Origin of the sequence: Sphingobacterium sp. CZ-2, assembly GCF_004526235.1 — a bacterium.
GTDB classification, from domain to species: Bacteria; Bacteroidota; Bacteroidia; order Sphingobacteriales; family Sphingobacteriaceae; genus Sphingobacterium; species Sphingobacterium tenebrionis.
Window position 1 is genome coordinate 3,575,634 of the sequence record NZ_CP038159.1, and the last position, 57,671, is coordinate 3,633,304.

The following is a 57,671-nucleotide window of genomic DNA, read 5'->3' on the forward strand; positions in this document are numbered from 1 at the left end:
GAAATAAAAATATACATGCCAGGCTTATGGATAGGGACAATTTAGCTGACCGTACAAATATTAAAAGACTTTAAAAATAGTTAAAGGTGATCGAAGTGGACAGTTTCCCGTCCCCTTCTTTATTTCCATGGTGTGGGCGAATAAACATTTCTTTTGTTTTAGCATTCCTCTTCCTGTATCAAGGCCAGAAGGACCGCACCCCCAAGGGGGATAACCAAGAACTTTCCATTCAAGCTGCTCTCCAATTTTTCTGGATTTCAAAAATGAAGACGGCCCGAGGACCACCAAACCGTGGTAGGGTCTATCGTGCCCGTGGCTTGGATTCAGGTCTCGGCGGAACCGGCTGTGGGTGTGAGTCGAGTACCGCTTTCAGTCTGACAAATGCAGGATGGTTCTCCGTCCAGATGTTTTCCGTTTCAACAAGCCCGTTTTTATAATGGTAGAGCTCATAGGTCGTAGGTCCGGTTCCTATGATGGGATGCCATTCGACCAGTCGGAATTTCATATCCCTGATAGCCCTTCCCATCATTCCATCCCTAGGGAAACAATGATATACCGATTCCCTCAACCTGCCGCCCTGTCCAAGAAGATATTCCGCAAAGCTCCTTCCGTCCAGGGGCTGGCCTGAGTGGGGAAGCTCCAGTCGTGCAAGCGCTGCGAGCGTCGGATAGATGTCCACTGTCTCGACAAATCCCATGGTGTGGGTTCCCTCCTCCATTTCCGGATGCCTAATGATCAATGGGATCCGGTTGGCAAGTTCGTAGTTGACATGTTTGGTCCACATCCCCATTTCACCAAGGAGATAGCCGTGGTCCCCCCAGAGTACCACAATGGTGTTTCTATCCTGTCCGGAACTCTTAAGGTAATCCAGGACCTTCCCAATCTGGGCGTCCACGTAGCTTACCCCAGCATAATATCCATGGATAAGGGTTCTGGTCAGTCCATCAGAAAACGGATCGCTGTTCGATGAAAGGGGGATTTCCGAGTACTGGGAAATCTCACCATCACGCTTGACTGAAAACTTAGGGGCTCCGATTGGATTTTTCACAACGGAAGGTAGAGGAAGAGCCGATGCATCATAGAGGTCCCAATACTTTTTGGGCACCGTAAAGGGAAGGTGCGGCCTGGCGAAGCCCACGGCAAGGAAGAACGGTTCTCCGTCTTTCCTTAATTCCTCCAGCCTCGAAATAGCTTCTTTTGACACCCTGCCATCTGCATAGGCCCCGTCCTCCACATCCAGCCTCTCCCAGGCATGTCCCTTTTCTAGACTGTTTGCCTCCTGCCAGCTCTTGTTCGAGAAAAGTGCTTCCTCCCTGGTTTCCGAGCGGTGTCCGGGAGAGGCATATTCTACAACCTTGTCGTACCAATGGGGGACAGACCATGACCTCTCATCATTGTAGGTATTGTGTCCAACATGAAACACCTTCCCTATGGCAGCGGTATGGTATCCGTTCTTTTTGAAAAGTTCGGGCAGCGTCACGGCATCAGAATAATGGTCCCGGAATGCCCTTCCGAAATCATATAGCCCTGTCGAGGTTGAACGAGCTCCAAGAAGGAGGTTGTACCTGGATGCTACACATACAGCCTGATTCGAATAGGCACGTTCGAATACCATGGCCTCCTTCGCCCATTCGTCGATTTTGGGGCTTATCGCTATAGGATCTGAATAAACACCCAGAGCCGGTCGCAGATCGTCGACAAGTATCATGAGCACGTTATAATTCTTTTCCTGTGAATAGCAGTGGATGGCCAAGGAAATGTACAGGAGTGTCAGGGAAAACTTTTTCATTCCGGATATTTTATACAATAGGGGTTCAGGTAACCGATTCAGATACAATTTAATAAAAAATTTCTATTCCTTTGCTAGACCATCATTCCCGGGATATTTCATTGCAGGTTTTCCTTATCTAAAACTCCTTTTTAGTGGGGATGATGAAATGAAGGTTCCATGTGCGGTTGACGACAGGAGATATTCTCTCCATCAGTTCATTCCCAACCTGGAAATCCTCGGGATTTAAAAGCTCCCTCACTTCCTGGCAATTCTGCCGAAAGTATCGGAAACCTGATTCTGGTGAGCGGTGTGAGCAAAGGTCAGATAGGACTGGGTCCGTTGATCCGGATTCAGATCCGATCGTAACGCAACAAGGGCTGCGTACTGCAGCGGAAAGAGCCTCCAAAACTCCTTGTGATTTTAAAATCCAAGTAGCATACCTCTACTCCATGCTGTTCAATTTGATCGCCGATGTGTTTGAACGCTGGATCGGTTATGTACAATTCGGAGGACAGTGGTAGACCATTAGTAGCCAGATCACTTGCTTCGTCCAGTGTTACTTGGATTGAAGTCCATTCTTTTAGTATTTCAGGGATCCCATCCAGGAAAGCCTCCTCACAGACCAGCATCAAATTGTGCTTCACCAAACCCAGGGCACAATCCAGATGAAGGATTTTGGGATGCAGCCGTACCTGCTCTACTGTATATCCTAAAGGAGAGATCAATTTCGACAGCCATTGAAAACCGCGGTCGTTGGAAGCCAAGCCTGAATTGCCCACAAGAACATGTGAATCGAGGACCAGCACATCACCTCCTTCTATAAAGGGTCCTTTGCCCAGGCTAAGGTCACCCGCATCGGCAAGCTGTGGGAAGGGAGCGGCAACATATGTGCAATCTGCGTCCTCTAAAGCTTCCCAGAGCAAATCACGAAGCGGCCAGATTTCGTGCCGGCGGTGCAGAAAACGCATCCCAGCTTCCACTACATAGTTCCCTATTACAAAAAAGGGATCCCTGGAAAAAAAATTTGAGTATCCGTCATTAGGATTGAAATTCTTTTCGGCTTCGCTCAACTTACGTACTTCCACCACTTCAATCCCATGTTCTTCAAGTTTTCTCCTGAAGTTTGACCGTTCCATTTCCCACTGACGCTGAATCTCCGGATGAGCTTCTGAAAAATCCTTTCCACGGTTTAAATTGGAATCTTCGATCGCGGAATCATCTAAAAACCGGAGATCATCTGACCTGACTTCCAAAGGATAACCATATTCGGATGCTGCCAAAACCACCTTTTTTAATGTAGCGAATTCGTTCTGTACAAAAATCTTCTTATTGCAGACCATGTGCTTTTGTTCTATGAAGGGTATTGATCACCCTAAACCATTAAATCATCTTTCTCATTACCATTGGAGGTCTTACGGAAAGTAAGTTTGCAGATTTATTTTTACTAAAAGGTGTAAATATAAGGAATACATCTGATTTCGAATGAGGTCCCCGGTATTGCTGAATTTGTTTCCTGAAGGATCGGATTATAGAAAAGGTTGTCAGAAAGTAATGGATGAGAGCTGTGAAGAAATCCGAGCAGCCTACCTTTACGGGCTCATTGAAAAGGAGAAGTATATTACTGATTCAGAGCGAACAGCGAATGGATTTCACGTACAAAAAAATATACGGCTAAATACCATTATGATTGCTGGATTATCAAAAGCATTTTCAGGATTAAATCTATAAATACGGATACAAACCCAACTGTGAGGAAATTTATCGGGAACTGGAAAATATCTGGCGTTGGATTCCGATCTATTTATATCAAAAATGAGAGAAGATAGAAATCGTGAACGTACCGAATATGATTTTGAGAAGACCCAGGAAGTCTTCCACGAAAGAAGATCATCGTGTATTTACAGCACAAATATGGACAATTGGTATATCAGCATCATTACAGGTCAAGAAAAACAGAACGAGGTATTCCATAGAATAGAAGGAGAATTAATTTTAACATAAGATAGATAGGGGTTCATTCTGATAAAATATATGGATCCGTATCAGGGTAAAAATATTGGACAAATCAACATTGATCTATGTGAATGGCGGACTATTCCATAATTATATCCCTAAAAAGATTAGGTTTCATAATTAGGTTTCATAAAAAAACGCCGTTAAGCGCCTTTGATTACCACAATTTTTAAACATTACTCCGAAGGATCTTTAAATCCGCTTGAAACATTTAAAACCTATCCTTACAAATTTTTTCCACCATTTCCCTATCACGTTGCAGGGAGATCTCAAAATCTGAAGGTAAAACACCCATAACAGGTATGTGCGCGGAAAAGTGCTGGAATCCCTTCCACATAAAGTCGACTGTCCAAGGTGCACCCAAGGCAGATGGTCGCTCGACATAAGAGATCAGAGGATCTAATTATAAGATCCCCATGAGGTAGCATGTTTTTGATAGAGTTCTTGCAAAACAAGAATCGGTTCGGATTTCGTTAGGGGCCGAGTGCAGGTCACCATATGGATACCCATGCCAAAGGTAAGATGGATGCAAAGACCAGGTATCCCTATCCGGATAACTTCAGTAAAAAAACCTCCGCCTCCGTAAAAAGTCGACGCATAATTGTCCATCTGTACTGCTGGGAACGACCGCTGCCCATTTTTGGGAAGTGCGATCAGCCATATACCCTCAGCCGGAGGAATGAATCACCATGTTCCAGATGATAATCCATGTCCATACCCGCAGGTTCACCCTGCAGGAGCTTCAGCATGGCTTCGAACTTTTTTAATTGATCCATCAATCCTTCGAATTCATTCTTTTCTTTAAATCTGTCCACTTTACGCAGACCTCTTCCCTGATCCATTACCTTTTTGCTTATTAAAAAAAAACCACAACCGGTAAATCAATCCCGTTCCCAACCCTTCCCTTTGGCACTTGATCTCCCGACTCCCCTTACCCATTGGAATGTTTTCCGCTCAATCCGGACGGATGGGAAGACCACCCTGCCCCCTAGGATCGTCAGGACCAATCTTGAATTCGATCCTGCTACCGATCCTAGGATCGAAGCTGGCCTGGTAGCTTATATATCCGTAACAATCCAGGTCCGAAAGACAGCCGTAGCATGTGGCAAGGGAAACCTTGGCCAACCTGGCCGTTGTTCGGGCATAGGTTTCCAGGTGCTCCTGGAAACCATCGGTGTACCATTGCTCCATTAGTGCCATATAAACTGCCAGATGGGACATCCCCAGCCTGTGATCATACCGAAGTCCATGGAATATCCGGGGAAGTGTTCCCTCCAATTTCATGAAACTGGACCATGTCATCCACCCAAACCGCGTTTTCGTCCGTGTATTTTTTTTTTTGCCTCTGAAAGCTCTCCTGTGGAAAGTTTCTTCCTATCGGTCTTTTCCATGGTTAAGTCCATTCCCTTCTCAGGCCCCAGGAATTCCTGCCTGATGCCATTTTCGTCATAGACGTTGAGAACTTTGAACTGGGGGTTGGCCTGTAGGTACAACCTGGTCTCACCCTTTTCCAGGTCCATGGTCACAGGCTGGCGGTTACCCCGTTGGAGGGCATCGATCAGGTCCTGTCGCCTATCGGGCATTTCGAGCTCCCTGATAGGGTACCTATCGAGCTCCGACTGCAGATCAAACCCATAATTCTTATGGAACTGCCTGAAACGGTGGTTTCCATTGATGTCCATTGTTTTGAGGTCCAATTGGACCCATGCCTCATACCGATCCCCCTGGCGATTTGATAGTTCCTTGAATACAGACCTACCATGCATGAGATTATAGGCCTCCTTCAATGTATAGCGGTCCCTGCCGTTAACATAGAAGAGTTGGGCCTTTCTCTGTTCGGTACCCTGGGGCACGATTTCCAGCCTATAGGAATTGAAGAAGTACATATCTGATTGGCTGGATCTCGAAAAATTGAGTTCCGCACGGATCCTTCCCTTTCCCATTCCAGTCTGGAAGAGCAACTGGAAACCTTCTGGCTGTCTCTGTAGATTGTCCTTCAGAGAATCCTCAAGCCCGTTACCGAAACCGCTGTAGAGCAGCTGTTCTTTGAGATATTCATAATTTTTATGGTTCATAATTTTCGGTTTTTTCTTCTAAAATCACCTTTGCCTTGGCCAGATGCTGATTTTTAACGTTCAGTTCCAGGTTCCGCGTGCCCTCCCTCTCCAGTATACGTATAACCATCTTTCGGTCCTGGGCCAGGGAGAACTTAGGAAGTACGACTACCATTCCTGCCGGATTATCCATACGGCAATCCAGTTCCTGCTGTCCAAGGACCATCAATGGCTTGATTTCCAGGTGCTGGATTGCGGTCTCCCTATGTCGGGACCTGGGGACCAGGCTGCTGGAAATACCCTGTACCTGGAATCCCACGGCGCCCGTGTTGTAAAGGATGATCGGAAGATAGAACTGATCTCCATGGAGGTATATCCCCTGCAGATCTGCTTTAACCCCTCCTACCCGGTGGCTGCGGGTCAACCGCCGACCCTTCTTCAAGACCAGGTTCTGCGCAATGGACCTGATCCTTATTAGGTCCACTGGTGGTCTGATGAATTTAGCGGAAGGGGTATGGGTGGTATCCTTGAACCTATAAATCATCACCTTTGGTTCCTTTGTGTAACCAACGGCAAAACAGTGCAGGGAACCCGAGCTGGTGATCACTGTAAGGTTGGTCCTTTGGAATTCGGGGGAAATCGCCTTGAGCTGTAGCACGTTCGTTGAACCCTGCGCCCTCTGTGCAGCTATCTCGCTGCTGCCCAGATTGATCATAGTGATCTGGGCAGGGAAGACGATATGTGTCGTCATGTTATCGGAGATCAGTATCTCCTTAAATAGTATGCTGTCTTTAGAAAGATTGGCGGAGGGTTGCTGGCCATTCAGGCAGGTCAAGTTCAGAAACAGGACCAATGATATTGTGAATTTGACTGTTCTCATAATGTTGCTTTGTTTTCATTCCTATTATTTAATATTTTCGGATTCCGAGTCGACGAGCAGCAGTTGATGCCCTGCCCTGATCCTGATCTTTCTGTTACCAGGTCTTTTGGAGAAGACCTTTCGTGCAGCGTCCACACCGATGCCGGCAACCTTGGAATACCATCTTCCCATGCCGGGGTTTTCCAGGTCCGATATAGCTATGTTGTTGACCTGTTGCTGCAGTGCATTCGCACCAGGTTCGGAAAGTAGTGTGCCCGGAACGTAAAGCCCCAACATTCCATCAAGATCATGGGCCTCAAGATTTACGGGAAGGATCTTCCCTCCCTTATGCAGGGAGCTTATCCTGACCCTGAGCCGGCCCTGGGAGATCGAACATTCTCCGAACAGGAGACTTTGTTTTTCGAACCTCAGCCCAGCCGTTGTCAAGTCATCCAAAAGACGTAACCTGAGGATGGAGCCGTGCTGTACCAGTTGGTCCATCTCCACCATGGCCCGGAATGAATTATCGCCGGTGGTTTCGCTTCCCTCCAGTTCAATATTTTGGAACGCGCCCTTCTCCCCCATTCGATCAGGTGTATCCAGGGTTAAGTGCGATATTCCAGGATCGTGTCTAAAAACCGAATGTACCGCTGGCCTTCTCGCAATCCCTTCCATTCCATCGTCCATCGGTATCCTACTTGGGTCCTGGATCATCTGGATCTTATCCAGAAGAACTCCCAACTGCTGCAGTTCCTCATCCTGCCCATCTGATCGAGTGTAATCTGCCATTATTCCTTCAAGCTGCTTGATGGAAGCGTCCTGTGGGCTGGTAGGGATTGACGAACCTGCCATGTAGGTCAATTTTGCATAATCATCCTGAGGGACCATTGGTTCCGGATCCTTGATTAGACGGCCGATCTGTTCAAGACGATCGTAGATCTTTTCTTGGGCAGATGTGATGGGCCGGTCTCGGCCATAGGGTCCTGGCTCATGAAGAGCCCATTGCTCCTCCTGCGAATCGACAAATGCTGGTGTATCGGTTTTCACACCATTGCTGAGGTTCTCATTTAGCAGCTCCCTGGACAACCTCTCGTAGTGCTCCAATTTACTGACAACCAGATCCTTATCAGGATTAGGACTAGGCACCTCGCCTATTAGTCCATATTTTTGAACCGTTCTTCCGGACCGGTCGCCAAAGGTGTTCAGGATGAACATTCCAATGACCACAATGGTAAGGCTGATGGCAAGGAAAGTGCCCTTGGGACTTCCCTTCAATCTACTTTTGAGTTGATCTATGATTTTCATTTTTAGAGATTTTTTTGTGTTTTAGTAATTCGATAGCTGTATACAGGGAATCCAGGAGTCCTGCATGTTCCCGGGCCAAGGAGCTACGGAGTTGCTCGCATCCAGGGGCCTTGCAGTCCATGATCCGCTCCAGGAAATCCCTATGGGATTTCAATCGCTTTAGGTAAATAGTATTTTGTACTTCATCAGAGGGCTGCACCGAGACCTGAACCACCCTGCCAAACCTTCTGGTAAGGGACATTTCCCCGCTGTTGGTGGGACATTTGAAACGCTCACCGAAACATAGGGCAAGAAGGAGCACCAATGGCAGTGAAAAAAAATAGATACCTCTACGTAATCCCCTGATCCGAGAGGTTATGCTGTTCCTGATCAACCTATGGAAATTTCCTGGTGCTTTTGTGTCCATTTCCTTCTTCATCTCCTTTCGATGGTCCTCAGCTCTGAATTGTCGGTCGTCCTCCAGCCCTCTATTAGAAATCCATGGGGATTATTGGCACTCCTTGTTACCTCCCGCAGCTGGCCCATGGTTACCAGACGCCGTGTGGTCTCCACGCTGGATCGGATGATCTGTTGGGAACCATGGAACGTGAACCTATAGGGATGGGAACCCATCTCCATGACTATACTATCTACGCTGATCCGCTGACTGATGTTCGCTGCAATGATATCCCGATAATACCCTTTCTCGAGCAGCGTCTCATAGCTCCTCCTGGCGCTGGCATCAGCCAGGTAGAGCGCACGGGAGAGCTGCTCACGGATCACCTTTTCGTCAGGGTCAAGGGTGAAGAAATAACGGTGGAAGCTTTCCACATGCTGCTGTGCCTCCACCTGGAGGTTCTCACCCCGAGTTGAGGCAACAGCCTGGAGTACGGCGCCCGGTGCCAACAGATAAATCCTTTGATTGGAATCCTTTGAGATCTGGCCGTTCCTGTACACCGAATAAAGGCAGATGCCAGCAAAAATGGCCACGATCAAGAGGCAAAAGTTACGAACCTGCCGAAAGGCGGTATCAAGGTTGTTGAATTTTCTGAACATGATGAATCTGGTTTATGGATATTATTCGGAATTCCTGCCCTTACCTGCCCGGAAACCCTGTTGATCGTTGAAATAGGGAGAATTGGAAACCTGTTGAGCCATCCCCTGTCCCATCGACGAGGCCGCATCACCGAATGAATCCCTTGCCATCGATAATCCTGAGGATGAAACAACTACTGCCCTTTCTGCCGTTGAGGAGAACATTTGGGTAACGCGAACACCAAATACGCTGCCATCACTTGAATGGACAATATAGTTCGCCACTGATGGTACGGTGAAATACCCTACGATCCCGATAATCAGAAAGATCTGGTAGGCCAGATGGGTCCTGTCGAACATTGTATCGCCCATTACCTGGATCTGGGCCAGATCGATCAGTAGCATTTTCTGTTGGATCCTGCCGATGATGCTCCCAAATATATTGGCCACCGGCAACCAGAGAAAGATATTGATGTACCTGGCAAGCCAGACGGTGAGCGTGTGGTGGAAACCCTCGAAAACCGACAGTCCGAAGACCAGTGGTCCCAATATGGTAAGTACCACCAACTGGAATGTCCTGAGGGTATCTATGCATAAAGCTGCAGCCTGGAATAGGAGCTCAAGGATTTCGCTCATCCATTCCTTTACCCCATTTCGAAAACCGTATGCTGTCTTTGCCATGGCAAACTTGATGTCGTTGCCGATGCCCTGTAGTAGCCCTTCTTCTGAGGGGTCTTCATCTTTGTAGGTATATCTGTACCATAAGTCCCTATCCCCCTCACCACCCTCACCCACATAGATCTGCCACGGGATGGTCTGCTTTACAGCTTCCCTTTTCTTTTCAAGGAGCACCTCAATGGCTGTTTGCGAATCTTCCACCATGGCATTGGTAGCAGCAACAGTCGGTGAAAGGATTCCGTTTACAAGCCCCATGAATGCAGGGAAGAAGGCAATGCACAGTCCTATCGCAAACGGTCTCAATAAGGGGTAGACATCTACGCCCTCTGCCCTTGACAGGTGCCTCCATACCCTTATGGAAATATGCAGTAGGGCAGCGAATCCTGCCAGCCCCTGGCCAACACCCATCAGCCTCTGGCTGAGGGGTACCATTTCTAAATAAAGCTGCTCGAGGACCTCTCGAAGGCTGAGGAGATCCTGCCCGAGATCCTGGGCCAGGACCATCTGGGGGCAAAGGGCCAGGCAACCAAAAAAGATCACCATAAAATGTCTTCGTTTCATTTCTGTAAAATATTTAACGGTTTGTTATTCCCTGCAAACTCTTCATGGAACCCGTATGATCCCACTCCCTTTGACGATGGTATTCGAGGATACGATTGGACGCGGTCAATGACCTTATTAGCCGAAGGTGCCGCTCCATCCTCTCATGGACCGAATCAATGGTGCGTAGCCGTTCTCCATCATCCATTTTTGCCCGACCAGCGGACAGTACCATAGTGAGTTCGCCCAGTTCTTCTAGGCAGCCCTGGAGTACCTTGGAATACAGATTTTCCAGATGCTCCAGTTCTTTTGGATCAAAGCCTCCCTGCCGTACCAGGTCCCCGGTATGGCCAATGGAGAGCTCGAGTATCCGTTTCTGCATGGATAGGATGGAAGCCACCTTGTGGTAGTTCCGGACCGCCGGATTCACCTTTAATAGGCCATCGAGGAATAACCTGTGTAATCCGAAATTCCCTTTGGAGATATCCCGGATATGGTTATAACCGTTTTTAAGTATCTCATACCCTTCCTCCATATCCTTGAGCACCTTTTTGAACTGGGCCAATTTTTCCACATTCAACAGGAGCTGCTGTACTTCGGTGGATTGGGCCCGGGCCTGCACCGAAATCAGTAACAATAGCACAATACCGATCAATAACTTTTTTTTCATCTCTTCCCTTTCATTTATTTAAACCTGTAGGATCTACCTAAAAATTCTAGCTGCTGGACATCCCGTTGCTGCAGGTACCTTATTGCCCTGTTCTGGAGCTGTTGTTCCAAGATTTGCCTGTGTGCCAGCCTGACCAATCCATGGACCTTTTCGATACGTTGGATCCTTTGGTAATCCGATAGCCTGAAGCCATCGCTCCGCAGGATCCCGATGAGTGCATTCAGGAGTTCTGCAGAGCGTTCATATAGGTCACCCTGTAGAACAGAGGCTTCACTACCTGGTATCCCGTACAGCTCTTCCGGTCCTTCGGACAACCCGGCAAGCCTTGCAATCGATCCATAGATCTCCTGGATCTCCTTTAAATACCAGGAACTGCGTACTCCAGGGGATGCCCGGGAGAGCGAGTCGAAATATCTCCGATGGAGAGAATATTCCCCCCTCGAGAGATCGCCCACCATGGCAAGACCATAGCGGGCAAGACCGTACCCACCGGAAAGGAGTTCCGCGAATGCACCGTTTGCCACTATCTGGGCCATAAGGTATTTTTTCTGGGTGGCACCCTGTCTTGTCCACTCCCCTAGGGTCTGTGCATTGGACCTCTGGAGGCCCAGGACCACAAATAATGACATAAAAAATATTGTTCTCATGGTGATTAAACTATTAGTTGTTCCCAATTCCGTAAAGGATCTGAACTGCCTTTCTCTGGGCTTCGTCCTTTGAGCGTTCCAGGCTGAGCAGAACATTCTGCCTTCCGAATGCCCTCAGATCGGACAGTACGGCCGCCATGGCCCGTGCAGCGCGGTCGATCCCCTCCATACGCTGCTGGTCGGTCATCTCAAGGTTGAATGGCCGGATGACCTGAAGGACCGCTTCCAGGTTATCAAGTCCCTTATCGAGCATTCCCTCGTACATCCTCTCCATTTCCATCAGCTCCTTGTGCGAGAAATTCGGGTCGGAGGAAAATCGCTTCCACGCCTGCTGGTACTCGGTGAGAAGGTCCGACTGCATCTTTACTATCTGCTGGATCCTCCTGTATCTGGCGATGACCTCTCGTATGGTCCTTAACTCATTGAAGTATACCTGGTACTGTTCCTTCTGCTTCTGTGTCCATTCGGAAATCTCCTGGAGCTTGAGTTTGGAAAGGGCATTTTCCAGGACCTTCTGGGCGTTCTGCAACCATATTGTTTCGTTCTGCAATCTCTGAACCTTCAGATCAAAAGCCTTGACTACACGTTTTATCGCCAGCCGGAGGACTTCTGCAAGCACCAGCTGTCCATGGGATTTTGCCATAGGGAGAAGGACTAGGGATATTGCCAAAAGGGCGGTTGCTAAGGGTTTTATCTTATTCATGTTCCCCCCCTGTTTTTCCTCTCAGGTGTTCCGCCATGGCCTTAATTCCTTCGGTGTAGTCCCCAAGTTTGTATTCCACGAATTTCTCCAACATTTTCTTTTCTCGCTCCTCTGTGGTATAGCACAGGTATTCCTCCAGGGACACCTCCGTACGGTAAACCCTGGAAAAAGTGCCCGAAAGGCTAATGAATACCTCCTTGTACTTTCTATTCGGTTCATTGGCTCGGTTGAGCGAAAGGACCATAGCCCGTTCCTTTTCGCTGAGTCCCAGCATCTCCTCGATCATTTGGAACCTGTTCTCGTACTTCCTCTGGTCCAAAAGGATCTTACAATCACTGTTGTTGATGATTGTCTGGCGAACGATGGGAGAAGAGATGATATCATCGATCTCCTGGGTGACCACGATCGCCTCTCCGAAGAACTTCCGGACCGTTTTGAACAGATATTGGATATATTGCGCAAAGCCATCCTTCATAAGGGCCTTCCACGCCTCCTCGATCAGGATCATCTTCCTGATCCCAGGAAGCTTGCGCATCTTGGAGATGAAAACCTCCATGATGATCAATGTTACCACCGGGAATAGGATGGGGTGGTCCTTTATACTGTCGAGCTCAAAAACGATGAAGCGCTGTTGCAGCACGTCCAGGTTTGTCCTGGCGTTCAGAAGGAAGTCGAACTCGCCGCCCTTATAGAATGGCCTTAGTACATAAAGGAGGTTCTCCAGATCAAAATCCCTATCCTTCACCCCTTCCAGCCGGATCTGTTCACGGTAGGGACCTTTCAGGTATTCATAGAATCCATCGAAACATGCAAATCCTCCATCCTGGCCCATATGCGTAAAGTAACCGGTGATGGCCCCGGAAAGAGCGACATATTCCGATCTTCTGAAGGGTTCGTCATCTTTTTTCCATAGAGCAAGGATCAGTGCTTTTACGCTCTCACGCTTCTCGGTGTCGGGAAGTTCACCATCAGGTATGTGGAAGGGATTGAAGCTTATGGGATCACGCTCACTATAGGTAAAGTAATACCCGCCCAGCAAGCGGCAGAGCCCTTGGTAGGAATGTCCAACGTCAACAAGGACCACATGAGCACCACTCCCGTGGTAGGACCGCACTAGATGGTTCGTGAAGAACGATTTCCCACTGCCCGACGGGCCCAGAATGAACTTGTTCCGGTTGGTCGTTATTCCTCTGTCGATCGGTTCGTCGCTTATATCCACATGCAGGGGTCTCCCGGACAGCCTGTCCCCTAGCCTGAGGCCTACAGGACTTGTGGATGACATGGCAGAAGATTCCAGGTTGAGAAAACAGCATGCCTGTTGGGTGAAGGTATCGAAAGAGTCGTACAGCGGCATTTCAGCAGCATTCCCAGGTATCCCCGCCCAGAAGATCTGTGGGGCGCCAACGCTCTCCACCTTTATACCACAGCCCATCCTATTGAGCGATCCGGCAACCAGACCGGACATCCGATGAAGTTCACTCTGATCGGAACTGCAGACCATGACATTGAAATGAGCCCTGATGGGCATGCGCTGCTGGACTATGGCCTCGTTCAGGAAATCATTTGTCGAGTCCCTGGCGATCAGGTTGGACCTGCTATAGGCAGCAAGGGACTGTAACCGGAGCCTTTTACGCTCCAGCTGATCCAACCTTGCGTTGACATCCCCTATGAATATATATTGGTTCACCAGATGGTCACAGGGCATAAGCTGACCGAGTAAACTTCCGAATCCTACGGGGAAGGCCGATCTATCACTGCTATAGGGTTCATAATCTGTACAGGGCATGCTGAACTGGGGGAGATCCTGAACATCACCAAGACTATAGATCCTTAATTCCCTATCTCCGATTCGGATGTCCTTTCCGGAAAGATCAATATCACCCAAAATCCTTTCTCCAGGAGATTGACCCTGGGAGATGTACCGCTCCAATAGTCCAGGTGAGTCCGGTGTACTGAACAGTCCATCGCTCCCAACCGGCATTACCTGGACCAGGCCAGAGTCCGAGAGGGCCCGGCAAAAATGTCCACAGGCATCCTTGAAGCCGTTTACCACTTGAGGATCCAGGATATCCCTGGGCACAGGTGATCCATGGAGGAGCGTCCTCCCGAATGACATCATTCTTGCACGTCCTTTGGGCACCATGCTCAGGATCAGGTAACATTCGTGCTGCATGTACTGCCTTTCGTGGAAGTAACGTTCACTGCACTGCGAGATGTAGGATCCGCAATCCATATTTAGGTCCTGAGAATATTTTCCTGTATAGAACCAATCCTGCTTGTGGACGATACTTGAGACCGGCAGCAACCTGATCGCTTTTGTCCATGCCTGGTGATAGTTCTCATACTCTTTTCTCGAAAGTGAGAAAATCTCAGGGAGCTGAAGTGAATAGACCCTGCTCACTTCTCCCATCCTGCCCAAAAGGAAACCGTCCTGGTACCCTATTATCGGCCATTCATCCCTGATATCGGTTTTTCTTTTCATCCCGGAAAGTTTTTATGTTCCTTAATACTTGGGTCATTGAATATGGCCCTTGAACGGATCCTTATTACCTTGGGGCACCTCCTTCGGGCAGCCCATTTCTGCAGACCGTACTGACCGAACCGATCACTAAGCCTATAGGTTACCCATATCATAGTACCACCGGATGATCCAATTAGGCCCAGCGAAATCCAGGATGGAATTCCCAGATAGTACAGCAGAGCAAATAGGAATAGCAGTGCCAGAGTAGCTATGGCCAGGTACCAGATGTACTGGGCCTTGAGACCTTTGAATTCCAGTGGCGTGTTGATGCCTTTGTTGATCCTGAATTTTTCCATTCCTTAGGTGCTAAATACCGAAGAAGGATTTGATAACGGTCGCCACCACAACCAAAAATACACAGCTTCCGAACCATGCTGCGGCAACCTTTCCTGTGTCAGGATCTCCATTGTTCCATTTCTGGAAGACCTTCACCGCGCCTATGAGCCCCAGCAGGGCTCCCACTGCGTACATGAGGTTCGTTCCGGCATCGAAATAGCTCCTAACCCTTTGGTTAGCTTCGTTTATTCCGGAAATCCCATCCTGGGCGTATAAGCTGCCCTGCACGATCAGCACATATGCAAGTGAAAGAATGGTGCGAATGAAACTGAATTTTCCAGGAATGGAGTCCCTGTTCGTTTTTGGTGTTCTCATAAGATATCTGGTTTAAAATGAAGCCCTGCGGTGTTGCATCCCTTAGCATGTGTTATTCCTGTGCATTGCACCATGGAGCACACCGGAGGGTTCAAAAATGTTAATTCGATCGTTACAGTTAAATCCATTCCCCTCAGGGGGCAGGATCCACATTCACACATCCTTCTCGGACTATGCAAAACAATATGACCAAAGAAAGTCCATTAACATAGATTGGTCAAGTACAATATGGACCTGTACCCAGAATTGTACCCATGCAGACATGGATCCCAGTGCATCGGCGCAGACCGATCGATAATGGGGGGATAAAATAACGGCTCAAAGGATGGATTTTAAACTGCCCCTTTTATAAATAGTAACCCTTCTCTGGGAGAACGGACTTCTATCAAAGGCATGATGCAAGATATTTTGTGTCAATACCGGACAAAAAGGGACCAGCTTATGGAAACAGAAGAACCAAATGGACCAAGGTTGTTTAATTTTGCTAAATGATGGGGTTGTTCTGGAAAATGGAACGAGGGATCGGTGTATTAATAGGTACATGGAAACACTGCTAAGTTTGCCATATGGACCCCAACAGGCCATAACCCATTCTTTATAAGAGAATTGGCACGATGAATATGGCAAAAATTCCTCTCGGTGAGATGGCGTGACGGTTCCGCTGGGATGCCTTGTCCAGATACTTTATTCCACTCCCAAAAACGCAAGTGGTTTGCCTGCCTAAAGGTTATTGGGCAGGTTGAACTGGTAAACGAAGGTATTTAGCTGTGTGGTTGAAGTCGGATCGAGCCGATCGTCGGTAAGGTATCGCAAGATCAAGCGGGATCAAAATATATTCGGGAGGATATTATGCCCCACCTACACATTCTTGGGATCTGATCCGGCCCTACGATGCCACCAGATATATATTGCCAAGCCCCACCAGTAACTTTACCCGGAAAAAAAAGATGAATTATCCTAAAGGATGGCCATGCCCGGAAATATGACCACCAATCGATCGATTCAGGAGAACAATTGTCGAATCCCCAATTTGGTTATCTCGAATTCATAGGGTATTCCGAAATTATACCGTTATCATTTTTAGGGACCAGTTTGGAGGACCGAACCAATCTCACTAACGTAGGTTTAAAGTTGGGATGCATCTCAAGATCCAATAAACTCTTATTTTGGTATACCCTATAAAGGATAACGTTCTCCAAATAATTTAACATCATCATTCTATTTTAAGGAATATTGATGTTAGTTGCAGGAATTGCCAGTTCGGAGTAAATAAAGCAATATTCATCCCAAACATAAGCGTAATTACGCATATTTCGCTTATTAAAAATTTTATCCCAGTGACTGGATAAAATACAGCGGAAGGACCAGATGGTAAGAGCCGTTGGAAAGGAGGGAATACGGTAAATAAACATTATCAGAAACCATATGTCGATAATACCAATTTGATTTCTGACATGGGGAATTAAAGTACATTTAACCCATCATGTCCTACGGCCTCCACTTTTCGGTCATATTAACGAATAACGAAACCTGTGCTGAAGATCGGTTCCCGAACGAGGAGATCAACACGTACTCTACTTCATATTAATTCAACATAAACTCCTATTCCTGATAATACCTCCAAGGGATACCTTTAATAAATAATATGAACAGGGCAGTCAGCCAGTCGCTTGTCCTGCTTACTCTTTTTGGGACAGCTATGATAGATGTCATAATAAAGAACATTAAGTACTTATAGATTAATCTACATGAAGAAAATGTGGAGAGCCATGGAGGTTTTGAAAAGACAATGGCCCGATTATTAACAATTCCTTATACAAAAATTAACGGATAGGAATATTCGTTTCCACGAGGTTTCGATTACCTTTATACAGTAATGGCATTCTCACATCTAATTTAATTTTCCCTGTTGGCCCCTTTCCGACAGGGATTGTTTTTTATGGAATATTCAATATATTTGAATGATTCTCAGATTTATTAAATAATCGAAATTGATTCTGGTGGATTACTTAGGTAAATGTGAATAGGGTAGCACTTAAAAATGTTACCCCTTTTTCTATTGTTGGAATGGTCTACGAATCAAAGTTTATAGCATCCGGTGCTGTGTTGATATACATTTGCCAGACATGCCACAACTCCTCGTCATTAGCTTGTAATAGCTAAAAAAATTAATTAGATTTAAATGTTCATCAGGCTATTGGTTGATAAAATATCAGGTCTGGTAAATGATTAGGTATAACTTGTAAGGGTGGTACTTTCTGGTACTGCCCATTTTTTGATTGCTAAATTAAATCCCTAATAATAATTGTTTTAGTATCCTTGCCAGTTTATTTTGGCAAGGATTTTTTATAATACGATATCTAAGGATCAGAACCTCACAGGATATAAATTCATGCCAAGCGCATTTTCAATGTCCTTTTGGATCACCATATTAATTATCTACCCCCGGAGTGGTTATGGTCAGCATCCTTTATGTCCTACTGCTGTTCGTACAGAATGTAGGTTTAGGCATCAGGATTGAAACTGTATTCCAATTTCATCATTCTTTGGGAAAGCCTGATTCGAATGAACTTAGGATAGAAACCTATTTTTTTGGATTAGAAGAATGATAACAGTACTGTACCATCATGGGCATTGATCGAAAAGGTGCAAGGAGTCACAGGAATCTGCCATAATAAAAACTATTATGGTTTTAGGTACACCAGTCCCAGATGGTGTACCTAAAACACTTTGGACCAGGTTGGTACTGTATTTTTTCCTCACTTTTCATCCGATTACTTAGGCCAGGATTGGGTACGATGCGGATATGGCACATCTAGCAATAAATAGGATCCACCTTCCTTTTCACCACCGGCATTTTATATCTTTATTTTTTCCAATTGCGGTGCTTTGTTATCCTTTACGGAGGCCTTTAACGGATAATCGCAGATCTATGGAAAGAAAGGAATTAGGTTTGGACGATACAACGACCATAGAAGGATAATTTTTAGAACTAATGACCCGTCCTGAATTTATTACGGACCATTATTCAATCCAATAAAATTTATGCTTCCATTTGGATGGCGCCAAGATCAAAGGGCGCTGACCTTCGATGCGATCCGATCCAGAACCTCCAATACCTGCTCCCTATCCGATCGTTCAACCTGATAGGACTTTACCCGTAGGGAATCAGCGGACAGGTGTTTTCGGTTCTTTGTAGAGAGATACGGCAGGATCATCCTATAGACCTGGCTGAGGGACCTTGCCTCTACCAGGCGGATCTCATCCATTGCCCTTAGAAGGATCGAGAGTTGGTCGGCCGATAGGTTGCACATCAACTTATTTGCTGGATTTACCTCTGTCCTCACTGTTCTTGGCTTATTCCCTTCCACCAATACCCCTGCATTTTCCAAATAGAAGATCTCTGCCTCGAACCAGCTCTCTAGATATTCCCGGACCCCCTGATAGGCGGGATTGAGGACGGCATCTTTTCGGAAGTGCATCTGCAGCATTTTTTTTCGGCAATCCAAGAGTACCACGAACTTGGCATCCCATGTGGGCTGCTCGGAGACCTTATGCTGGATACAACGAACTAGATCGTCCATAAATGCCTTGGAGTTATAGTTCATGTAGAATAGGAATCTTCCACTTGGCGAAAATGGGTGGGCCAGATCCTCCGACCAGTCCCAGCCGCCAACCGAGCTGAGCACCTTTAAAAAATACTGCCCTGCATCCTTACTTGGAAAGAACCTCAGATCAGTACCAATTATGTACTCCTTGATCCTTTCCCCCATGAGCCCCATGTGGAGGTCCCCTGTCCAGAAAGGTTTTGTTTTTTCAAAGAGATCCGCAATATGCTCCCTATCATCCGCAAGGTCCGGATACTTGGACGATCCGGGGATCGGACATTCCAGCTTTTCCAGAATGGAGTTCATCATTTCAGAAACATGGCCCACCACAGCCTGTAAGACCAAATCCGCTTCACTTTGGGGGGACTTCATTTCCAAAAGAACCCACCCTCCGCTGAGTATCTGCTGCAATTGGACATACATGTCCATCAGCTTCTTCTTCTGTTCCATTGATTCCACTGGTCCCAGCAGCTCTTCCTCGAGCGATTTTTGGAACTCTCCGCAATATTCCTGCATTTGTTTGAACAGTCCGGTCCTATCAGGTAGATCTGGCGGAGGAAATTTTTCTGCTCTCCATACGATGATCAGTTCAAGTAGATTTTTGAAAAAATAAATCTGTTTATAAGTCGGGTTTTCCATCTTAGTGATAAAATAGACCGAACCTATGATTTATCCTTCTGAGAAGGCGGCAAAGTTTTACTGACCCTAATTCTAAATTTTATTCGTATCAAGAAATGTCTTGAACTCCGAAGATAATCTGATCTTTCCCAGATCCAATGGTTCTTCGGTATGGTTCAGGTAGACCTTATGGTCACGATAGGAATGAAAAAAATTAACATTGAAAGCATATTTCCTGGAACACCGTAGGAAAAGTCCCTGTGATGTACCCCCTATGATATCCTTCATGGATCTATAGGACATATGGATACTGTGCCTGTTAATGGTAGTGATCTCCACCATTCCATCCACCGCGGTAAGATAGACGATGTCCCGGTGGAACACCCTTACCCGTTGGCCCTTTCCGGGGCCACTCAGGTGGAAGTAGTCATAGTTGTCCTCGATTTCATTCCACTGATTGTCCATTCGGTGGTTCGTGAAATTAAGGGCATCAAGGGCACGCTGAAGTGCGACCTTAAGGCGAAAGGGTTCAACAGGCTTGAAAAGGACATCGACCACACGCTTGTCGTACCCCAGTTCCTCGAACCTCTGGTGGGCGGTGCACAGAATCGTAAGGACCTCCCTTTTCGGGGAGGCATCCATGAACTCGAATCCGTTAATGCCTTCCATTTCGACGTCCAGAATGATAAGGTCAACCGGGTTCACCCGCAGGAACCGCAGTGCATGCATAGGGTTGGTGAAGCTACCTGCTAATTCCACGAATTCTATCTTTTTGAATTCCGATCTCATTTTTTCCAGAAATACTTCCTGATCATCGACCAGGATGGTATACAGTTTTCTCATCATAATGCCTAGATTAACCTTACTAAGATGTCGACCAGGAAAATATCCTGGTCCCTTTCGATCTTCAACTGGCAGCGGTCCTTGAACAGTGTATCCAAACGGTTCCTCATATGAACAAGGCCAAGCCCATGGCTGATCAGGCCATGACCTGAAGGATTGCATTTGTTCCTTGCCAGAATCCTGTAGGAATCCCTCTGCACATCCACCTCGATAACTGCCGGGTGCAGGGGATCATAAGCCGATCCATGCTTGAATATGTTCATCACCAGACCAAGAAGGGTAGTTGGTGGTATGACCACTCCCTTGGTGTTCCCCGAGACTTTCCATTCCATCTGTGGCTTTCTGGAGGAGATCAGCATCTGGAGCGACAGGTATTTCCTTGCCATTTCTATCTCTTTGCTCAACAGGATTTCCCGTCCCCCGTCCACACTTCCAGAACCCATGAAATATTCCACCAGCTGGTACATCTGGGTGAGCTGGGATCCGATCTGCGAATTTGCCGTCCCCAACTGGCTTTCCCACATCTGGAATACGTTAAGCAGAAAATGTGATGGGATCTGTTCAGCCTGACCATGGTATTCATAGTCCTTACGGAGTGTCTCTTCCCTGAACCTCATCTCCATCTGCTCGATTTTCTCTGCAATTTCGTTCATTCTTTTGGAATTCAGGAAATCAAGGATTGCCAGAAAAGTGAAATGTCCCAACATGATAAGGCAGGTCTGGATAAACTCCCGGAGATCGAAATCCTTTCCCTGAACGACATATTTACCGTATACGATCCCTTTCTGTTGCCAGCCATAGGTCATCAGATAGACCAAAAGCCCGCATATCACCAGGAACCCTCCAAGAAGGCAGATCCCTGCCAAGATTTTGCCTGTTCCTATCCACCTCTTTAGAATGGTCCTCACGCCGTAGAATACGAACGCAAAGAAAGGGAGTGACACCAGAACGGTCCAGAAGGAAAGGTCCTGGTTGCCCAACTTGTTGATGGCATAGAACAGCAGGGCGTAGACCATCCAACTGATCACGTGCAATTTGATCAAATAATTCCTCTGGTTCCTCATGGCTCGGGTCCTTTGTTGGATGTGGGCATATCTTGCTGCCCTTAAAATACGAAATCCGTCGCTTCAGTCCAAAAGTAATTTACAAAGTCCAAAATGGGTCTGGGAATCGACCTGATGAACCCTATAACTGAACCTGTCCAGTATATTTGGGAAGTAGAGGGGCATGACCCTGTGTTCAGGACTCCAGATGTTTTTATCGGACAGTATAGGCCTTGATTGATGGAGGTAGAAAAGGGATTCCCAGTTCACTGGTGAATCCTTCAGATATTCAGAAAAACGGGCATATATCCTCCGTATACTTGTATCGACGAAATCCGACCTATCCCTGAATTCTTTTGGGTCAAACCGTTCGATGACCTGCAAATAGGGTTCAGCGTCTACGCTGGCTGAGGTTTCCAGCACGAATCGGGTCCTTATAGAAAGCAGGTGTGCCAGTTCCATGAATCCGCTCCTTATACCGATTGATCCCATCAGGAGCTGCTGGTCCCTTAGTCCATCGGGAACAATTGAACCTTTCGAACCCGAATTCCCGTCAGCGTATACAAAAATATCTACTCCCCGCTCAAGGTGCCCTCTAATTCGCAGACCCAGGAATGGGTTCTCGGCCCTTTCAAGAAAAAGCCTCGGTCCACCATTCTCAGTCTGCATCCATCCAGAATAGAATCGCGAATACTTTTCATATACTTCCTCCGAGATTACCACCGCCACCGATCTGCCAGAGGTAATCAGGAGCAGAGGGAGCATCCTGTACTTGCCATAATGGAAGGTGACAAACAGTTCAGGATCCTGCCCTGCCCCCTTAGAGTCGAGTTCGATTTCCTGTTTTTTCTGGAAATGGTGGGTTGATTGAATCTGCGAGAACACAATTGCCCTTTCGAACAATGAAAATGCATCCTTAAAATTTTTTGGCCCGAATATATGGCACACATTGGCAGAAAAGTAGGCGAATTCCCGCCAGCTTCTCTCCTCCAGCGGAAAAGAGAAGGTCTTATTGGTTAATAACATATGGTCAATCAAAGCTTCAGGGCAAGCCATGGATCCGTAAATGGTTTTCCAGGTAAGGTGCGCAAAGGTAAATGCGCACCTTTGGGTCAGTTAAAACGGAAACACAATGTTGCATTTCCTCTCAGATGAGTCCCCTGAAAATAGATCCTTCATTCCCTCGACTGAAACTGGAGTTTCTGAAAGGACTTCTATTAGGGAGACCAATGCTGATAAATCCATAGTATGTCCGGTTTTTGTTTAACAATGTATCCGATCTCGCATCGGATTTACGGCTTCCGGCCAAGAAGGCTTTGAATCGATCTACCCAAATTTGTCCCTTACAGGCGATATGTGCAAACCATCTCTGCCCAATCTTCATATAAAATATATATAATGCCGGTTGTCGGATTTAACAAATGCAAACTGCTTTTTATCCATGGAATATGTGCGTTCGGAGGAAACATAGATGGTAGGTGGACAAAAAAAATCACTTTTGTAACCGTATGTCCGGGCGGGGAACAGGCACATGAGCCAGCAGTTTCCCCAGCAGTTAGCCCCAATTTGAAATGAACCGAAATTTGAAGGCCCCAAAAGTTTTCCTAGATCTGATGGAATTCTGGACAAAACATTGCCACTTGGAAGACTACCATCTCCAATGGGCCATGGAATCCTTTGAAATCCTGAACCTGAAACGGGGAGAATACCTCTTCCATGAAGGTTCGAACCTTAAAATAACCGGACTGGTCATGAACGGACTTCTGGCCCGGGAAAAGGAAGGTAGCTGGAAGGGCCGCAGGAGGCTAGTTCTGATCGCTGGACAGTACCAGTCCATCTCCACTACCATACATCCCTACAGTACCACATGCATCATGGGGGATATTGTCGCCCTTAGGAAATCCTTGATACTTGTGATTGGCAATAAAAAAATACGTCAGGGATTAGAACAGGACCCCAATACGGCATGCCTGGTCAACATTCTCTCAAACAACAACTCCAGGGCGTTGGCCAAGATGTTGACCGTCAAAGAATCCACCTCCCCATCGGAAAGGTACCTGTTGTTCGACCGCCTTTTTCCGGAACTTCGGAAACTTACCACACAAAGGGAGCAGGCCGATCTTCTGGGAATATCAAGGGATACCGTGCAGAAAATGCAGCGGTTTCTACTATTCAATGGGCAAAACAGATAATTCGGCATGCCCAGACCTTCCATCCCCGTTCCAAATCGGTCGGTAAATTTGTCAAAAACAGTTGATACTCATGGAAAGAAAGATCCACAACAGAAAATCGGCGGTCTTCCAATCCCCGCAAGGGGATATCGGAAAGTCATCGGGACACCAACTGCAAGGCGGTTTGGATGTGCCAGGGCAGAATGATCCATTATGCAGCAATGCAGATATCGGATCGCCCCACCCAGTAAAGGGAAATCTTGGAAGAGGATACTCCGTAAGTGATCGGTTGATCTTCAATATTGCCAGATCCGTCTATGGCCTAATCTATCTTTATTCGGGCATGGATAAACTGCTTGGTCTGGAAGAATTCAGGACCCAGTTGAAGGGCGTTCCAATTGTGAGGGGCATCGCCCCGGTGATAGCTCCGGCACTACCGATCCTTGAATTATGCCTTTCTTCCATTCTGCTGTTCGCTTTTGGCAGATATGAAAGGATCGGGTTATGGTGTTCAGTAGTGCTGATGGGGACCTTCACCATATATATCACCATCATGATGGTGACCGGGATGCACCATTCACAGTGCAGCTGTTCTGGCCTTATTGGATCATTGAACTGGACTGAACACCTGATATTCAATCTGGTATTGGTCGGATTGGGAATTTCTGCCCTAGCCATGGAAAGTAAAAGAAAAGTTAAACTTTAAACAATCATATCATGAACAGTAAACTATCAAGAGGTTCCCAAAGGATACTCGGCGGAACCTTGCTCGCAGCGGCTGCAATTACCGCTAGTGCGTACTCTAATTCTCCCACAATGGATTATGGCTACGACTATTCAACCAACCAGTGGATACCAGTAGATGGTCTCCACACCTGTAAACCGGATCCTAGCAAGGTATGCAAGTTCCGGTTTGAAGCCCCGCCCACGGAAACAGAGACACCGGAGCAGAACTCAGGAACACCCCTATCCGACAGGGGAAGTTATGAGCTTCCGTAATATCAGGAGCTAAGCATAACGGAGGTGGCCGTCCATTGATGGCCACCTTATTTGGTCCCCCCGGCTTTCAAAGGATAGTTCAAGCTTTAACTTACTCCTTACACATCTTGAAATTCTAACTTTCCGTCAGGAGACTTGTAGGCTACGTTCCTAAGGTAAGAACTCCCTGAATCCAAAAACCTCCCTAACTGTGTTGGCGATCAGGATTCCGGGAATCTTGATGAAATGGATTGGATTGCACACAGCATATGAGGTTATCCCATTGCGTGGTTATCATGTAAAACCCAAATAGCAAATTCTTGGACGTATGCAGGAGCTTCACCTGGGTTTCCTAAAAGGAGGAACTATATTTGTTTAAGCCTGGGAATTGGATTTTTTGTACAAGTTGGGAACTATCCAAAGTTCTTTACATAAAAAAGAGGTTGATGGATAGTCCGATTAACCGACCAAAGATGGGTAGGAACCTGGCTGGATATATCTTCTTGACAAGGAAAGTTTTGACGTTTAGGGAGACACTGTCGACAAATACCAGAAAGCTTCCCGAAACCCATAGAGCAGTTTCATCCTGTGCTCTACCTGGGTGGTAATCCCAATCCCCTCTGTAGAGGTTTTTTGTATCGGTTCAATATAGGTCTCCAGGTCATAATCCATAGTTTCCCCGGGACCGCGGTCCAACGGGCGTCTTGTTCCATCGATTTCCAGCCAACCATAGCCTACCGTTGCAGCACCCGATCATGTCCCCTGAACGCTCCGGCTGGGGCCGGCAATTATTTCCCGGAATCGGGGGAATAAGGGCCTATACCCCTTGACCGAAGGGATGGACAGTTAATTCGTACCAGTGGTTAAAAGCTATCCTGAACAAGCTGGTGGTTGACCATTGCACCTGCTATATTACCGGTAGAAACGGCATTTGCCACAGATCGGAACATTGAGGTACAGTCCCCCGCAGCAAAAATTCCGCCAACGGTGGTCTGATGGAACTGATCGACTTTCAGATGTCCCGCCTGGGTCAGTTCGCAGCCAAGGGATACCGGAATATCACAATGCTGTTCAAAGGGAATGGCCGCATAGACCGCATCATAATTTTCATGCGTGCCATCATCAAATAGTACTGCTTTTATCTGACCGTTGTGGTGCATAACCTCGACCACATCCCGTTCGATGACCCGGATCCTGTTTCTTTCCAACGATTTCCATTGTTCTTCCGAAAAATCTGCTTTCCCTCTCGTTATAACCGTAAGATCCTTGGTCAGGTTGTCAACAAGACCACCTACATGTATGGCCCTTTCTCCATTGGCCAGAATAGCGGTCTTCTGCCCCTTAACCTCGTAACCGTGGCAGTACGGACAGTGGATTAACGATTTCCCCCAAGACTCTTCAAAACCTTTAATGGCCGGAAAGATATCCCTTACACCCGTTGCGAAGATGAGTTTTTTTGCCTGAAATGTTTTACCGGACCGGGTATTGATCTGATATCCGGTATTGATTTTTTGTCCGCTCAGAGCAATATCCTGGTGATAGGACACTGTCCTGTACTCCAGGACCTGGCTTTTAGCTTTCGCTGCGATATCCCCGGGTACGGCACCGTCGTGCGTAATGAAATTGTGTGAATGTGGTGTATACCGATTACAGGGAAGACCACTGTCAACGATCAGCACCTCACGGAGCGAGCGGCCCAAGGACATCGCGGCAGACAGTCCGGCATAGCTGCCACCGATAATAATAACATCAAAATTCGTTTTTTCCTTCATAGCATACTTTTTTGAATAATCTTCAGGGGAGCTTCCAAATGGCATCTCCAAACCCAGCTTTAATGATCCAGTCCCGTCTTTTTATAGCGACGAAAGTGATTAGAGGTTCTTTGGGAATTCATCCTTCCACGAGGTAAATCTCCAGTCATCGGCTTCATCTTCTGTGAGAAGACAGGCTTCAAGTTCTGATAGGCACTTTTCTTTATCAAGGTTCTGGCCGATGAACACCAGTTCGTTTTTGCGATCCTCCCACTCCGGGTGCCAACGTTTCAAAAGGTCATTACGTATATCGGCATATCCTGGATACTGATAGCGCATTCCTTCGGGCATACTGCTCCACCACGAACCCGCATTTTCAAGACGCAGGCTTCCTCCGGCCTGACTGAAGCTGATCGCTGCATCTGGACGTGAGGCCAGCCAGAACAGTCCCTTTGCCCGGATCATGTTGTGCGGGTAACCTACATTAAGATAGTTGTGCCAACGTTGGGGATGGAATGGTCTCTGCGAATGGAATACAAAAGAAGAAATCCCATATTCTTCTGTTTCGGGAGTATGTTCAGTTTCCAGCTCTTTGATCCAGCCGGCGGATGATGAGGCTACATCGAAATCGAATGATCCCGTACCTATGATATCATTCGGATCAATTTTGCCAAATTGGGCACGGACAGTTCTTGCACCCGGGTTTAGTTTATGGATCGCGGCTTCAAGGATACCCAATGTTTCTTCGGACACCAGATCGGATTTGTTGAGGATGATCACATTGGCAAACTCGATCTGATCGGTCAATAGGTTGACAATGGTTCTATTATCCAGATCGTCATCCGTCAGATACCTGTCGCTCAGTGTCTCAGCACTGCCAAAGTCATTGAAAAAGTTATAGCAGTCCACCACGGTCACCATCGTATCGATATAGCTAAAGGATGAAAGATCAATTCCATTGTTCTGGTCCACATAGCTAAACGTCTGTGCAACCGGGATCGGTTCGGAGATACCGGTACTCTCTATCAGCAGGTAGTCAAATCTGTCCTCTTTGGCCAAACGCTCCACCTCTACCATCAGATCTTCACGGAGTGTACAGCAGATACAGCCGTTGCTCATCTCGACAAGTTTTTCTTCCGTACGCGATAACACCTCTTCCCGCTCCACCGTCCGCGCATCGATATTGACCTCACTCATATCGTTGACGATTACAGCGACCCGCAGATTTTCCTTATTATGCAGAACATGGTTCAATAGTGTGGTCTTCCCAGCCCCCAAAAAGCCGCTCAACACGGTTACAGGTAGTTTCTTATTCATGGTATAATATTTAATTAGATTTCCGGCTTTCGTTTCTCTGAAATGGCCCGGGAAAGCCATTCCCTAATGTTGCAAAGGTGACCCCCACCATACAGTTTCACAAAACGCTGTGTCTCCGGGAGATTTTCATCCATATAAATGGACAGGCGTTCCTCCGCAAATTCCAGTGTCAGCGGGATACCACATCTCTGCTCGATGCAGAACCTCCACTCTTCAAAACTTTTGGGTATAGCACTCATATATATGTCTTTGTCCAAAAGTAATCATAAATTTTATTAAATGCAACATTGTTGCGATATTGATTTTTTTTATATATTTGAAAACTACCAATCATCAGGATATGACAGGATTATCACTTAGAAGTATTTTATTGGTCTGTTTGATTACGGTGGTCCCAACGGCTTCCGCCCAGCAGAATATAAACGAAGCCAAGCATCTTACCGACCATGTACCTATGATGAACAGCGTTTGGGAAACGTTCGATCTGCTGATGTACAGGGTGACTACCGAAAAGGGCAAAAATGTCTATGCACCTCATTTTCCTCCGAGGCTAGAGGCCATGGATGGCAAAATGGTAGCATTACAAGGATATGTCGTCCCGATTAAACCCGGCTTCAGGCACAATAGGTTCCTGCTGTCCGTTCTCCCTATCGATCAATGTATGTTCTGTGGACAGGACGGGATACCCGCCATGGTAGAAGTGACACTATCCGGAGGGAAAAAGGTAAGGGCTTCCGACAGACCCATACTGATAAGGGGAAAAACGGTCCTTAACGGAATGGACAGAAAACGAGTGGAAATCTGGATAGAAAAGGCCTCAATCGTCACTAATTAACCCAATTCCCTCCCAATAGGTAAATGCGCTCCCGAAAACGTGTATTGAAACGACGGACCACCTATCCCTTTTTGTAGACCTGGATATTTTGAAGGTTAATGGTCGAAATCCGTTCCAAGTTGGGCGATCGATCCAGGTATGTCTCCACCTCTATCAATTGGTATCCTATCCGGATCGCTATGCTTACCATTCATCAGGACCATTCGGGCATTCTAGGGTGCTGATGCAGAACCCACCAAAGTAAACAGTCCCTAACAGACAGCCACAAGTTCATCGTAGATCGTTTGGGACTACCTTAAAAATCTGTCCATTGGCAGCCATACCCAGTCAAGAAATGGCCTTGAATGCGGTTTTCCAATTGAAAAGAAGAACCTCATCAATCCTTGAGGAATGGCATTTCATGCGACCTGACCAACCCACTAGGATGTCGGCCCGAATACTTCTGTTGTTTCCCACTTTCAAATTATTATGTGGAGATTGGAATTGTTACTGATGGAAATGACCTGTACCAGCTTCAGGAGGGGTGGTGCAATCGGTTTGCCCAAATTGAATGTTTTTGTAAGATATCAAACTTCTTTTCCTGGGTCCTTAAACCGATAGATGGTGCGGCGGTGATAAATGTCAAGGAATATATGGACAAGATTGGGATAATATCCCACATGTGATGGAACTGAGCCGAATGAGCACTTCGACCTGGCCGAAAATTTTACCAATGCATATTTAGATACAATACGGTAAATACAGCCAAACTACAGCTGGACCTGATTCTAGAAATGGTTCCATTTCATTAAATAAGGGATTTTGCGGGTTCCAGATATGGTGCCTTTCACTGTCCCCAGCGTGCACTGCACGAACAGGAGCCAGGAAAATTGACCAAAGACCTTTGATTTCAAAGCCCGTTCCCGCCCCTTATGTATGCTATCTGTCAGCCTTGGATGGGATCTCCGTTAAATATCCTGGATTAAACCAGGGAGTCCCCGTTTCACCTGGTCCAAATGAACAATCCCCGCCAAAATATAAGCGGGGACCGATCAATTAATATACTAGTGATTTTATGAAACTTACCAAAAAAAGATAGTACCCGAAGGTACTATCCTAATCAAATTTTACCTTTGCATTTTGCTTACCTTGAGCTTATGCGCATCAAGGGTGTTCTGACAAACACCCAAATATATAAAAGATTTCGGTCAAATCAACCCTAATCTCCGCACTTGATGAATAAGAGCTGGTGATGGTAGGATTTCCACAGGGTTTTAAGGATCGAATTGAGCTTAGGGATTCCCGATCGATAGACACACGGCCTGGCCCAGATCCGGAGGCCCATATTTAGAACAAATCCCACCCTCATTGAAGAGGGTGGGATGGATAGTAAACTTTGTTCAAGTTACCATAATAAACGTAGACAAATATACCGATAAAAATCTGAAACGCAGTGTCATGAAAAAAATATCCCATGAATTGGTTGGAGCCAGCGCCCTCTAACCAGCATTCCCAGAGTTCTTATGATCAGTAGATGACTTACGTTCCGTGATATTTTTTGATATTTTTGACCATATCTATTATCATGGAAACCCGGGGGCACATACAGAGATCTGAAAGGAAATATGGGGGTCCCCAATATTATGCGAGACGATGGAAAAATATCCCGAACAGACCGAACTTGACCAGCTACAGTTACTGGCCAGATCAAAAAGGAAATACAGTGATGGTGAAGAACTTATTATTTCATCTCTGGAAAAATGGCCAGAACTACTGAAAAAGGAACTGGATCGGTATAGGAATGCCAGTTGGTTCCTGATGAACAACAAAAAGATCCCGTGAGCCATCTTTGGGTCCCTGCTGTACATTCAGGTAAGATGAAATATAGTACTGAATTTCCCGAGTGCCGAAAAGCAGAAAGAAGGTTGGATGGTGGGCCATCTTCCGACACAGATCCAAAAAAGGCATGTAAAAAAATAAACTGAACCACACAGGACAGTATTCAGATAAATTGGAGCATCTGTGATTTTTTCGCAACTATTTTTTAATTTTGGAGAAAGGAACTAGAATTGAAGAGAATTTACAACCCTGCCCAGCTTTTTGCCGGTAGTTTTATTTTTCTGATCCTATTGGGCGCGATGATCCTACATCTACCAGTGTCCAATACCCAGCAGCTGTCCTGGATAGACGCATTCTTCACTGCAACGAGTGCAGTATGTGTGACTGGTCTTATTGTCGTGGATACTGCATCGGCCTTCACAACATTTGGCAAGATTTCAATAATGATCCTGATCCAGCTGGGAGGGCTAGGCATATTGACATTTGCTTCATATTTCGCCTATTTCTTCAAAGGGGGTTCTTCCTATCAGAACCAATTGGCAAGTAGGGACATTGCAAATTCGGATAAGTTGGGCGAAGTATTCCTTCTTTTGAAGCGGATCATACTCATCACCTTTGCCATTGAGGCGGTTGGGGCAGCCCTACTTTTTTTCAGCACCCCTCCTGTCGGGAATGGATTTGTCCAGCATATGTTCTTCTGTACATTCCATTCCATTTCGTCTTTCTGCAATGCTGGTTTCTCTACGCTCGAATCTGGGCTTGCAGATGAAACCCTGGTATACAATTACCCCTTCCAGCTAATAATCATCATTCTGTTCGTTCTGGGAGGATTGGGCTTTCCAATCGTGATCAACCTTTTACGGTACATCAAGCACCTAAGCAATCGACTGATTAACAGATATTCAAAGGACCAATATCCCTCCAAACCCTGGGTAATAAACATCAATAGCAAGATCAACCTGATCACGACATTCAGCATAACCCTAACTGCTACCATCATTCTATGGTTATTGGAGGGCCAGTCAGCCTTCAGTGGGCATGGCACTATTGGACGGTGGATAACTGCCCTGTTTACGGCCAGCACCCCCCGCACTGCGGGGTACAACAGCATAGATTTCGCCAACCTTCAGGTACACAGCATCCTCTTGGTAATCTTTTTGATGTGGGTAGGGGCTTCGCCGAACTCAACGGGTGGGGGCATCAAGACCAGTACATTTGCTGTGGCCGTACTGAACATCCTGAGCCTGGTGCGAGGAAAGGAAAGGCTGGAGATCTTCAGGAGGGAGATCGCGGAAATCACCATCAAAAGAGCATTCGCTACCATGACCCTGTCTCTATTTGTCATAGGGATTTGCATCCTGCTAATCAGTGTTTTTGAAAACGAATTCACCCTGATTCAGATCGCCTTTGAGTGTTTCTCGGCATATAGCACTGTAGGTCTTACACTCGGGATCACCTTTAAGCTGTCCATGGCAAGCAAGGCCGTGCTGATCGTTTTGATGTTCATAGGGAGGGTAACGATGCTATCCATTATGATCGCGGTTTTCAGGAAGGTAAAATTTACCGGATACCGGTATGCAAAGGAAGAACTAACCATTAACTAGACTTATGAAATTCATTATTATTGGCCTTGGAAATTTTGGCGCATCCCTAGCTATAAAACTTACGGCACAGGGTAACGAAGTGATAGGAGTGGATATCAAGCTGGAACGCGTTTCAGCTCTAAAGGAACACATCACCCATACCATTGCCTTAGATGCATCCGATCCGGTTGCTTTCAACTCCCTTCCTTTGAAAAACACGAACGTGGTCATTGTTGCCATTGGCGAGGACGAGGGAGCAAATATAATGGTAACTGCACTGTGCAAGGAAGCGTGCGTCAAAAGGATCATAAGCCGCGCGGTAAACAGTCTACATGAGAAGGTCCTGAATGCCATCGGGATCTCTGAAATTGTCCATCCCGAAGAGGAAACTGCTGAAAGATGGTCAAAAAAACTCTGTCTTAGTGGTTTGGTGGACTCGTTTGAACTAAATGCCAACTACAGTATCGTTGAGGCCATCATCCCACAGAAGTACGTGGGTCGATCGATCCAGGAGATTGGATTTAGAGAGCATTATGAGATCCTGGTATTGACCATCCTCAAAAAAACGGAACGTGATACACTTATCGGCAGGAGCAGGATAGTAACCACAGTTCTACATGGCATCCCTAAGCCTGATACCATATTACAGGAAGGAGAGATCATTGTGATATACGGCAATAACAGGAGCATAAAAGAATTCCTTAAAATATAGGGCCGTACCGGTCTGCCCATGCGCAACAGATGACAGATCTGTTCCATTCTAACCCAGCTCTATCGGAGGGAACCTTTTGCTATCGGTCAAAGACACTGGATCAGCACAGTTAGGAGGTTGGCAATGCAGCCGTTCAGATCGACCAACAGGACATAATCAGTGAAAGTTTACATTCTGGTACACAATAGGGCCATCAGATCAGTCTGCATGATCAGTCCCTTCCATGTCTGTTAACGACACGAAGGATATCCAGAACAATGAAAACGATCAGGATGACAACTATGGTCCATTGAATTAGTTCGCTGTCCAAATATAAAACCTTTCTCCTTAAATTTTATTGGCATGAATATAAAGATAAAATTTTAATAACTCAATTTATTATATGTTTCCTCCGTTGGTCAGAAACTGAACCTAATACCTAATATGCTCGATATGGCAAAAATGGATTAGGCGGCTCACTGTAGCCGGGAAAGCAAAGTAATTTCCATTTATTGTCAAATGCACTGTCGATTGGGAAAATTAGAACAAATTGGCAACCGATCATATGTTCATAAAGATGGTCGATACAAGGTTCTATCTGTTTCTAGGATTACTGCCATTTCCAGCCCCGGGTCTCTGGGTTCTGGAGCATTGAGCTAAAAGGATGGCCCACTCTTATCCCGTTGGTTGTACACCGGCGAAGCAATACCTGGGCCATTTGGGAAATGGAACAGTGGTAGCACCTATTTTAGCTGGGGTTAATGCCAGTGGTCGGAATAGGCTCGATGTAGTTTACGATTTATAGGCAAATTCCCCACTTTGTTCCTATTTGGGGTTGGCGAACTCATCAGCCCTATTATTTTGGAAAGGAATGCGCCGGGCAATCTAGATGATAATATGGGGGCCAGCAATCAGAGCGGCTCCTTACCACCGCATCATTTGAATGTATCCATGGGAAGTGCCATCAGCCCCCCTAATATAAACTGTCCCCATTGCATGGGAAATAGGAAGTAAGGGGGGCTAGGCCAATGGGTTGGTCAACCTCCCCTTACTTTAGGCCCAGATCATCGGGGATATACCTCAAGGCCGTAACGCTCTACCTCCTCCTTTGGAATAGGGAAAATATATCTGGGATCCTCGGGGGAAAGTACAAACTCGCCCATTTTAGGAAAGGAACGTTTCAACCATTCCTCCCGACCTGCTTCCCTGTTCAGCCTTTTCAGATCTGACCAGCGGAGCCCTCTTGCCAGGAGCTGTTTCCTGCGTTCCATGAGTACCATATCAAGGGTGCCCCGATCATCGGTATGGACCCTTGGGGAAAATGAGGCCGGATCGAACCTTGTCTCCAGTAGGTCGTTGAGGACCTTGACCGCCATTGGCCCTTCGTTCTCCCTTGCCAGGCATTCGGCCTTGATGAGCAGGAGTTCGTCCAATGCGAGGCCAGTGAACAGTGCGTACACGGAAGCTCCGCCATAGGAGCCCCGGAAAATAACATTTTGCTGGTCGTCAAATCGATAAAAGAACAGGTTCCTTCGAAGGTCACCTTGCTCAAAGGAAGCATAGATTTGCGGGTCCACCCGACATCCGTTGCCAAAAACGGGACAACCGTAGGGGATCGCACTTGAGAAAAAGGCTACTTCAGGGTTCCCCGAAGGAAAGAGTCCAGGGAACGGGCGCCTGCTATCGTTTTCCAGTCCGAACTGATTGTAATCCATTAGGGAAAGTTTCGGGATGGCAAGGTCAGCGTGTGCCAGGGCTTGGCCATAATCTCCAATATCCAGGAATATCCGCGCAAAAAATGCATCACAGGCAAGTTTGGATGGACTGGAAAGTCCGCTCGGGACTGCCGGAAGCAGCCGTTCTGCCTCCCTGAGGTCCGAAAGGATAAAATCATAGGTCTCCTTTAGGGAATAGACCCAGAGATCCTCATGGATATTCCCGGTCCTCTTAAGTGGAATGCCCAGTGAACCGTCGTTCTGTCCCGGTCTGTAATTCTCCGCAAACAGCTGGGCCAGCCACCAGTTGGCATGGGCCCTATGGAACAGCGCCCTGCCCCGTAGGCCATCGGCACGGTCCTTTTGTGGTCCCTCCAACGCCCCCATCCCATCGATCAGTTCAATCACGGTATTGGCGTAATATACCTGGGAGAACATATAGGTCCAATCCAGATTGAACCTTTCCCCCTGGTAGAAATCACGCGACCATAGGAAACTGCTCCTTTCCGTAATACTGAGGGAGTTCAGGTTCGGTTCTTCCATAGTGTATTCGTCGGCAGAGATGATCTGCAGGCCTGGGGTCGTACCAAAGTTCTGGTTGGTATGGTTGAGCAGAAGCTCTGCATCCTCGAGTGTCCGGGGTACGGCCAGGGAAATATCCTTCCTTTTCTCCAAAAAATCCTTTCCGCATCCCAGAATGGCCATTGTTATACCGATCATGGCCATCGTCATAAATCTATTTTTCATCTTCATCATAATAAATAATCCTAAAAATCGATCCTCATACCAAATGTCCAGTACCTCAGGGCCTTCTGGTTGGGATGATCCGGGTCCAGCTTCTTCCCGCTGCTCTTCCACAGCATCCCAACATTTTCAATATGTCCGAACAGTGCCACTGTACCGGGGATTTCCCTTGTTTGGAAACGGTACTGTGCCCGAATGTCCTGGATCCGTATATGGTCACCGGGCTCCACCAGAATGGCCGAGTTCGTATAGAACAGGACCTCGTTATTATCCCTTACCGTCGGCATGGAGGGGACCTGTGTGTAAAGTTCATCTCCTGGGACCTTCCAACGCTCTGAAAAATCCCCATGCGCCCTGGTCGCCGTGAACAGATGGTTATAATTGACGGACTCCCTACGGTACCAATATCCTAACCGGTAGGAAAGTCCGATTGCAAGGCTCATGTTGGAATAGATGAATTCCTGTCGCAGGGATCCGAACATCCTTGGCCTGGAGGTCCCAACAAAGAGCAGGTCCTCCAACTTTGAGGACTGGATAATCTTTCTATGATCACCCGAAACCTCCCCATTGATCATGCCCAGCGGTCTACCATTCTCGGAATCAAGACCACTCCAATGGTACGCGAAGATACTGTGGATGGGCCTACCGACAACGGGGAAGCTCCCTATATGGCCCGCGGAAAGGACACTTGTCACCGGATGTTCCAGCGTGTAATGGGTGACCTCATCCCTATTGTAGGAGAACATGAAGGAAGTGGTCGAGGAGGCCTTTGCACTGATCGGGAACCTACCCTTCAGGGAGATATCGGTCCCCCAGGTCTTTGTACCCGCGGTATTGCCATAGAAGCTGAAAATTCCGGAAGACGTTGGGAAATCTATGCTGCCCAGCAGGTCCCTTCCAATTTTCCTATATGAATCCAGGGTCACGTCCAGTTTCCCCCCTAAAAGTACCATATCCACCCCAATATTGCTTATTGCCACACGTTCCCATCTCAGTTCGGGATTTGCCGGATTCATAATGGTCGAATAGGGCAGCCCAGTGTGGTCGGCTGTCACAGGACTTCTCTGAGCGACCATCAGGGAGGAAAGGGAATTATCCACATTCCCCGTATGTCCATAGCTCAAACGAAGTTTCATACCGGAAAAAAGGTGGCTCAATGGACGGAAGAAATCCTCCCTATCCAGTGACCAAGCAGCAGAAAGGGAGAACAATGGAATGCCCTTCTGATTGCTCCGGACCCCGAAAATATTACTGCGGTCCAATCTGGCACTGGCATTGAACAGATATCTGTCCTTCAGGTAATATCCCAATGTGGAATAATAGGAAAGGAACCTATCCGTCAGGTCCGATCCGGAATCCTGATAGGGAATCCTCCTGGAGAACGGACTGCTGTACTGCTTATAGTTGACAAGATAGTTCACCGGACCACTTACATGGTGCTCGGGATCATATCCGTAGAGGCGGTATGAATCGGTCCGTGAATTTGCATCGGACACCTCGCCTCCGACCAGGATGTTAAACCGATGGTCTTCCCAGTCCTTATCATATTGTAGCTGGGTACGGAGATTATGGGAACTCCCGTTCCCGTACCTGCCATCAAGGATCCCTCCCTGTGGAATTCCATACTGCAGCTGTCCGCCGTTAAGGAAGGTATAGTTGTTCACCATGTCCCGTGCATAATAGCTCTGGGGACCATAGAGGCTCTTCCCGGAGGACCAGCTCCCTAACCAGCGATAGTCTGCCGATAGCTTCAGACCGCTGAGCAGTTCAAGGTCTGCATTCAGGGAGGCCCTGAGCATTCTGTCGTTGGTCCTGAACTGGAGGTGTTCCACATCCGAAAGGGGGACATATTCCCAGTCCAAAAGCCCTTGCTGCAGCGCAGATTCCAGGAATTTTCTACGGTAGCTCTTCGTTACTGCCAAGGGATCGCCCTGGGGTGACCTCAGGACCGCATAGGGATATATGGAGGTCGAACCGAAACGCAGATCGACAGGGATCCTATTTGGCCTATCACCCGCCCTTTGGGTAAAACCTATCCCGGGCGTAATGGTCATCCGATCCTTCCATACCTTGATCTGCTGGTTGAATGTCAGGGTGAGCCGGTCGTTGGAATTCCCCTGCAGGTTCTCCCTGTTCCTATCGTAGCCCAGGGAAACCATGCCCGCATTACCCCTGCCGGAAAAGGAATGGGAGACTGCATATTGCTGGCGCATTTCAGGCCGGTACACTTCCTTCATCAGGTCCTTACGGACATCATGTGCGCCCAGTTCCATGAGCGAAAGGTCAAGCTGATCGGCGCTGATCAGACCTTCACGGTGAGCGATCATAAGTTCGACCGCGGGGGATAGAGGCGTATTGCTCTGGGATGACTCCTGGGAACGGTAATATCCATTTTCAAAAAGTCTTTTTTCCATATCTATGAACTCGGGGCTTGTCATCCTGGCATTGTAGAAAAGATCGACGGGATCCGATATACCCAGGTTCATGGAAGCATTGAATTTATTGGATTGTCCCATTATCCCTTTTTTACTCTTTATCACGATGACCCCATTCCCTGCCCGCGCTCCCCAGATTGCTGCAGCTGCAGCATCCTTGAGCACGGTGATACTCTGGACATCCTGCGGGTTTATATCAGAAATATCCCCTTCGTAGGGAAAATTGTCCAGGATCACCAATGGTTCGGAATTGGCGAACAGGGTGGATTTCCCCCCTATGGAAATGCTCTGCCGTTGTAGGACGTCCAGTTTGTTGAATATCAATCCCGGTACCGCATCACGGAGCCTGGAAAGGATATTCGGGTGAGGGTTCTTTTCCAGCTCGGCCCTGGAAACAACAGCTACGGATCCCGTGACATCCTTTTTGGAGAGCTCCTGGTACCCGGAACTGACAACAACCTCCTCCAGCTGCTCTACCAATGGTTCAAGTAGTATGGCCTGATCTGTTCCATCCGCATCCGAAAAAACATGCTCCTTTGGATGGTGGGCAATATTGGTCACCCTTATCCTATCACCGGTCCGGACCCTCAGGTGGAATGCTCCAACGGAATCCGTCATGGTTTTTTTTCCATTATGCAGTACAACGGCCTGTGGGATGGGAACGTGGCTGGATGCATCCAGTACGACTCCCCGTAGGAGTTGCTGGGAATTGGCGTTCTGGGACATACCCAGAAAAATAAGGAACAGGAATACTATTATATCTTTAGTTTTCATCTTGATCTTTTTTGGGGTTATCACTGATCACAAGGACCTGTAGGGGCCTTTTCTCCTTAATGAACCGGATTCCATATTCCCTCAGGGAATCATTGACCTTATTTATATCCGACATCTGGGTGGATAGTTCGATATCGATAAGATCCGGATACTGGAAATCCGCGATCAAAGGCTCCGTACTGGATTGCATGAAATAGTCCTTCATCATTGAAAAAAAACCGTTGAGGGAGATCCGCTCAAGCGAGATCCCGAACATATCAAATTTTGTGCGGGTGTTAAGGGACCTGGTCCGGTGGCCATCCAGCCTGTTACTATCCATGATCTTCAGCACCCAACAGTCCATGTCCCTGGTCTCTTCATGGGCGGTATATTGGGGAAAGATCCTCGCTAGATCCTGCTTCATGATCTCATAGAACCGGTTCCCTAGTGCGGGGCCGACCGAAAGTTCATAATTATAGACGTTCCCTGCCTCTATCCACTCCTTTGCATCGAGGCCCGAGTCCGTATGTATAAGCTTTGATCGATCGGCAACATCAAGAACCACCCGGTTCAGCTGGTAATAGGTGTTCTTTCCAGCACCGTAGGCAACCTGGTAGAACCATGGTATGTATATGTTCAGAAAGCTCAGCCTTCCTCCATTTTCACTTGGGATGGTACCTTTGGTACTACCATATCCCAAGGAGGGATTATAAGGTCCGAAGACGGAATGGTATGCTATAAACTCCCTACCTCCACCATTCCCATCAACATAGAGAAGACCATTCTCATCATACCTATGTGTAATTGCATTCTCCTTTTTTTTGAACTTTATTCCTTCCCAGTCATTCCTTAGCATCCTTTGAATATTTTCCCGGGTCAATTGGTCTGCCTCCAACGCTCCTTTATAGATCCCTTTATGTATGATCACATAATGTGGTATCAGCCTTGTTGGAAAGGTCCTGTGCAGGGTACTGTCTCCCCATACGGTCCAGGATGGGGATAGACCCTGATCTGATGACTGTCTATCCAGGAATCCCATTAAGGTCTCCCGATCTTCCCTGCTAACCAGAACAAACATCAATCGGTCCTTGTATTCCTGCTGGATCTCCATGTTCTTTGGTATGGCGGCAACACATGGTGCGCACCATGTGGCCCAGAAATCCAGGACCACAAGCTCCGTATTCGCGATTTCCCCCAGAGACATTCTGGAATTTCCGCTAGGATGGTTAACCAGGTCCACAGAAATGTTCCAGAATGGTTCCGATAGGTGTGCACCTTCAGGGACCTCCAATCGCTGAATCTCCCCGCTCGCTTGATTTGAACGGATCTGCTGGGCATTTAACACATTTACATGTGTAATCAACGTTGGTACTATTAGGCATAATTTCCACTTAATACATAGACGGGTTATGAGCCGAGTGAAAATAAATGGACATGAAAGCAAATGCATATATCTTACATGCTTTCGAGCTGAATAAAAAAAATAAGTTTTCATAATTGGTGATATTTCCATTGGACACTGCTCTGTTGATCAGAACGGAACCAAAGAATTTTAAGAAATAATAGTCGAAAGAAATTATTGATCTGTCCAGTTTAGGACTAAGACTAATATTATTCAGGAGGTGAGATCACTAACCTATTAAGGTCGTAGATCAGATATATTGTACCTGCTTGGGACTGACAGAAAAGGCCGCTCCTTTGTCCCATGGCTGGGCGTGAGAAACTACGCGTCCACAAACCAAAGGAGGCCTCTCCTGAATTTTTTATGGGGAAATGTAAGTTTATAATATTCATTCAAATTGGCTCTAGGTTTCTCACGCCTGACCAATGAATGTTTAACAAAGATATAAAACATTTTACAACCAAACAAATTTGTTTGGTAAATAAATATAGGGAATCCTTTGTTTAGATTGTATGGATTCAAAGGAATTAAAGTTTAGAAAAAAATTGGGTGCTAAAATTCAAGAAATGCGACAAAAACGGAATTTAACCCAAACCGATCTTTCTGCTTTGTTGGGATTTAAAGATTATCAATCTCTGGCTAGAATTGAAAATGGTAGAGTAACAACCTCAATTTATAATATTTATATTATTTCTTTAGCGCTTGAATGTACTATTCAAGACCTTTTTGAAGATATCTAATTATCTTGTTAATTTAACTTTACTTAGCTTTATAACTACTTTTTCTAATCTCTCACCTTTTTCAATCAATTTTTTTAAGTCAACAACATCAATAAAATAGCCTTCTTGATATCTTGAATCAATATAACTTTTATTTAATATATCAAAAAGTCTAACTTCTTCAGAATCTCCAATAGGAAAATTAAATACTTGATTCAGTTCTTGAGAAATGTGTTTAGAATATTTCCGATAAATTTTTATTTTATGAGTTTTAGGCTTGTACCCTGTATAAATTAGGAGAATCCCTCCATAAAATTTTTCAACACTCTGGTTTAAATTAAAAATGACTTGGTTTAAAGAAGATTTTTTATCTAATGCATTTTTAAACAAGATCTTGGTGCCCTCTAAAAATTCACTACCTGAAATTATCCAATTTTCATAATATTGTTTAATTAATTGGTATTCATTTTCTGGAGAAATAATTTCTAAGCTTGAAAAAACAATATTATTAGAATCATACAACACAATTCCTTCCTTAATAATATCCTTGAAAAAATATTGTCCAGAGGACAAACCTTTGTTTATATATTCAATTGTATGGACAATAGGACTTACATCATGATCAAATCCTAATGTTCTATTCTCTATCTTACTAACAATCTCATATTCTTTTTCTTTTAATTCATTATTTAAAACAACTAAAAAATCAAAATCGCTTCGATAACTATAGGTTGCTCCTCCTTCTTGATATTCATCATCCACCCAGTCACCCCTTGCAAAACTCCCGAATAAGATCACTTTTTCAGGTAAAGCCACATCCTTAATGATTTCAAGAATTTCCAAAATCTTTTCCCTTTTATCCAATGGTAAATGAGCTAATTTTTCCATGTTATAAATTTAATAATTAAAAAGATACCACATCTTTCAATAATTCCACAAAATGTTAAGAAAGTATAGGCGTCCTGCTATCTAATTTCAATATTAGAGCTATTCATAATTAATATTTTCGAAATGGGATGGCAGAAGGAGGGATGTTAAATTTTAAGGAAAGTTTAATAAAACGGATATTAAACCATTTATGCAAATTATTTAAGATAATAAGGATTCCTTATCCATTCGAATTGAATAATAAAATATGCAGGTCTATAATTCCAATAAAAAGGTTGAGGCAAGATAAAAATTATTCCACCCCAAAAGTTATCACAAATACGAGATGGTCTGAATCGGCAGTATCCACAGAAGAATCCTCCAATTTATGATCAAGATATTCAATGTGATTATATCCATATTCTTGCTGCAGGTCTTTTGAGATTAAATTGATCTGACTTTGAAGATATGATAGACCACCCTGCTCCAAGAATATATGGTTGGGTATAGTCATCCTAGCCGTGATGGTGTTTTTCATTCCAGAAATATAGGAATAATCCTGAACTAATGAAGTCAATAAATCGCAATATGACAATCTCGTAATTTCCATTTATCAAAAACAAACATTTAACGCTTCGTAAAAATGAATGGCTTAAAATCAAAAGTACAGAGATTTAGCGCGCATAAAAAAAAATAAAACCATAAAGGATGGTTAGTGTTTACTATTAAAAAGACAATCTAATTTTAAAATTATGGCTACAACAAAAAAAAGTCCTACCGACGAAACAAAAGTTAAAGCAAAAGCAGATGCCGCCAAAGATCTTCAAGGCCTTTTTGAGGATGGCCTGAAAGATATCTATTGGGCAGAGAAGGCATTGGTGAAAGCTCTACCAAAAATGGAAAAAAATGCTACAGCTAAAGAATTGAAATCAGCGGTGCAATCCCATCTAGAAGAAACCAAGGAACATGTTTCCAGGTTGGAAGAAGTTTTTAAATCCATAGGCAAGAAGGCTTCGGCAGAAAAATGCGATGCAATGGCTGGTCTATTGGAAGAAAGTGAGGGTATAATGAAGGAAACTGAGGTGGGACCCGTTAGGGACGCAGGTATAATAGCTTCTTCACAGAAGGTTGAACATTACGAAATAGCTACTTATGGGACTTTGGCTGCATTTGCCAAGGTGCTAGGGCACAAGGAAGCAGTGAAATTACTTTTGGCCACACTAAAGGAGGAAAAAGCTTGCGATAAAAATCTCACGGCTTTGGCGGACACAAACCTTAACAGTAAAGCGGATTAAATAATCTATTCTATAATTATTCATCTCAGAACCACTCTTCGGAGTGGTTTTTTTATTTTTGGAATAAAAAATATTGGATTTACTACGTTGTAAAAATTTCCTTCAGATAAATATTTTGGGAACCATAAAATGTAATGAAATAGGGCCCCCGAAAAAGGGAAAATCCTGTTTAATGCTATCCATAGCAAATACTACCATGGGTCCCTAGAAGAATAAAAAAACGCTAATGTTTTCCGGCCCAGTAATAATTCGACCCTTATAACTCAAACAAACAAGCCTACGATCGAGTGATGTAGGCTTGCGAACCAATTTACCCAACGGCAGGGTGACTAATATTATCAGGTTAAAGCTAACCAAAAAAAATTAAATTACATGTTGACTTTTGAAATTAGTCAAATGGAATTATTTTATTGGGAAGATATAATTTCAAAAAAAGATGGCACAATTGTACCATCTTGAAACAATTACTATAATAACAATGGAAAAGTCACCGATTATATATAGTACAACGGAAAATCCCAAAAGTTCAAAAAAATATAAAACAATTCCTTTTGGTTTTTGTATAATACACAACGTTAAATCATATCTAACTAAAACGTTAATTCTTCTGATAAAAATTATGGCTTTATACAAATGTGTTATGGAGTTATTAAATCTTGAACACGTTATCCTGAACAGGGTATATCACAATATGAGTTTACTTGATCTGGAGGTTTATCCGGAATTTAAACAATCTCTATCAAGGCTATTAAAGAAGTCCAAGATTGCATCAAAGAAAAAGGGGACAGATAAGTTGCTAAATTATCCATATGAATTTGAAATAACCCCATTGGGAAAAATACAATTGCTTTCTATACTCTAGGATCGGTACTTTACTATATCTTAGGGGAAACTGAGGATTTTGCCAAATATGCATGGAGCCGACGGATAATGATTTGATAAAGATTTCTCTATATACTCCTTTAAATAATCTCCCCTTGATCTCTAAAGAATATCTAGTGAGATTTATAATAATCTCATCGTTAAAATTCCATTCATTTTCTTCTCCGGAGTGTATTCTTATGTCAGGCAATTTTGTAGTCTATTTAATAGGAATTCCCGAGAGAACTTCAATGGTGGGCCGATTGCTTATTCCGATATCCATTAGGGATATGGACCGGATTAAATTCCTTTGGTCAACTGGCAGGATGGTGAACTGATAAAGGAAAATTTTATTGGAAACGATACCAGCTACCTTGGAAAATGTATGACCAATGATTTTAGAAAACATAACCACCGATATAAGTCAAAGGATTCTTTATGTACTTTGCATTGGGATTACAAAAAAACAACAAAAATATAATACCAATAAAATTCCTGCTGAAAGACGGAATTTACCATAGGATACGTGGGTTGCAAAACGTTCGAACGCCAAGATGGCCAGATGGGCCTCAGAAAGATACCTATCGGAGAGCAATAAACCAAACGGCCCGCTATAAACATAAATACAGAACCGAAAAAATATTACGGAATATCAATATTTATCTTTAGAATGACGAAAATAATTTCCGCTCCAGCCATATTTTGTTTAATTTTGTTGGAGGAAACAAATCTGGGACCTGATCTGGTTTCGGTAAGACCTCCAAAACCGGCCAATAATGGAAAATAACGAACAGAAGGAAAAAATGATCGATTTGATATCGATTGTATTTGTAATCGTTTTATTGATAATAATCATTTTGGTCATTCAGATTATTTCAAACCATCTAAACTCTACCGAGGACTATTTTTAACCTATTAATAGGTATCGTTTAAATCGAGGAATTAACTTAGATAAAGGATGTGGCTCAAGCGCACTGACCGGTTTTTCACGGATATGCTATGCCCCTCAATTACAATCAAGCACCTTTCAATAAATCCAAAAAGAGCATAAACAGAAGGTACACACACGAATAAGGGATCACTAATCATCTTTTCATCAAAGGAGGAGCTCTAAATTAGAAGAATTGTCCTCTGGAATGAAATAACAATCTTATGAACTATAAGGTCATGTATTATAAAACTCCCTCATTTCCTTCACTATTTTTTGCATTTTATCAAATAAAATGGGTAATTTTCATTAACCTCGGTTACTTCAATCAGTCCATATCTCCCAAATTCCTCCTGTATTGTCTCTCTATCGTAAAAGAACATCGTTACTCCGCCAAACATTCCATAACGATCTTTGCTGATATATTTACCTTGACCGTATGTATGGGCTTCTTGCGTAATGGTAGTAAATACCATAAGCCCTCCTTGGATTAGTTGGTCATAGCAACCCGCTATTAGAGCGGCTCTTTCCTTACTGTTCAACAAATGAATTAACGCATGGCAAAATATACCATCATATTGGATGGTATCGAAAGGCATTTCAGTTACAGAACCGTGATGAATGACCATTTCACTTCCGTCGTGTTTCCTTGCTAGATCAATAGCAGTTTGGGATATTTCTATGCCGGTCACATCTATTCCGATCTGTTTGAAAACTTGGGCATTTCGTCCGTAACCGATACCGGGAATAAGCAAATTCCTCACACAATTTTCTTTAAAATAATCTCTGGTTATCAGAGCAGACCTGGCAGGTTCAAAGCCCCACATTTCCTGCTTATCAATAAAGTGTTCTTCCCAAAATTCTTTCATATCGTTGCTATAACTTTATGGTTTATTTACTATTATGTCCAACATCCGCCCATTTAAATTATATATTCCTAATTTAGGATTTTATCATCAATCCTTGAATAGCACCACTGCAAATATTTCATGAAAACGAATAATAACTTCACGGTGGATTAATACTTACCACAATGATAAAAAAAGGCATGAAAATATTTTTTTGGTATGGTGATAGAAAGCTGGAAAAAGTAGGTTTACCAAAAAGTTACTTTTAATCATTAGAGATATCCTAACTTAAAAAGACCACTTGGGAGAAAAATGGAAAGTTCAGGTTATATGTAGGATTAAAGTAAATGGAAAGTATGCAGGATTCAGCACTTAGCTGAATATTCCCACAAAGAATCGGATTCCCTTATGAAAAAAACTTGTTATTTGACAAGCCTTACCTTTTGCAAAGCTTTTTTACCGAAGGGGTTCCGCATGGTATCCTGGGAAAAAAGCAAGGAAAAGGAAATCGCCACAATGCAGATTTATGCCAATATATCTGACTAAAATATCAGCAATGTTATTTTAAAGAAATTGTAGAGATTTAACGGGTGGTTATTCTCTTTTTTGGACCTTCAAAATTATCCCGGAGACCGTCCAAAGAAATCGGCCGTTTTTTGGATCTCCTAAATCATTCCGAAAGACCTTTGAACGCCCTGTTAAGACTTCTTACTGTAATACCGAGATATGAAGCGATATCCTCTTTTGACATGTGCATGTCCTGTTTGGATAGTAGCTCCAAGAGTTTAGCCAAGCTATGCTCTATGGTATACAATTGTTGGAATGAAGCCCGACTTGCCGTATTGATTATACGTTCCGCAAAAGCATCTAGTAACAGATTGTTAAGTTTTATGTCATTCTTTATTAGTTCCGCAAAATATCCAGGAGATACAGCATAAACCGTTACGTCCGTCATTGCTTCGATATTGCAAAGACTAACGATTTTTCTGATAAATTCAATTTCGCCAATGATTTCGCCCTTGCCTAAAAACTCCAGTATATATTCTTTGCCGTTGTCTTCCGTAAAAAAGCATTTGACGACACCCTCTTTGATAAACATAACTTTAGTTGCCCTTTCATTTTGAAAGAACAACTTCTGCCCTTTGGAATATTGCTTTTTGATAATATTTTCCCTACGTTGCTGATTATCGTAAAGCTCTTTCACATACCCTAAAAAAGTTTGGTTAGTTCGCAACATATATCGATCGGGACAAATGTCCTTTTTTTAGTTTTTCAGTTTGTTGATTTTTGCATTTCAATAATACAAAAGTAAATAAATGAAAGACAGTATAAAAACAATTGCATTCGACGGAGACGACACTTTATGGATGAACGAGCCATACTTTCAGGAAGCGGAAAAACAATTCTGCGCATTGCTTGAAAACTATCTGCCCCAGCATTCGGTATCGCAGGAACTGTTTAATACCGAAATGAAGAACCTGAGCCTCTATGGCTACGGAGTGAAAGGTTTTATGCTGTGTATGATGGAAACCGCTAGCCGTGTTTCCAACCGAACTGCTTCATTGGAACTGATTGATAAAATCATAGCCAATGGACAGGAACTTCTGCAAAAACCTATCGAACTACTGCATGGCGTGCCCAGAACGCTGGAACAGTTGAAAGGCAGGTTTAGGTTAATATTAGCCACCAAGGGTGATTTATTAGACCAGGAACGGAAACTGCAAAGATCCGGATTGGAGGACTATTTTGATCATATCGAAATAATGAGCGATAAAAAGGTGAGCGATTATCAAAAGTTGTTAAAAAATTTGGACTGCAGGCCGGATAATTTCCTGATGTTGGGTAATTCCATTAAATCAGATATACTGCCTGTTCTGGAATTGGGCGGATACGGCGGACACATTCCCTACCATGTGACATGGACATACGAACAGCATGAACATAATTTGAAACACGTTAATTTTGTGGAACTGAAGAGCATTGACGGAATCCTGAACTATTTGTAGATATGAAAACATTGATTGACATTGAACAGTGGAACAGAAAGGAACATTTCCTATTCTTTTCCCAATTTGAAGAACCGTTTTTTGGCGCAACGGTTAACATTGACTGCACACAGGCATATAAAACCGCCAAAGAAAAGGGAAATTCCTTTTTTCTATACTATTTATTCAGAGCATTAAGGGCCGCCAACGAAATAGAAAATTTCCGTTACAGGATCAACGACAGGCAGGTGTATCTCTTTGACAGTATAGATGCATCGCCTACCATCAACCGACCAAATGGCACTTTTGGCTTTGCCTATATGGATTACTACAAGGACGAAATCGATTTTTATGCCGCAGCCCTTAAAGAGATTGAACGAGTACAGCAGTCCAACAATTTAGTCCCTGCTGTTTCTGGCGAAGGTATCATCCACTTTTCGGCCATTCCATGGATAGACTTCACAGCCCTTTCCCACGCCCGAAGTTTCTCCTACCCTGACAGTTCGCCAAAAATTTCCTTTGGAAAAGTAACAGAGGATAACGGACGAAAAACAATGCCTGTTTCCATTCATGGACATCACGGATTGATGGATGGCTATCACATAGGGCTTTTTGTGGAAAGGGTCCAGGAATTATGGAATGAAGAATAGATCCGGTTTATAACACTATAGTGAAAAGACTGTAGACACACCACGGCCCACTCTAATTTGTGGGCCGTTTCTTTACTGTCCCGATATAAAGCTCAGGAGGATGCCTTGGCTGAAAGTTCCAGACAAGCTTATGCACGTATCACATGTCGAAGGGTATATGACATTATTCTTGTAAAGAAAGATGAATCTATAGGTTTGAAAATGATCCGATTTTCTATTCCACCAAAATCCCCCTGTACAAACCCAGGAAATAAAAATCAGATATATTTTCCTACGGTGTATTATTCCATTGGACCCATTGCCGATTTTATATATGTATTCCAGATTTGGAATCTGATCCTGAAATTAGACCGTTGTAACTCAGCTGCTGAAATGGAACCTTCAAACCCACATGACATCCTAGATCAGATCCGGGATTTGGATCTGGTGGATTACCTTGCCAGTTGTGGAATATCTCCACAGAGGATCAGGGGAAATGATTTTTGGTATCTTTCACCTCTACGCCATGAAACCGAAGCATCCTTCAAGATCAACAGGAAATTGAACCGTTGGTATGATTATGGAATCGGAAAAGGTGGCAATCTCATTGATTTTGCTATCATCCATCAGGGCACGAGCATTAAAGAGCTCATAAAAAACATTTCCGGCTCAGGTAATTTACGCCCGCATCGGATAGCTTTTCCCGAGACACAGCACCACGCTGATCATAAAATGGAAATCATTGGTAACGTATCTCTACGTTCAGATAGTTTAATGAGGTATATCCAGGAAAGAAGGGTATCGATTTCGATCGCTGATGAGTATTGTAGGGAGATAACCTTTAGGGTACGCGACAGATCCTATCTCGGAATTGGATTCGCCAACGACCATGGCGGTTTCGAACTCAGGAATCCATATTTCAAGGGAAGTAGTTCTCCAAAGGATATCACCAGTTTATTATCAGGTAACAAAGAGGTCATGGTGTTCGAAGGATTTATGGATTTCCTGACATTTCGAACACTGAACCGTGGAATAGGCCCAGATTCAGTAGATTTCGTAGTACTCAACGGTATTTCCCTATTTGGGAGGGCTTTACCGAAGTTCAAAGCCCATGAAAAAGTCTCCCTTTTTCTAGATAATGATCCCCCTGGAAAGAATCTTACCCAATATGCTGTCTCCCTTGACCCTAAGTTCAATGACCAGAGCGGGCTTTATGATGGACATAAGGACCTGAATGATTGGGCGAGCAAAATCGGTCTAAAACCATACAGAACAACCAGAAGATTGAACCACCGGCAATAAATATCAGTTATGAAAAATGAGAAGAATTTAAGGACAAAGAGACTGCTACTTTATTTTACACATGAGGAATTCCTGAAGATCAAGCATAGACAACAAAACTCAACCTGTCCAAATATGGGAGTTTACTTCAGAAAACTACTTTTTTCCAACCGGATCGTTTCCACATATAGGAACCGATCCCAGGATGATATCCTACATGAGGTCTCCCAGGTGCGAAAGAACCTAGAACTGCTGTATGTGCGGATCGGTCAAACAGAAGTGGAGGACACCATAGATATCCTTCAAATCCTGAGAGAAGAACTATTTTCCCTTGATTCGGCTGTTGAGAAAATGTTGGAGGTATGGTAGCATTGATATACGAATTAAAGGGAACAACGGAGATCCTATTATATAATGAAAAAAAAGTGGCATTGGATAGGGCGGAATATATCCTGGCGGGAAATTTTCCCTTAGGAACGCAATCGCTTGATCTGGGATTAAAGAATAAATACCTGGCCAGACGATGTTCCCTCAATGAGAATGTGCTGTTACCGGCTGTACATATCATCCTGAATTTCCATCCAAGTGATCTTTCCAGAATTGATCAGCACCAGCTGGCCATCTGTTGGAAATTCATGGAAGCCGTAGGATTTGGAAAACAACCATACCTCGCATATAGACATCGAGACACCCAGAATCCCCATATACATATTGTAACAACCAATATACTGGCAAATGGTAGAAGGATAAGGATGCATAGGATAGGTCTGCTAAAATCAGATCCTGCACAGAGGGAAATTGAACGGATCTTTGGACTTGTAAGGGCAAAGCAGACAATACCCCTCATTCGGCAATCAGACACCAATAACATCCAGGAATTGGATTACGGAAAAGTTCCAACAAAACTATCCATTGAACGTACCACTGCCCATCTGATGGAAAGATATAGCTTTGGCGACCTTCGTGAATGGAACACACTGCTCAAGACCTTTGGCATAAAGTGCAGTTTGCTACAACCATCCGAAAAAAGGTCCTCTACCGGCCTTCTATATTTCATAACCAACAGAAATGGTGTCTCCCTGAGCGTAGGCATTCCCGCATCAAGACTTAAAAACCGACCAACACTGGCTTCACTGGAGGAAATATTCCGTGCCCATGGAAAGCGGGTAGGATCATCGCTGAGGAGGATCAGAGTAGTTCTTGGAGAGCAGGCACTGTTGCCTGAAAACGACAGGAAAATAGAAGATGCTCTTCTTCAACAAGGGATCCAGCTGATTAATAATGCAGCAACCCCAACGGATACGATATTCATAGACCACCTACAATGCTGTACTATTAGCATATCACGTTTACAGCAGCCATTCCTAAGAGACATCATAATAAAAGGAATTCCATCTCAATGTACCGCCCAAAAGCAATCCATTCGGGAACGGACTCTACGAATTCATGGACCAAAAAGGTGAAGTAACCGTTTCGTCCCCGTTCCCCGCTTAAAATACATATTCCGAGATTCGGGAAAATATTGCTAATTTTGTAAGAAATTAAAAGTAGATGGAAACAGGCGAAAAGATCAATATTTTGTATGTGGATGATGAAGAAAACAATCTATTCTCCTTCAAGGCCAGCTTTCGGCTTAAATATAATGTTTTCACCGCCTTGAATGGCCCTGATGCAATGGATATAATTTCCAAGAATGAAATCCACATCATTATCACCGATCAGCGAATGCCGGGGATGACTGGAGTGGAGTTCCTTGAAAAGGTGATCGAACTGGACCCCAGTCCTATGAGGATACTACTTACAGGTTATACGGATATGACCGCGGTTGTCGATGCAATCAATAAAGGTAAGGTGTTCCACTACCTGAACAAGCCCTGGACCGAGAGCGAAATAGATGGGATCATTTCCAAGGCCTTCCAGATCTACCTGAACAAGAAGGAGATAATCGAACAGAACTCCAGGCTGGAACTTTCCAATGAACAGCTTGAATTCCTATTAAGGCAGAAACTCCTGTCCTAGGAATCTCCTAGCAATCACTTGGTGGGAATAATGACCTTGAAGGTTGCCCCCATCCCAAACTCTGAATCCACTAGGATCTCACCTGAGAGCTTCTGGATCGCGCTCTTAACATTATACAATCCAAATCCCATTCCATGCGCCTGGTCACTTGCACGCTGGAATAGATTGAAAATAATCTGTTGGCTCTCCTTCGGGATCCCGATCCCGTTATCCATGACCTCCAGAACCGCATGATCGGGATGGGTGACCACGGACAGAAATATACTCTTGTTCTTCTCGGTTTCCTTCTGGTACTTGATGGCATTGGAAACCAGGTTGTGGATGATGAGTTCGATGATCGATCTATCATTTATGAAGGCATAGACCTGGTCGACACGCGTATCAAGATTTACACCACTCCCATTTGCATAGACCTTATAGAAATCCGTTAAATCATCAAATACTTCCTTGAAATCAATTTTTGACAGGTTCAGACCCCCTCTCCGCAAGAGGTAATAGTCCCTTAGACTGTCGATATAGTCCTCCAATTTGACCAATGACTTGCTCATGAGCTTTAGTATTTCGTGCAATTGGTCCACACTGTTGAACTCAAGGGCAAGTTTGATGGCGCTCATCATCCCTGCCAATGGATCCTTCAGATCATGACTGACGCTGTAAGAGAATTTATCGAGTTCATCATATGCCTTGACCAGTTCCTGGTTCCTCTGGTCAAGCAGTGTATTTGCGAGATAGTACCTATTTGCCTCTTCAATGCATGAAAGAAGTTCTCCCTCGTTCCAGGGTTTGCCCATGAAACGGAAAACATGTCCCCTGTTGATGGAATCCAAGACGATCTGGGGATCTGCGTATGCTGTTAGGAGGATTCTAACAGGTCGCGGGAAATCAACCTGGATCCTCTCAAAGAATTCCACACCCTGCTCTCCAGGCATCTTCTGGTCACAGAAGATGATCCTGATATTGGGATTCATGGTGAGCAGATTGAGTGCCTCTGTGGTATTATCGGTAATGTGGACATTGTATCTAAGCCTTAAGAGTGCCTTGAAGGAATACAGGTTGGCCTGTTCATCGTCTATGTATAATATATCAAATTTCTTTTCCATTGTTAACACTTTTTAATGAATTACCGCTCAAATGCCTAATTGTTCTGTCTGACCGGAAGAATGATTATAAATGTAGCCCCCTCACCCTGAACTGACTCAACGAGGATCTTTCCGTTATGGCGCTCAATCGTCTTGTAGGCAATGGACATTCCCAGACCTGTACCCTCGCCAACTTCCTTGGTAGTAAAAAACGGGTCGAATATCCTGTTCATGATCTCTCTTGGAATCCCAGTTCCGTTATCCTGGAACCGGATTTCTACCTCACCGTTTTCCTCGATCAGACGGACCTGGATGGTTATCCTGGCACCAAAGGATTCACCGAACTTTTCACTAAGGGCATGTATGGAATTAGTAAGGATGTTCATGAAAACCTGGTTGAGCTTTCCCGGGAAGCACTCGATGAGGGGGATTTCCTGGAATTCCTTATGGACCTGGATAGATTCCCTGATCATGGTATTTAGGATTACCAGAGTGGACTCGATCCCCTGGATTATATCAGCGAACTTCAGCGAATCCTCATCAACACGCGAAAAGACCCTCAGGCTCTTGACGATCTCCGAGGTCCTCTCCGCCCCATCCTGGACACCCTTTAGCAAAAAGTGGATCTCCTGTTTGAGGTAAGGAATATCCTGGTCCGATTTGGCAAGCTCGATCAAGCCCTTTTTCTGTTCCGATCCCAGACCATCGGAGATCGCTATATCCTCCAACCTCTCCAAGAGTTCCCAGAGTATTTCAATGTCCCTTCTTAAAGGGGTTATACTGGATGTCACAAAATTGATCGGGTTGTTTATTTCATGAGCTACCCCCGCGGTAAGCTGTCCCAGGGATGCCATTTTCTCCGATTCCACCAATTGAGCCTGAGTCTCACGAAGATCGACCAGCGTTTTATTGAGCGATTCATTTGACATCTGAAGTTCATGGGTACGTTTCTGGACCTGATCTTCCAGGATCATATTCTGTTCCATGATCAGCCTTTGGTTTTCGCGGGAGATTTCCAGCTCACGTAGTTTGGCTGCAATGAGCTCCTTTCGATAACTGTTGATCTTATCGGCAAGAGCAAACGACAGGATCAGCGCCTCGATTATAGATCCGATCTGAATGGCCCGTGTAGTAAAGACATTTGTCGGAAGAATCTGATAATCCTTTAGGATGAAAACCAGAACTGAGATGATGAAAACATACCAGGCGAACAGGAACAACCTAGTCTGTCTTCCTCCAGTCTTTGCCAAAATGGAGGCCATCAACAGTACGATAATTCCACCCACTCCGGCGATCATGTTCACTGCCTTGTAGGATAAGGATATATAGCCCATCAATAATAGGACCAACGATAGGAGATAACCCAACAAAAATATGTTCAACAAGGAATTGAAATACTTTGTTCTTGTGGAGGTCTGGAGGAAGGTCTTAACGAAATTTATGGTCGCAATGCCCGACATAGCACCCCCGAATGTCAGTACCCTGGAATTGATCCATTCATTGCCCACCTGGAATATCCGCTCGAAAAGGCCAAGTATGGCTAGTTGAGCGAACATCACCCAGAACACATAGCCAACATAGCTAAGGTAGTTCCTGTCTTTGGTGGATATGTATATGAAGCCGTTATAGAAGATAAGGGAGAGCATCAGACCAAAATATATGGCCGAGAGGGTATCCTCCTGCTGGAGGAAACGGAAAAGCCCAGTAAGCGAATGAAGAGAAACGGGTACAGTCAGTTGTGTGCTACTGGTCAGCTGCAGGAAACAGATGGCCCTTTCTCCCTTCTTCAGGTGCAGATCGAAAAGAAAGAACTGATGCTTGAACTTCCTCCTGTTCAAGGGCTCTCCCAGAAAGTAGACCGTGCTGTCGGTTCCGCTAGGTCCTACACGATAAAATTTCACCCGGTCTATATTAGGCATGGAAAGGTCCAGCATCAAGTTCTCCTTATCGGATTCATTGAGTATCTCGAATTTTATCCAATGGACACCCTGGTCGATACCGAGATTTGGGACCTCGATCCGGCTCTGTTCGAAAAGCTCCGGCCTGGAAAGAACTTCCCGTAATTCCAGTTGGTCCGACTCCTGGGAATAAATTTGCAGTTTCTTCCCCAAGTAAAGGATATCCTCGCCCTTGTAACGTATAATGTTGTCCCCTGCCAGGATTTTGGCCGAAATGGATAACAGAACAAGGCAAAGGAAAAAGGGACGGAACTTTCGCATTTGTTATTTTTTAGTATGGTTTACCGGTCAAAAGTTCATGAAGGTCAAAATATTGCCTTCCTGAAGCAAGAACCTCACCCAACAACAGCTTTCTTGCGGTCCAACAGCAAAGGGCTGCTCCCAACATGACCTCGGAGGCCAACTGTGGCCAAGATTTTAGCCTTGAACCCAACATCGGAAGGGATTCCTGCATCCGCGGAGAGATTTTCCGTGGATCAACGATCTTCATCAGTATCTCCAAACGTTTGGCAGGGTCGATTTTCTCCGGATCCCCAATATCCGTTCCCTCCAATAAACCGTGGAAGATCGGGCGGCCCGGTTCCAGATCGAACCTTTCTATATCCAACATCCCCCTATCATTTGTCTCCATGATGACAGGTACACCCAAATCCCTCGCCATCATACGGCTTTCGATCTTCACCTGCAATCCATCACAGACTTCCACCAAAAGATCCAATGGAGATCCTCCGCCGAAAAAATCCGAATAATTGTCCTTTCCCACCCCTAAAGGGAAGATCTCCACTTCAAGGTAAGGATCTATCTGGGCGATCTCTCGGGCGGCCAGGACAACTTTCGGCATCTCTAGATCCATCACCCCGGATTTCAAACGGTTCATATTGCTCAGATCCAGTGTATCGAAATCTGCCAGTTTAAGCCTTCCGCAAGTCCTTTCCATCGCTATCGTCTGTGCAATAGCAGCTCCAACAGACAGACCAATAATGCCGATTGTCTTTCCCCTTAAAAGTTGTTGTTCCTCCGATCGGATCTTCAGTTGGTTACGGTTTGTCCTGACCTCTATGAATTCTTCCTCAGAAAGAATGTGCACTAGGCTACGACTCCAGGGATAATACACCCATAGGCCAAATTCTTCAATTGGAATTCCTTTTAGAACGGAATGGAGAAAATCACCGAAACCAGAAAGCACCCCATCAGCTGGAAATCGGCACAGATAGAGGTCCACCAACTGGCTCTGTATCTGATCGTATTCCTGATCGATGTGGCCGTCCATCCGCAGCATATTGAGCTTCAGTAGGTCACTGGGGTTAGACAGATCGTAAAAACAGGGGCGGTATTGCCACTCCAGGTTCGGGAAATCAGGTTCTTTCATACTATAGGATTATGATTTTATCAGGATCGTTCTCTTTTGTTATGCTGCGGGGACCATTGGACATCTGTATGATCCGATTCAGGTCCCATCCCTCCAGATCATTAAGGCCAAGATCGTAATGTATCTCTATCTCCTTTGAGCGAAGGGTCTCAATCCTTGCTCCGACCCCCATTTGCCGCAGGTCCAGAATGGCCTGACGATCCAGTTCACTGGCTAGGGAGAGCTCCTCAACATCATCGAGGACCATGGTTGTTGCCAAGAGGTCCAATTTAGGGTAATAGAAGGTACCATTGTTACCCACACCCGTCTCCTGCCGGTAACCGACAGCCTTCGTGAGGTTTATGGTGTATGGCGCGCAGAGCGCAAAAAGTGACTTTAACCCAATCTTCGGTGCAATGGCAATTGCAGCCCTGGTCAAAAATATACTTCCGATACCATAGCCTGCAATCTCCCGGGAATTCCACAGTCCACATCCCTCACCCGTGCCGGACTGGGCATGGGCCCAAACTAGATCAAAAATCTTGGGATCCATCATTCCCGTCGCCTCTTCTATGGGAAGGGCCTGTGTTCCGCCAGCCACATGGATCCGGGCACCCCCATAAACGAAATTGCCATCAAGGGATTCAACTATCAGTACGAAAGCTGCCGGATTGAACATCCAATCATCTTTTGAGGAAGTGACCTTTTTGACTCCAATGGCAGTCAGAACGTGTTCATGCCCCTTGATGAACCTTTTGCACGTTTCAGGATCATCGATCGCGCGAAATGCCCTAAGTCTGACCGTAGGTCGATTGTTATTGAGTATAAGAGACACAATTGATTCAATTTTGAAATAGCCAAAATATGGAAAATATTCGATAGTCGGATAGATGTTAAAACATTTTAGTTTCAGAAAAGAACCTGGGAAAACCGGAATGCCCATGATCAGAAGATTTCGGGTTAAATCCAAAAAAGTGGTCCAGGAAGCATACATGTCGGCTTATCCTATAGTCTATGGTCAATTACCCCTCTTTCTAGGCACATGGATATAGCTATTTTTTTAGGGGTATATTTCCTGAATGATTCTACACTTAACTTTATTGAGCACCTGATTTCATAGGGAGTTCATATGCAGCAGTTAAAACAGGACATATCATGAATACCGGAGAGAATATCCAGGGCCTTCGAAAAGTGGGCGATCTGAGCCGAAGTATTTCGGTAGTACTTCTGATGCTCCATTATTACGTTCTGTTCTATCCAGAACTGCTAGGTACCGGTCTGACCAATAGGTTTTCCGACAGGCTCTTGGCCGGTTTATTCAAAACAGGATTTCTGGATGTTCCGGTCATAAAATCTGCGATTATATTCTTTCTGGTACTTTCCCTATTGGGGGTCAAAGGCAAAAAGGATAAGAGTCGCAAAAGCCACATAGCCCTGTCCATCTCCTTGATAGGATGTTCATTCTACCTGTTTGGTCATATGGCTCTTGCGGTAACCGGGAACCTTTTTCTTTCGCTGATCTGCTATACCATCATTAATTCACTAGGATACCTTCTCCTTATTGTCGGTATGACCCAATTTGCCAGGATCATCCATCTGGAAAAGGGTATTCAGGATATCTTTAATTCAATCAACCAGACCTTCCCCCAGCAACAGGTCCTTTTGAAGAATGAATATTCGATCAATCTGCCGACTGAATTCTCCCTTGGAAGTAAAAGGAAGAATGGGTGGATCAACATTATCAATCCGTTCCGGGCAATCCTGGTACTTGGAAACCCCGGATCAGGAAAATCATATTATGTCATAAGACATATCATTTCTCAACATATCCAAAAAGGGTTCACCATGTTCGTATACGATTTTAAATATGACGACCTTAGCCGGATCGCCTACCACCATTGGAAGAAAAACCGTAGCGGTTCAACGAAATCCACATCATTCTTCAGGATCGATTTCGATGATCTCCAAAGGACGCACCGATGTAACCCTCTGGAACCTTCGGCCATGAAGGACATTACCGATGCTGCCGAATCGGCAAGAACGATTCTTCTGGGGCTCAACAGGGATTGGATTAAACGTCAGGGCGATTTCTTTGTGGAATCAGCGATCAACCTCCTGACTGC

Annotated in this window: 54 protein-coding genes (1 of these 54 only partly in view); 19 read left to right on the forward strand and 35 right to left on the reverse strand. The window is 44.9% G+C overall.

Annotated elements, in window-relative coordinates; genetic code table 11:
* Window positions 1-301: 301 nt before the first annotated feature.
* Window positions 302-1,789 (reverse strand): sulfatase, encoded by a 1,488-nt coding sequence (locus E3D81_RS15590; RefSeq protein WP_134778120.1) that lies wholly within the window; start codon window positions 1,787-1,789, stop codon window positions 302-304.
* A 332-nt stretch (window positions 1,790-2,121) separates the two neighbouring features.
* Entirely contained in the window at window positions 2,122-3,111 is a 990-nt protein-coding gene (locus E3D81_RS15595) for a dimethylarginine dimethylaminohydrolase family protein (RefSeq protein WP_134778121.1), read from the reverse strand.
* A gap of 472 nt (window positions 3,112-3,583) precedes the next feature.
* Between E3D81_RS15595 and E3D81_RS15600 the strand changes: the two genes are divergently transcribed.
* On the forward strand, window positions 3,584-3,772 hold the full coding sequence (locus E3D81_RS15600; RefSeq protein WP_134778122.1) for a hypothetical protein: 189 nt from the start codon (window positions 3,584-3,586) through the stop codon (window positions 3,770-3,772).
* Window positions 3,773-4,437: 665 nt separating this feature from the next.
* Here the strand turns inward: E3D81_RS15600 and E3D81_RS15605 are convergent.
* From E3D81_RS15605 to E3D81_RS15695, 19 genes are all read right to left on the reverse strand, one after another.
* Complete coding sequence (locus E3D81_RS15605) at window positions 4,438-4,626, reverse strand: hypothetical protein (protein ID WP_134778123.1); 189 nt, start codon at window positions 4,624-4,626, stop codon at window positions 4,438-4,440.
* Between the two features lie 112 nt (window positions 4,627-4,738).
* Window positions 4,739-5,086, reverse strand: coding sequence for a hypothetical protein (locus tag E3D81_RS15610; protein ID WP_134778124.1), 348 nt, complete (start codon window positions 5,084-5,086; stop codon window positions 4,739-4,741).
* On the reverse strand, window positions 5,083-5,727 hold the full coding sequence (locus E3D81_RS15615) for a hypothetical protein (protein WP_134778125.1): 645 nt from the start codon (window positions 5,725-5,727) through the stop codon (window positions 5,083-5,085). The genes E3D81_RS15610 and E3D81_RS15615 overlap by 4 nt, the downstream gene beginning before the upstream one ends.
* A gap of 121 nt (window positions 5,728-5,848) precedes the next feature.
* Complete coding sequence (locus E3D81_RS15620) at window positions 5,849-6,718, reverse strand: DUF4138 domain-containing protein (RefSeq protein WP_134778126.1); 870 nt, start codon at window positions 6,716-6,718, stop codon at window positions 5,849-5,851.
* 24 nt (window positions 6,719-6,742) lie between these two features.
* Window positions 6,743-7,972: a conjugative transposon protein TraM gene (traM, locus tag E3D81_RS15625; RefSeq protein WP_167554340.1), complete on the reverse strand. Its 1,230-nt coding sequence runs from the start codon at window positions 7,970-7,972 to the stop codon at window positions 6,743-6,745.
* A 1-nt stretch (window position 7,973) separates the two neighbouring features.
* Window positions 7,974-8,420 (reverse strand): hypothetical protein, encoded by a 447-nt coding sequence (locus E3D81_RS15630; protein ID WP_134778128.1) that lies wholly within the window; start codon window positions 8,418-8,420, stop codon window positions 7,974-7,976.
* Window positions 8,417-9,037, reverse strand: a complete 621-nt coding sequence (traK, locus tag E3D81_RS15635) for a conjugative transposon protein TraK (protein WP_134778129.1) — start codon at window positions 9,035-9,037, stop codon at window positions 8,417-8,419. Before traK ends, E3D81_RS15630 begins: the two co-directional genes overlap by 4 nt.
* A 21-nt stretch (window positions 9,038-9,058) precedes the next feature.
* Window positions 9,059-10,255, reverse strand: a complete 1,197-nt coding sequence (traJ, locus tag E3D81_RS15640; protein ID WP_317128159.1) for a conjugative transposon protein TraJ — start codon at window positions 10,253-10,255, stop codon at window positions 9,059-9,061.
* Between the two features lie 13 nt (window positions 10,256-10,268).
* On the reverse strand, window positions 10,269-10,904 hold the full coding sequence (locus E3D81_RS15645) for a TerB family tellurite resistance protein (protein WP_134778130.1): 636 nt from the start codon (window positions 10,902-10,904) through the stop codon (window positions 10,269-10,271).
* Between the two features lie 14 nt (window positions 10,905-10,918).
* A complete protein-coding gene (locus tag E3D81_RS15650; RefSeq protein ID WP_134778131.1) occupies window positions 10,919-11,551 on the reverse strand; it encodes a hypothetical protein in 633 nt (210 codons plus the stop codon).
* A gap of 13 nt (window positions 11,552-11,564) precedes the next feature.
* A complete protein-coding gene (locus E3D81_RS15655; RefSeq protein WP_134778132.1) occupies window positions 11,565-12,254 on the reverse strand; it encodes a conjugal transfer protein TraI in 690 nt (229 codons plus the stop codon).
* Window positions 12,247-14,736: a TraG family conjugative transposon ATPase gene (locus E3D81_RS15660; protein WP_134778133.1), complete on the reverse strand. Its 2,490-nt coding sequence runs from the start codon at window positions 14,734-14,736 to the stop codon at window positions 12,247-12,249. Before E3D81_RS15660 ends, E3D81_RS15655 begins: the two co-directional genes overlap by 8 nt.
* Entirely contained in the window at window positions 14,733-15,071 is a 339-nt protein-coding gene (locus tag E3D81_RS15665) for a DUF4133 domain-containing protein (RefSeq protein WP_134778134.1), read from the reverse strand. The genes E3D81_RS15660 and E3D81_RS15665 overlap by 4 nt, the downstream gene beginning before the upstream one ends.
* 10 nt (window positions 15,072-15,081) lie before the next feature.
* Window positions 15,082-15,426: a DUF4134 domain-containing protein gene (locus tag E3D81_RS15670; RefSeq protein ID WP_134778135.1), complete on the reverse strand. Its 345-nt coding sequence runs from the start codon at window positions 15,424-15,426 to the stop codon at window positions 15,082-15,084.
* Between the two features lie 3,071 nt (window positions 15,427-18,497).
* On the reverse strand, window positions 18,498-19,673 hold the full coding sequence (locus tag E3D81_RS15675) for a hypothetical protein (protein ID WP_134778136.1): 1,176 nt from the start codon (window positions 19,671-19,673) through the stop codon (window positions 18,498-18,500).
* 72 nt (window positions 19,674-19,745) lie between these two features.
* On the reverse strand, window positions 19,746-20,498 hold the full coding sequence (locus E3D81_RS15680; protein WP_167554341.1) for a LytR/AlgR family response regulator transcription factor: 753 nt from the start codon (window positions 20,496-20,498) through the stop codon (window positions 19,746-19,748).
* 5 nt (window positions 20,499-20,503) lie between these two features.
* Window positions 20,504-21,559, reverse strand: a complete 1,056-nt coding sequence (locus E3D81_RS15685) for a histidine kinase (protein ID WP_134778138.1) — start codon at window positions 21,557-21,559, stop codon at window positions 20,504-20,506.
* Between the two features lie 63 nt (window positions 21,560-21,622).
* Entirely contained in the window at window positions 21,623-22,564 is a 942-nt protein-coding gene (locus E3D81_RS15690; RefSeq protein WP_134778139.1) for a hypothetical protein, read from the reverse strand.
* A gap of 121 nt (window positions 22,565-22,685) precedes the next feature.
* On the reverse strand, window positions 22,686-22,922 hold the full coding sequence (locus E3D81_RS15695) for a hypothetical protein (RefSeq protein WP_099365361.1): 237 nt from the start codon (window positions 22,920-22,922) through the stop codon (window positions 22,686-22,688).
* Between the two features lie 187 nt (window positions 22,923-23,109).
* Here E3D81_RS15695 and E3D81_RS15700 point away from each other — a divergent pair, with 187 nt between their 5' ends.
* The 3 genes from E3D81_RS15700 (at window position 23,110) to E3D81_RS17310 (ending at window position 24,708) form a co-directional block, all read left to right on the forward strand.
* Complete coding sequence (locus E3D81_RS15700; protein ID WP_134778140.1) at window positions 23,110-23,730, forward strand: Crp/Fnr family transcriptional regulator; 621 nt, start codon at window positions 23,110-23,112, stop codon at window positions 23,728-23,730.
* Window positions 23,731-23,800: 70 nt separating this feature from the next.
* The gene (locus E3D81_RS15705) at window positions 23,801-24,415 is read left to right on the forward strand and encodes a MauE/DoxX family redox-associated membrane protein (protein ID WP_134778141.1); all 615 of its coding nucleotides are present in this window, start codon (window positions 23,801-23,803) and stop codon (window positions 24,413-24,415) included.
* 11 nt (window positions 24,416-24,426) lie between these two features.
* Complete coding sequence (locus tag E3D81_RS17310; protein ID WP_167554342.1) at window positions 24,427-24,708, forward strand: hypothetical protein; 282 nt, start codon at window positions 24,427-24,429, stop codon at window positions 24,706-24,708.
* A gap of 842 nt (window positions 24,709-25,550) precedes the next feature.
* Here E3D81_RS17310 and E3D81_RS15710 read toward each other — a convergent pair.
* The 3 genes from E3D81_RS15710 to E3D81_RS15720 all read right to left on the reverse strand — a co-directional run bounded on the left by E3D81_RS15710 (window position 25,551) and on the right by E3D81_RS15720 (window position 27,994).
* The gene (locus tag E3D81_RS15710; RefSeq protein WP_134778142.1) at window positions 25,551-26,459 is read right to left on the reverse strand and encodes an NAD(P)/FAD-dependent oxidoreductase; all 909 of its coding nucleotides are present in this window, start codon (window positions 26,457-26,459) and stop codon (window positions 25,551-25,553) included.
* A gap of 99 nt (window positions 26,460-26,558) precedes the next feature.
* Window positions 26,559-27,755 carry a GTP-binding protein gene (locus tag E3D81_RS15715; RefSeq protein ID WP_134778143.1) on the reverse strand — a complete coding sequence of 399 codons (1,197 nt, stop codon included), beginning with the start codon at window positions 27,753-27,755 and terminating at the stop codon, window positions 26,559-26,561.
* A 14-nt stretch (window positions 27,756-27,769) separates the two neighbouring features.
* Complete coding sequence (locus E3D81_RS15720; RefSeq protein ID WP_134778144.1) at window positions 27,770-27,994, reverse strand: hypothetical protein; 225 nt, start codon at window positions 27,992-27,994, stop codon at window positions 27,770-27,772.
* A 101-nt stretch (window positions 27,995-28,095) separates the two neighbouring features.
* Here E3D81_RS15720 and E3D81_RS15725 point away from each other — a divergent pair, with 101 nt between their 5' ends.
* The 5 genes from E3D81_RS15725 to E3D81_RS17315 all read left to right on the forward strand — a co-directional run bounded on the left by E3D81_RS15725 (window position 28,096) and on the right by E3D81_RS17315 (window position 33,487).
* Complete coding sequence (locus E3D81_RS15725; RefSeq protein ID WP_134778145.1) at window positions 28,096-28,590, forward strand: hypothetical protein; 495 nt, start codon at window positions 28,096-28,098, stop codon at window positions 28,588-28,590.
* 1,632 nt (window positions 28,591-30,222) lie between these two features.
* Entirely contained in the window at window positions 30,223-30,411 is a 189-nt protein-coding gene (locus E3D81_RS15730; protein WP_134778146.1) for a hypothetical protein, read from the forward strand.
* Between the two features lie 227 nt (window positions 30,412-30,638).
* Window positions 30,639-32,012 (forward strand): TrkH family potassium uptake protein, encoded by a 1,374-nt coding sequence (locus tag E3D81_RS15735; protein WP_209023078.1) that lies wholly within the window; start codon window positions 30,639-30,641, stop codon window positions 32,010-32,012.
* A gap of 4 nt (window positions 32,013-32,016) precedes the next feature.
* Complete coding sequence (locus E3D81_RS15740) at window positions 32,017-32,703, forward strand: potassium channel family protein (RefSeq protein WP_099365353.1); 687 nt, start codon at window positions 32,017-32,019, stop codon at window positions 32,701-32,703.
* A 643-nt stretch (window positions 32,704-33,346) separates the two neighbouring features.
* Window positions 33,347-33,487, forward strand: coding sequence for a hypothetical protein (locus E3D81_RS17315; RefSeq protein WP_167554343.1), 141 nt, complete (start codon window positions 33,347-33,349; stop codon window positions 33,485-33,487).
* A 259-nt stretch (window positions 33,488-33,746) separates the two neighbouring features.
* On the opposite strand, the gene E3D81_RS15745 is transcribed toward E3D81_RS17315, so the two are convergent.
* The 3 genes from E3D81_RS15745 to E3D81_RS15755 are packed head-to-tail and all read right to left on the reverse strand — an operon-like array spanning window position 33,747 to window position 39,692.
* On the reverse strand, window positions 33,747-35,255 hold the full coding sequence (locus E3D81_RS15745) for a RagB/SusD family nutrient uptake outer membrane protein (protein WP_134778147.1): 1,509 nt from the start codon (window positions 35,253-35,255) through the stop codon (window positions 33,747-33,749).
* Window positions 35,165-38,302, reverse strand: coding sequence for a SusC/RagA family TonB-linked outer membrane protein (locus tag E3D81_RS15750; protein ID WP_167554344.1), 3,138 nt, complete (start codon window positions 38,300-38,302; stop codon window positions 35,165-35,167). Before E3D81_RS15750 ends, E3D81_RS15745 begins: the two co-directional genes overlap by 91 nt.
* Window positions 38,303-38,339: 37 nt before the next feature.
* Window positions 38,340-39,692: a TlpA family protein disulfide reductase gene (locus tag E3D81_RS15755; RefSeq protein WP_167554345.1), complete on the reverse strand. Its 1,353-nt coding sequence runs from the start codon at window positions 39,690-39,692 to the stop codon at window positions 38,340-38,342.
* A 551-nt stretch (window positions 39,693-40,243) separates the two neighbouring features.
* Here E3D81_RS15755 and E3D81_RS15760 point away from each other — a divergent pair.
* Window positions 40,244-40,471 (forward strand): helix-turn-helix transcriptional regulator, encoded by a 228-nt coding sequence (locus E3D81_RS15760; protein ID WP_134778150.1) that lies wholly within the window; start codon window positions 40,244-40,246, stop codon window positions 40,469-40,471.
* On the opposite strand, the gene E3D81_RS15765 is transcribed toward E3D81_RS15760, so the two are convergent.
* Entirely contained in the window at window positions 40,472-41,338 is an 867-nt protein-coding gene (locus tag E3D81_RS15765; protein WP_134778151.1) for a HEPN domain-containing protein, read from the reverse strand. It lies immediately after the preceding gene.
* 292 nt (window positions 41,339-41,630) lie between these two features.
* On the reverse strand, window positions 41,631-41,927 hold the full coding sequence (locus tag E3D81_RS15770) for a hypothetical protein (RefSeq protein ID WP_134778152.1): 297 nt from the start codon (window positions 41,925-41,927) through the stop codon (window positions 41,631-41,633).
* A 142-nt stretch (window positions 41,928-42,069) separates the two neighbouring features.
* On the opposite strand from E3D81_RS15770, the gene E3D81_RS15775 reads away from it, so the two are divergent.
* Both E3D81_RS15775 and E3D81_RS15780 read left to right on the forward strand, forming a co-directional pair.
* Window positions 42,070-42,612, forward strand: coding sequence for a ferritin-like domain-containing protein (locus E3D81_RS15775; RefSeq protein WP_134778153.1), 543 nt, complete (start codon window positions 42,070-42,072; stop codon window positions 42,610-42,612).
* Window positions 42,613-43,048: 436 nt separating this feature from the next.
* A complete protein-coding gene (locus tag E3D81_RS15780) occupies window positions 43,049-43,474 on the forward strand; it encodes a hypothetical protein (RefSeq protein WP_134778154.1) in 426 nt (141 codons plus the stop codon).
* 1,196 nt (window positions 43,475-44,670) lie between these two features.
* Here E3D81_RS15780 and E3D81_RS15785 read toward each other — a convergent pair.
* Both E3D81_RS15785 and E3D81_RS15790 read right to left on the reverse strand, forming a co-directional pair.
* On the reverse strand, window positions 44,671-45,270 hold the full coding sequence (locus E3D81_RS15785; protein ID WP_134778155.1) for a class I SAM-dependent methyltransferase: 600 nt from the start codon (window positions 45,268-45,270) through the stop codon (window positions 44,671-44,673).
* 649 nt (window positions 45,271-45,919) lie between these two features.
* Entirely contained in the window at window positions 45,920-46,453 is a 534-nt protein-coding gene (locus tag E3D81_RS15790) for a Crp/Fnr family transcriptional regulator (protein ID WP_209023079.1), read from the reverse strand.
* A gap of 112 nt (window positions 46,454-46,565) precedes the next feature.
* Between E3D81_RS15790 and E3D81_RS15795 the strand changes: the two genes are divergently transcribed.
* From E3D81_RS15795 to E3D81_RS15820, 6 genes are all read left to right on the forward strand, one after another.
* Window positions 46,566-47,255: an HAD family hydrolase gene (locus E3D81_RS15795; RefSeq protein WP_134778157.1), complete on the forward strand. Its 690-nt coding sequence runs from the start codon at window positions 46,566-46,568 to the stop codon at window positions 47,253-47,255.
* A 2-nt stretch (window positions 47,256-47,257) separates the two neighbouring features.
* Entirely contained in the window at window positions 47,258-47,884 is a 627-nt protein-coding gene (locus E3D81_RS15800; RefSeq protein WP_134778158.1) for a chloramphenicol acetyltransferase, read from the forward strand.
* Window positions 47,885-48,085: 201 nt separating this feature from the next.
* A complete protein-coding gene (locus tag E3D81_RS15805; protein WP_134778159.1) occupies window positions 48,086-49,165 on the forward strand; it encodes a toprim domain-containing protein in 1,080 nt (359 codons plus the stop codon).
* 9 nt (window positions 49,166-49,174) lie between these two features.
* Window positions 49,175-49,513 (forward strand): plasmid mobilization protein, encoded by a 339-nt coding sequence (locus E3D81_RS15810; protein WP_134778160.1) that lies wholly within the window; start codon window positions 49,175-49,177, stop codon window positions 49,511-49,513.
* On the forward strand, window positions 49,507-50,607 hold the full coding sequence (locus tag E3D81_RS15815; RefSeq protein ID WP_134778161.1) for a relaxase/mobilization nuclease domain-containing protein: 1,101 nt from the start codon (window positions 49,507-49,509) through the stop codon (window positions 50,605-50,607). Before E3D81_RS15810 ends, E3D81_RS15815 begins: the two co-directional genes overlap by 7 nt.
* An 88-nt stretch (window positions 50,608-50,695) precedes the next feature.
* A complete protein-coding gene (locus E3D81_RS15820) occupies window positions 50,696-51,163 on the forward strand; it encodes a response regulator (RefSeq protein WP_099364903.1) in 468 nt (155 codons plus the stop codon).
* A 14-nt stretch (window positions 51,164-51,177) separates the two neighbouring features.
* Here the strand turns inward: E3D81_RS15820 and E3D81_RS15825 are convergent, their stop codons facing one another.
* The 4 genes from E3D81_RS15825 to E3D81_RS15840 are packed head-to-tail and all read right to left on the reverse strand — an operon-like array spanning window position 51,178 to window position 56,542.
* Complete coding sequence (locus E3D81_RS15825) at window positions 51,178-52,263, reverse strand: hybrid sensor histidine kinase/response regulator (RefSeq protein WP_134778162.1); 1,086 nt, start codon at window positions 52,261-52,263, stop codon at window positions 51,178-51,180.
* A 35-nt stretch (window positions 52,264-52,298) separates the two neighbouring features.
* Window positions 52,299-54,461 carry a 7TM diverse intracellular signaling domain-containing protein gene (locus tag E3D81_RS17615; protein WP_134778163.1) on the reverse strand — a complete coding sequence of 721 codons (2,163 nt, stop codon included), beginning with the start codon at window positions 54,459-54,461 and terminating at the stop codon, window positions 52,299-52,301.
* Window positions 54,462-54,471: 10 nt separating this feature from the next.
* Complete coding sequence (locus E3D81_RS15835; protein WP_134778164.1) at window positions 54,472-55,569, reverse strand: ThiF family adenylyltransferase; 1,098 nt, start codon at window positions 55,567-55,569, stop codon at window positions 54,472-54,474.
* Window position 55,570: 1 nt separating this feature from the next.
* Window positions 55,571-56,542 (reverse strand): hypothetical protein, encoded by a 972-nt coding sequence (locus E3D81_RS15840; RefSeq protein ID WP_245153239.1) that lies wholly within the window; start codon window positions 56,540-56,542, stop codon window positions 55,571-55,573.
* Window positions 56,543-56,703: 161 nt separating this feature from the next.
* Between E3D81_RS15840 and mobC the strand changes: the two genes are divergently transcribed.
* Window positions 56,704-57,671: the 5' portion of a conjugal transfer protein MobC gene (mobC, locus tag E3D81_RS15845; protein ID WP_134778165.1), read on the forward strand. It continues 1,015 nt past the right edge of the window; 968 of the gene's 1,983 nt are visible here — the first part of the coding sequence; it begins with the start codon at window positions 56,704-56,706; its stop codon lies beyond the right edge, outside the window.

Excerpts from the sequence above, each read along its gene's own strand:
- E3D81_RS15590 (WP_134778120.1), bottom strand. The coding sequence starts at position 1,789 with ATGAAAAAGTTTTCCCTGACACTCCTGTACATTTCCTTGGCCATCCAC.
- E3D81_RS15595 (WP_134778121.1), bottom strand. The coding sequence starts at position 3,111 with ATGGTCTGCAATAAGAAGATTTTTGTACAGAACGAATTCGCTACATTA.
- E3D81_RS15600 (WP_134778122.1), top strand. The coding sequence starts at position 3,584 with ATGAGAGAAGATAGAAATCGTGAACGTACCGAATATGATTTTGAGAAG.
- E3D81_RS15605 (WP_134778123.1), bottom strand. The coding sequence starts at position 4,626 with ATGGATCAGGGAAGAGGTCTGCGTAAAGTGGACAGATTTAAAGAAAAG.
- E3D81_RS15610 (WP_134778124.1), bottom strand. The coding sequence starts at position 5,086 with ATGACATGGTCCAGTTTCATGAAATTGGAGGGAACACTTCCCCGGATA.
- E3D81_RS15615 (WP_134778125.1), bottom strand. The coding sequence starts at position 5,727 with ATGGGAAAGGGAAGGATCCGTGCGGAACTCAATTTTTCGAGATCCAGC.
- E3D81_RS15620 (WP_134778126.1), bottom strand. The coding sequence starts at position 6,718 with ATGAGAACAGTCAAATTCACAATATCATTGGTCCTGTTTCTGAACTTG.
- E3D81_RS15630 (WP_134778128.1), bottom strand. The coding sequence starts at position 8,420 with ATGAAGAAGGAAATGGACACAAAAGCACCAGGAAATTTCCATAGGTTG.
- traK (WP_134778129.1), bottom strand. The coding sequence starts at position 9,037 with ATGTTCAGAAAATTCAACAACCTTGATACCGCCTTTCGGCAGGTTCGT.
- traJ (WP_317128159.1), bottom strand. The coding sequence starts at position 10,255 with ATGAAACGAAGACATTTTATGGTGATCTTTTTTGGTTGCCTGGCCCTT.
- E3D81_RS15645 (WP_134778130.1), bottom strand. The coding sequence starts at position 10,904 with ATGAAAAAAAAGTTATTGATCGGTATTGTGCTATTGTTACTGATTTCG.
- E3D81_RS15650 (WP_134778131.1), bottom strand. The coding sequence starts at position 11,551 with ATGAGAACAATATTTTTTATGTCATTATTTGTGGTCCTGGGCCTCCAG.
- E3D81_RS15655 (WP_134778132.1), bottom strand. The coding sequence starts at position 12,254 with ATGAATAAGATAAAACCCTTAGCAACCGCCCTTTTGGCAATATCCCTA.
- E3D81_RS15660 (WP_134778133.1), bottom strand. The coding sequence starts at position 14,736 with ATGAAAAGAAAAACCGATATCAGGGATGAATGGCCGATAATAGGGTAC.
- E3D81_RS15665 (WP_134778134.1), bottom strand. The coding sequence starts at position 15,071 with ATGGAAAAATTCAGGATCAACAAAGGCATCAACACGCCACTGGAATTC.
- E3D81_RS15670 (WP_134778135.1), bottom strand. The coding sequence starts at position 15,426 with ATGAGAACACCAAAAACGAACAGGGACTCCATTCCTGGAAAATTCAGT.
- E3D81_RS15675 (WP_134778136.1), bottom strand. The coding sequence starts at position 19,673 with ATGGAAAACCCGACTTATAAACAGATTTATTTTTTCAAAAATCTACTT.
- E3D81_RS15680 (WP_167554341.1), bottom strand. The coding sequence starts at position 20,498 with ATGATGAGAAAACTGTATACCATCCTGGTCGATGATCAGGAAGTATTT.
- E3D81_RS15685 (WP_134778138.1), bottom strand. The coding sequence starts at position 21,559 with ATGAGGAACCAGAGGAATTATTTGATCAAATTGCACGTGATCAGTTGG.
- E3D81_RS15690 (WP_134778139.1), bottom strand. The coding sequence starts at position 22,564 with ATGTTATTAACCAATAAGACCTTCTCTTTTCCGCTGGAGGAGAGAAGC.
- E3D81_RS15695 (WP_099365361.1), bottom strand. The coding sequence starts at position 22,922 with ATGAAGATTGGGCAGAGATGGTTTGCACATATCGCCTGTAAGGGACAA.
- E3D81_RS15700 (WP_134778140.1), top strand. The coding sequence starts at position 23,110 with ATGAACCGAAATTTGAAGGCCCCAAAAGTTTTCCTAGATCTGATGGAA.
- E3D81_RS15705 (WP_134778141.1), top strand. The coding sequence starts at position 23,801 with ATGGAAAGAAAGATCCACAACAGAAAATCGGCGGTCTTCCAATCCCCG.
- E3D81_RS17310 (WP_167554342.1), top strand. The coding sequence starts at position 24,427 with ATGAACAGTAAACTATCAAGAGGTTCCCAAAGGATACTCGGCGGAACC.
- E3D81_RS15710 (WP_134778142.1), bottom strand. The coding sequence starts at position 26,459 with ATGAAGGAAAAAACGAATTTTGATGTTATTATTATCGGTGGCAGCTAT.
- E3D81_RS15715 (WP_134778143.1), bottom strand. The coding sequence starts at position 27,755 with ATGAATAAGAAACTACCTGTAACCGTGTTGAGCGGCTTTTTGGGGGCT.
- E3D81_RS15720 (WP_134778144.1), bottom strand. The coding sequence starts at position 27,994 with ATGAGTGCTATACCCAAAAGTTTTGAAGAGTGGAGGTTCTGCATCGAG.
- E3D81_RS15725 (WP_134778145.1), top strand. The coding sequence starts at position 28,096 with ATGACAGGATTATCACTTAGAAGTATTTTATTGGTCTGTTTGATTACG.
- E3D81_RS15730 (WP_134778146.1), top strand. The coding sequence starts at position 30,223 with ATGGAAAAATATCCCGAACAGACCGAACTTGACCAGCTACAGTTACTG.
- E3D81_RS15740 (WP_099365353.1), top strand. The coding sequence starts at position 32,017 with ATGAAATTCATTATTATTGGCCTTGGAAATTTTGGCGCATCCCTAGCT.
- E3D81_RS17315 (WP_167554343.1), top strand. The coding sequence starts at position 33,347 with ATGGCCCACTCTTATCCCGTTGGTTGTACACCGGCGAAGCAATACCTG.
- E3D81_RS15750 (WP_167554344.1), bottom strand. The coding sequence starts at position 38,302 with ATGTCCCAGAACGCCAATTCCCAGCAACTCCTACGGGGAGTCGTACTG.
- E3D81_RS15760 (WP_134778150.1), top strand. The coding sequence starts at position 40,244 with ATGGATTCAAAGGAATTAAAGTTTAGAAAAAAATTGGGTGCTAAAATT.
- E3D81_RS15765 (WP_134778151.1), bottom strand. The coding sequence starts at position 41,338 with ATGGAAAAATTAGCTCATTTACCATTGGATAAAAGGGAAAAGATTTTG.
- E3D81_RS15770 (WP_134778152.1), bottom strand. The coding sequence starts at position 41,927 with ATGGAAATTACGAGATTGTCATATTGCGATTTATTGACTTCATTAGTT.
- E3D81_RS15775 (WP_134778153.1), top strand. The coding sequence starts at position 42,070 with ATGGCTACAACAAAAAAAAGTCCTACCGACGAAACAAAAGTTAAAGCA.
- E3D81_RS15780 (WP_134778154.1), top strand. The coding sequence starts at position 43,049 with ATGGCACAATTGTACCATCTTGAAACAATTACTATAATAACAATGGAA.
- E3D81_RS15785 (WP_134778155.1), bottom strand. The coding sequence starts at position 45,270 with ATGAAAGAATTTTGGGAAGAACACTTTATTGATAAGCAGGAAATGTGG.
- E3D81_RS15795 (WP_134778157.1), top strand. The coding sequence starts at position 46,566 with ATGAAAGACAGTATAAAAACAATTGCATTCGACGGAGACGACACTTTA.
- E3D81_RS15800 (WP_134778158.1), top strand. The coding sequence starts at position 47,258 with ATGAAAACATTGATTGACATTGAACAGTGGAACAGAAAGGAACATTTC.
- E3D81_RS15805 (WP_134778159.1), top strand. The coding sequence starts at position 48,086 with ATGATCCGATTTTCTATTCCACCAAAATCCCCCTGTACAAACCCAGGA.
- E3D81_RS15810 (WP_134778160.1), top strand. The coding sequence starts at position 49,175 with ATGAAAAATGAGAAGAATTTAAGGACAAAGAGACTGCTACTTTATTTT.
- E3D81_RS15815 (WP_134778161.1), top strand. The coding sequence starts at position 49,507 with ATGGTAGCATTGATATACGAATTAAAGGGAACAACGGAGATCCTATTA.
- E3D81_RS15820 (WP_099364903.1), top strand. The coding sequence starts at position 50,696 with ATGGAAACAGGCGAAAAGATCAATATTTTGTATGTGGATGATGAAGAA.
- E3D81_RS15825 (WP_134778162.1), bottom strand. The coding sequence starts at position 52,263 with ATGGAAAAGAAATTTGATATATTATACATAGACGATGAACAGGCCAAC.
- E3D81_RS17615 (WP_134778163.1), bottom strand. The coding sequence starts at position 54,461 with ATGCGAAAGTTCCGTCCCTTTTTCCTTTGCCTTGTTCTGTTATCCATT.
- E3D81_RS15835 (WP_134778164.1), bottom strand. The coding sequence starts at position 55,569 with ATGAAAGAACCTGATTTCCCGAACCTGGAGTGGCAATACCGCCCCTGT.
- E3D81_RS15840 (WP_245153239.1), bottom strand. The coding sequence starts at position 56,542 with ATGTATGCTTCCTGGACCACTTTTTTGGATTTAACCCGAAATCTTCTG.